The sequence below is a fragment of the Rhodococcus sp. 06-1474-1B genome (assembly GCF_002258885.1).
GTDB classification, from domain to species: Bacteria; Actinomycetota; Actinomycetes; order Mycobacteriales; family Mycobacteriaceae; genus Rhodococcoides; species Rhodococcoides fascians.
The window spans coordinates 230,687-286,090 of record NZ_NOYR01000021.1 but is presented as its reverse complement, the minus strand read 5'-3'; the positions used below and the strand labels follow the sequence as shown (position 1 = coordinate 286,090).

General features: G+C 65.6%; 66 protein-coding genes (2 of these 66 only partly in view). 43 read left to right on the top strand and 23 right to left on the bottom strand.

Annotated elements, in window-relative coordinates; translation table 11 throughout:
• From CH266_RS08320 to CH266_RS08290, 7 genes are all read left to right on the top strand, one after another.
• A protein-coding gene (locus CH266_RS08320; RefSeq protein WP_032369773.1) for a thioesterase family protein crosses the window boundary here: on the top strand, positions 1-769 show its 3' portion. 89 nt of this gene lie to the left of the window's left edge; only the last 769 of its 858 coding nucleotides appear in the window; its start codon lies beyond the left edge, outside the window; its stop codon occupies positions 767-769.
• A gap of 18 nt (positions 770-787) precedes the next feature.
• Positions 788-1,603 (top strand): pyrroline-5-carboxylate reductase, encoded by an 816-nt coding sequence (proC, locus tag CH266_RS08315; protein ID WP_027498355.1) that lies wholly within the window; start codon positions 788-790, stop codon positions 1,601-1,603.
• Positions 1,604-1,730: 127 nt separating this feature from the next.
• Complete coding sequence (locus CH266_RS08310) at positions 1,731-1,967, top strand: helix-turn-helix domain-containing protein (protein WP_008713658.1); 237 nt, start codon at positions 1,731-1,733, stop codon at positions 1,965-1,967.
• Between the two features lie 231 nt (positions 1,968-2,198).
• Entirely contained in the window at positions 2,199-2,300 is a 102-nt protein-coding gene (locus CH266_RS08305) for a 30S ribosomal protein bS22 (protein WP_003402602.1), read from the top strand.
• 183 nt (positions 2,301-2,483) lie between these two features.
• Positions 2,484-3,611: an NAD-dependent epimerase/dehydratase family protein gene (locus CH266_RS08300; protein WP_228139283.1), complete on the top strand. Its 1,128-nt coding sequence runs from the start codon at positions 2,484-2,486 to the stop codon at positions 3,609-3,611.
• Positions 3,608-4,657 carry a lysophospholipid acyltransferase family protein gene (locus tag CH266_RS08295; RefSeq protein ID WP_027498354.1) on the top strand — a complete coding sequence of 350 codons (1,050 nt, stop codon included), beginning with the start codon at positions 3,608-3,610 and terminating at the stop codon, positions 4,655-4,657. The genes CH266_RS08300 and CH266_RS08295 overlap by 4 nt, the downstream gene beginning before the upstream one ends.
• A gap of 19 nt (positions 4,658-4,676) precedes the next feature.
• Positions 4,677-5,165, top strand: coding sequence for a GNAT family N-acetyltransferase (locus CH266_RS08290; RefSeq protein WP_032365213.1), 489 nt, complete (start codon positions 4,677-4,679; stop codon positions 5,163-5,165).
• 18 nt (positions 5,166-5,183) lie between these two features.
• On the opposite strand, the gene CH266_RS08285 is transcribed toward CH266_RS08290, so the two are convergent.
• A complete protein-coding gene (locus CH266_RS08285; RefSeq protein WP_045840673.1) occupies positions 5,184-6,119 on the bottom strand; it encodes an HAD family hydrolase in 936 nt (311 codons plus the stop codon).
• 204 nt (positions 6,120-6,323) lie between these two features.
• Here CH266_RS08285 and CH266_RS08280 point away from each other — a divergent pair, with 204 nt between their 5' ends.
• The 15 genes from CH266_RS08280 (at position 6,324) to CH266_RS08210 (ending at position 17,405) form a co-directional block, all read left to right on the top strand.
• Positions 6,324-6,605: a glutaredoxin family protein gene (locus CH266_RS08280; RefSeq protein ID WP_027498351.1), complete on the top strand. Its 282-nt coding sequence runs from the start codon at positions 6,324-6,326 to the stop codon at positions 6,603-6,605.
• Between the two features lie 155 nt (positions 6,606-6,760).
• A complete protein-coding gene (locus CH266_RS08275; RefSeq protein WP_045840647.1) occupies positions 6,761-7,573 on the top strand; it encodes a redox-sensing transcriptional repressor Rex in 813 nt (270 codons plus the stop codon).
• Positions 7,570-8,967: a glutamyl-tRNA reductase gene (locus tag CH266_RS08270; RefSeq protein WP_032365215.1), complete on the top strand. Its 1,398-nt coding sequence runs from the start codon at positions 7,570-7,572 to the stop codon at positions 8,965-8,967. Before CH266_RS08275 ends, CH266_RS08270 begins: the two co-directional genes overlap by 4 nt.
• On the top strand, positions 8,964-9,923 hold the full coding sequence (gene hemC / locus CH266_RS08265; RefSeq protein WP_027498348.1) for a hydroxymethylbilane synthase: 960 nt from the start codon (positions 8,964-8,966) through the stop codon (positions 9,921-9,923). Before CH266_RS08270 ends, hemC begins: the two co-directional genes overlap by 4 nt.
• Positions 9,924-10,082: 159 nt before the next feature.
• Positions 10,083-11,645, top strand: coding sequence for a uroporphyrinogen-III synthase (locus CH266_RS08260; protein ID WP_094715079.1), 1,563 nt, complete (start codon positions 10,083-10,085; stop codon positions 11,643-11,645).
• A gap of 112 nt (positions 11,646-11,757) precedes the next feature.
• Positions 11,758-12,732, top strand: coding sequence for a porphobilinogen synthase (gene hemB / locus CH266_RS08255; RefSeq protein WP_027498346.1), 975 nt, complete (start codon positions 11,758-11,760; stop codon positions 12,730-12,732).
• The gene (locus tag CH266_RS08250; RefSeq protein WP_255175870.1) at positions 12,729-13,367 is read left to right on the top strand and encodes a hypothetical protein; all 639 of its coding nucleotides are present in this window, start codon (positions 12,729-12,731) and stop codon (positions 13,365-13,367) included. The genes hemB and CH266_RS08250 overlap by 4 nt, the downstream gene beginning before the upstream one ends.
• An 81-nt stretch (positions 13,368-13,448) precedes the next feature.
• Entirely contained in the window at positions 13,449-13,622 is a 174-nt protein-coding gene (locus tag CH266_RS25350; RefSeq protein ID WP_155288423.1) for a hypothetical protein, read from the top strand.
• Positions 13,623-13,657: 35 nt separating this feature from the next.
• The gene (locus tag CH266_RS08240) at positions 13,658-14,098 is read left to right on the top strand and encodes a hypothetical protein (protein ID WP_027498344.1); all 441 of its coding nucleotides are present in this window, start codon (positions 13,658-13,660) and stop codon (positions 14,096-14,098) included.
• Entirely contained in the window at positions 14,088-14,576 is a 489-nt protein-coding gene (locus CH266_RS08235) for a hypothetical protein (protein ID WP_094715078.1), read from the top strand. Before CH266_RS08240 ends, CH266_RS08235 begins: the two co-directional genes overlap by 11 nt.
• Positions 14,573-14,824: a hypothetical protein gene (locus CH266_RS08230; protein ID WP_069973073.1), complete on the top strand. Its 252-nt coding sequence runs from the start codon at positions 14,573-14,575 to the stop codon at positions 14,822-14,824. Before CH266_RS08235 ends, CH266_RS08230 begins: the two co-directional genes overlap by 4 nt.
• 16 nt (positions 14,825-14,840) lie before the next feature.
• Positions 14,841-15,122, top strand: a complete 282-nt coding sequence (locus CH266_RS08225) for a metal-sensitive transcriptional regulator (RefSeq protein WP_027498342.1) — start codon at positions 14,841-14,843, stop codon at positions 15,120-15,122.
• A 21-nt stretch (positions 15,123-15,143) separates the two neighbouring features.
• A complete protein-coding gene (locus tag CH266_RS08220; RefSeq protein WP_027498341.1) occupies positions 15,144-15,347 on the top strand; it encodes a heavy-metal-associated domain-containing protein in 204 nt (67 codons plus the stop codon).
• 85 nt (positions 15,348-15,432) lie between these two features.
• A complete protein-coding gene (locus CH266_RS08215; RefSeq protein ID WP_057472736.1) occupies positions 15,433-16,608 on the top strand; it encodes a PQQ-dependent sugar dehydrogenase in 1,176 nt (391 codons plus the stop codon).
• Positions 16,608-17,405, top strand: a complete 798-nt coding sequence (locus CH266_RS08210) for a cyclase family protein (RefSeq protein WP_094715077.1) — start codon at positions 16,608-16,610, stop codon at positions 17,403-17,405. Before CH266_RS08215 ends, CH266_RS08210 begins: the two co-directional genes overlap by 1 nt.
• Positions 17,406-17,419: 14 nt before the next feature.
• On the opposite strand, the gene CH266_RS08205 is transcribed toward CH266_RS08210, so the two are convergent.
• The 3 genes from CH266_RS08205 to CH266_RS08195 are packed head-to-tail and all read right to left on the bottom strand — an operon-like array spanning position 17,420 to position 21,030.
• Entirely contained in the window at positions 17,420-19,387 is a 1,968-nt protein-coding gene (locus tag CH266_RS08205) for an acyl-CoA dehydrogenase family protein (protein WP_094715076.1), read from the bottom strand.
• A gap of 43 nt (positions 19,388-19,430) precedes the next feature.
• On the bottom strand, positions 19,431-19,637 hold the full coding sequence (locus CH266_RS08200) for a hypothetical protein (protein ID WP_027498338.1): 207 nt from the start codon (positions 19,635-19,637) through the stop codon (positions 19,431-19,433).
• Between the two features lie 46 nt (positions 19,638-19,683).
• Positions 19,684-21,030, bottom strand: coding sequence for a serine hydrolase (locus CH266_RS08195; RefSeq protein ID WP_094715075.1), 1,347 nt, complete (start codon positions 21,028-21,030; stop codon positions 19,684-19,686).
• 72 nt (positions 21,031-21,102) lie between these two features.
• Here CH266_RS08195 and CH266_RS08190 point away from each other — a divergent pair, with 72 nt between their 5' ends.
• From CH266_RS08190 to CH266_RS08175, 4 genes are read left to right on the top strand one after another with little or no spacing between them, the layout of a single operon-like run.
• A complete protein-coding gene (locus CH266_RS08190) occupies positions 21,103-22,401 on the top strand; it encodes an adenosylmethionine--8-amino-7-oxononanoate transaminase (RefSeq protein WP_094715230.1) in 1,299 nt (432 codons plus the stop codon).
• A 39-nt stretch (positions 22,402-22,440) separates the two neighbouring features.
• The gene (locus CH266_RS08185) at positions 22,441-23,574 is read left to right on the top strand and encodes an 8-amino-7-oxononanoate synthase (RefSeq protein ID WP_094715229.1); all 1,134 of its coding nucleotides are present in this window, start codon (positions 22,441-22,443) and stop codon (positions 23,572-23,574) included.
• Positions 23,571-24,260: a dethiobiotin synthase gene (gene bioD, locus CH266_RS08180; protein WP_032369765.1), complete on the top strand. Its 690-nt coding sequence runs from the start codon at positions 23,571-23,573 to the stop codon at positions 24,258-24,260. The genes CH266_RS08185 and bioD overlap by 4 nt, the downstream gene beginning before the upstream one ends.
• Before the next feature lie 53 nt (positions 24,261-24,313).
• Entirely contained in the window at positions 24,314-24,859 is a 546-nt protein-coding gene (locus CH266_RS08175) for a hypothetical protein (protein ID WP_094715074.1), read from the top strand.
• On the opposite strand, the gene CH266_RS08170 is transcribed toward CH266_RS08175, so the two are convergent.
• Positions 24,856-25,362: a pyridoxamine 5'-phosphate oxidase family protein gene (locus tag CH266_RS08170; RefSeq protein WP_032365223.1), complete on the bottom strand. Its 507-nt coding sequence runs from the start codon at positions 25,360-25,362 to the stop codon at positions 24,856-24,858. The genes CH266_RS08175 and CH266_RS08170 overlap by 4 nt on opposite strands.
• A 117-nt stretch (positions 25,363-25,479) precedes the next feature.
• On the opposite strand from CH266_RS08170, the gene hemL reads away from it, so the two are divergent.
• The 7 genes from hemL (at position 25,480) to CH266_RS08135 (ending at position 33,302) form a co-directional block, all read left to right on the top strand.
• Positions 25,480-26,799: a glutamate-1-semialdehyde 2,1-aminomutase gene (gene hemL / locus CH266_RS08165; protein WP_032365224.1), complete on the top strand. Its 1,320-nt coding sequence runs from the start codon at positions 25,480-25,482 to the stop codon at positions 26,797-26,799.
• 51 nt (positions 26,800-26,850) lie between these two features.
• On the top strand, positions 26,851-27,513 hold the full coding sequence (locus CH266_RS08160) for a histidine phosphatase family protein (protein WP_027498332.1): 663 nt from the start codon (positions 26,851-26,853) through the stop codon (positions 27,511-27,513).
• Complete coding sequence (locus CH266_RS08155) at positions 27,506-28,096, top strand: TlpA disulfide reductase family protein (protein ID WP_094715073.1); 591 nt, start codon at positions 27,506-27,508, stop codon at positions 28,094-28,096. The genes CH266_RS08160 and CH266_RS08155 overlap by 8 nt, the downstream gene beginning before the upstream one ends.
• A gap of 5 nt (positions 28,097-28,101) precedes the next feature.
• Entirely contained in the window at positions 28,102-28,911 is an 810-nt protein-coding gene (locus CH266_RS08150; protein ID WP_094715228.1) for a cytochrome c biogenesis CcdA family protein, read from the top strand.
• On the top strand, positions 28,908-30,527 hold the full coding sequence (gene resB / locus CH266_RS08145; RefSeq protein ID WP_032390391.1) for a cytochrome c biogenesis protein ResB: 1,620 nt from the start codon (positions 28,908-28,910) through the stop codon (positions 30,525-30,527). Before CH266_RS08150 ends, resB begins: the two co-directional genes overlap by 4 nt.
• 3 nt (positions 30,528-30,530) lie before the next feature.
• Positions 30,531-31,514 carry a c-type cytochrome biogenesis protein CcsB gene (gene ccsB, locus CH266_RS08140; protein WP_032375566.1) on the top strand — a complete coding sequence of 328 codons (984 nt, stop codon included), beginning with the start codon at positions 30,531-30,533 and terminating at the stop codon, positions 31,512-31,514.
• Between the two features lie 393 nt (positions 31,515-31,907).
• On the top strand, positions 31,908-33,302 hold the full coding sequence (locus CH266_RS08135; protein WP_255175869.1) for a MinD/ParA family ATP-binding protein: 1,395 nt from the start codon (positions 31,908-31,910) through the stop codon (positions 33,300-33,302).
• A gap of 9 nt (positions 33,303-33,311) precedes the next feature.
• Here CH266_RS08135 and CH266_RS25830 read toward each other — a convergent pair whose 3' ends face one another.
• Positions 33,312-33,509, bottom strand: coding sequence for a membrane protein (locus tag CH266_RS25830; protein WP_027498326.1), 198 nt, complete (start codon positions 33,507-33,509; stop codon positions 33,312-33,314).
• Positions 33,510-33,644: 135 nt separating this feature from the next.
• Positions 33,645-33,860, bottom strand: coding sequence for a BldC family transcriptional regulator (locus tag CH266_RS08125; protein ID WP_027498325.1), 216 nt, complete (start codon positions 33,858-33,860; stop codon positions 33,645-33,647).
• A 199-nt stretch (positions 33,861-34,059) separates the two neighbouring features.
• Between CH266_RS08125 and CH266_RS08120 the strand changes: the two genes are divergently transcribed.
• Positions 34,060-34,413, top strand: a complete 354-nt coding sequence (locus CH266_RS08120) for a DUF4229 domain-containing protein (RefSeq protein ID WP_027498324.1) — start codon at positions 34,060-34,062, stop codon at positions 34,411-34,413.
• Positions 34,410-35,492, top strand: a complete 1,083-nt coding sequence (locus CH266_RS08115) for a PLP-dependent cysteine synthase family protein (RefSeq protein ID WP_027498323.1) — start codon at positions 34,410-34,412, stop codon at positions 35,490-35,492. Before CH266_RS08120 ends, CH266_RS08115 begins: the two co-directional genes overlap by 4 nt.
• Positions 35,493-35,498: 6 nt before the next feature.
• Here CH266_RS08115 and CH266_RS08110 read toward each other — a convergent pair whose 3' ends face one another.
• The 4 genes from CH266_RS08110 to CH266_RS08095 all read right to left on the bottom strand — a co-directional run bounded on the left by CH266_RS08110 (position 35,499) and on the right by CH266_RS08095 (position 40,674).
• The gene (locus CH266_RS08110) at positions 35,499-35,810 is read right to left on the bottom strand and encodes a hypothetical protein (protein ID WP_032369908.1); all 312 of its coding nucleotides are present in this window, start codon (positions 35,808-35,810) and stop codon (positions 35,499-35,501) included.
• A gap of 5 nt (positions 35,811-35,815) precedes the next feature.
• On the bottom strand, positions 35,816-38,275 hold the full coding sequence (pepN, locus tag CH266_RS08105) for an aminopeptidase N (RefSeq protein ID WP_094715071.1): 2,460 nt from the start codon (positions 38,273-38,275) through the stop codon (positions 35,816-35,818).
• 25 nt (positions 38,276-38,300) lie between these two features.
• The gene (locus CH266_RS08100) at positions 38,301-39,695 is read right to left on the bottom strand and encodes an HNH endonuclease signature motif containing protein (RefSeq protein ID WP_141214511.1); all 1,395 of its coding nucleotides are present in this window, start codon (positions 39,693-39,695) and stop codon (positions 38,301-38,303) included.
• 67 nt (positions 39,696-39,762) lie between these two features.
• Positions 39,763-40,674 (bottom strand): NAD(P)/FAD-dependent oxidoreductase, encoded by a 912-nt coding sequence (locus tag CH266_RS08095; protein WP_094715069.1) that lies wholly within the window; start codon positions 40,672-40,674, stop codon positions 39,763-39,765.
• A 74-nt stretch (positions 40,675-40,748) separates the two neighbouring features.
• On the opposite strand from CH266_RS08095, the gene CH266_RS08090 reads away from it, so the two are divergent.
• From CH266_RS08090 to CH266_RS08070, 5 genes are all read left to right on the top strand, one after another.
• Complete coding sequence (locus CH266_RS08090) at positions 40,749-41,249, top strand: MarR family winged helix-turn-helix transcriptional regulator (RefSeq protein WP_052054599.1); 501 nt, start codon at positions 40,749-40,751, stop codon at positions 41,247-41,249.
• 68 nt (positions 41,250-41,317) lie between these two features.
• Positions 41,318-41,659, top strand: a complete 342-nt coding sequence (locus tag CH266_RS08085; RefSeq protein WP_027498319.1) for a nitroreductase/quinone reductase family protein — start codon at positions 41,318-41,320, stop codon at positions 41,657-41,659.
• Between the two features lie 55 nt (positions 41,660-41,714).
• The gene (locus tag CH266_RS08080; RefSeq protein WP_032365231.1) at positions 41,715-41,930 is read left to right on the top strand and encodes a hypothetical protein; all 216 of its coding nucleotides are present in this window, start codon (positions 41,715-41,717) and stop codon (positions 41,928-41,930) included.
• Positions 41,931-41,936: 6 nt separating this feature from the next.
• A complete protein-coding gene (locus CH266_RS08075) occupies positions 41,937-42,440 on the top strand; it encodes a Clp protease N-terminal domain-containing protein (RefSeq protein WP_094715068.1) in 504 nt (167 codons plus the stop codon).
• A gap of 33 nt (positions 42,441-42,473) precedes the next feature.
• Positions 42,474-42,854: a phage holin family protein gene (locus tag CH266_RS08070; RefSeq protein WP_032365232.1), complete on the top strand. Its 381-nt coding sequence runs from the start codon at positions 42,474-42,476 to the stop codon at positions 42,852-42,854.
• Here the strand turns inward: CH266_RS08070 and CH266_RS08065 are convergent.
• The 3 genes from CH266_RS08065 to CH266_RS08055 form a co-directional block, all read right to left on the bottom strand.
• Positions 42,851-43,720: a 1,4-dihydroxy-2-naphthoate polyprenyltransferase gene (locus CH266_RS08065; protein WP_032390598.1), complete on the bottom strand. Its 870-nt coding sequence runs from the start codon at positions 43,718-43,720 to the stop codon at positions 42,851-42,853. The genes CH266_RS08070 and CH266_RS08065 overlap by 4 nt on opposite strands.
• 47 nt (positions 43,721-43,767) lie before the next feature.
• Positions 43,768-45,018, bottom strand: coding sequence for an Hsp70 family protein (locus tag CH266_RS08060; RefSeq protein WP_141214510.1), 1,251 nt, complete (start codon positions 45,016-45,018; stop codon positions 43,768-43,770).
• A 154-nt stretch (positions 45,019-45,172) separates the two neighbouring features.
• Complete coding sequence (locus tag CH266_RS08055; protein ID WP_027498315.1) at positions 45,173-45,952, bottom strand: PIG-L family deacetylase; 780 nt, start codon at positions 45,950-45,952, stop codon at positions 45,173-45,175.
• 62 nt (positions 45,953-46,014) lie between these two features.
• On the opposite strand from CH266_RS08055, the gene CH266_RS08050 reads away from it, so the two are divergent.
• Together CH266_RS08050 and CH266_RS08045 are read left to right on the top strand one after the other, a co-directional pair.
• A complete protein-coding gene (locus CH266_RS08050; protein WP_255175868.1) occupies positions 46,015-47,691 on the top strand; it encodes an alpha/beta hydrolase in 1,677 nt (558 codons plus the stop codon).
• 5 nt (positions 47,692-47,696) lie between these two features.
• The gene (locus CH266_RS08045) at positions 47,697-48,077 is read left to right on the top strand and encodes a nuclear transport factor 2 family protein (protein ID WP_255175877.1); all 381 of its coding nucleotides are present in this window, start codon (positions 47,697-47,699) and stop codon (positions 48,075-48,077) included.
• 47 nt (positions 48,078-48,124) lie between these two features.
• On the opposite strand, the gene aztD is transcribed toward CH266_RS08045, so the two are convergent.
• Genes aztD through aztB form a run of 4 tightly spaced genes read right to left on the bottom strand, consistent with a single transcriptional unit; the run spans position 48,125 to position 52,357 of the window.
• Positions 48,125-49,318 (bottom strand): zinc metallochaperone AztD, encoded by a 1,194-nt coding sequence (gene aztD / locus CH266_RS08040; RefSeq protein WP_176457037.1) that lies wholly within the window; start codon positions 49,316-49,318, stop codon positions 48,125-48,127.
• Positions 49,319-49,347: 29 nt separating this feature from the next.
• Positions 49,348-50,274 carry a zinc ABC transporter substrate-binding protein AztC gene (aztC, locus tag CH266_RS08035; RefSeq protein ID WP_094715065.1) on the bottom strand — a complete coding sequence of 309 codons (927 nt, stop codon included), beginning with the start codon at positions 50,272-50,274 and terminating at the stop codon, positions 49,348-49,350.
• Positions 50,271-51,494, bottom strand: coding sequence for an ABC transporter (locus CH266_RS08030; protein WP_094715064.1), 1,224 nt, complete (start codon positions 51,492-51,494; stop codon positions 50,271-50,273). The genes aztC and CH266_RS08030 overlap by 4 nt, the downstream gene beginning before the upstream one ends.
• Positions 51,476-52,357, bottom strand: coding sequence for a zinc ABC transporter permease AztB (gene aztB, locus CH266_RS08025; protein WP_217900995.1), 882 nt, complete (start codon positions 52,355-52,357; stop codon positions 51,476-51,478). The genes CH266_RS08030 and aztB overlap by 19 nt, the downstream gene beginning before the upstream one ends.
• A 53-nt stretch (positions 52,358-52,410) precedes the next feature.
• Here aztB and aztA point away from each other — a divergent pair, with 53 nt between their 5' ends.
• Positions 52,411-53,061 carry a zinc ABC transporter ATP-binding protein AztA gene (aztA, locus tag CH266_RS08020; protein ID WP_094715063.1) on the top strand — a complete coding sequence of 217 codons (651 nt, stop codon included), beginning with the start codon at positions 52,411-52,413 and terminating at the stop codon, positions 53,059-53,061.
• Positions 53,062-53,083: 22 nt separating this feature from the next.
• Here the strand turns inward: aztA and menE are convergent, their stop codons facing one another.
• The 5 genes in view from menE to CH266_RS07995 are tightly spaced (at most 26 nt apart) and all read right to left on the bottom strand, a layout consistent with a single transcriptional unit that may run on beyond the window.
• Positions 53,084-54,220, bottom strand: coding sequence for an o-succinylbenzoate--CoA ligase (gene menE / locus CH266_RS08015; protein ID WP_094715062.1), 1,137 nt, complete (start codon positions 54,218-54,220; stop codon positions 53,084-53,086).
• Positions 54,221-54,230: 10 nt separating this feature from the next.
• Positions 54,231-54,545 carry a DUF3349 domain-containing protein gene (locus CH266_RS08010; protein ID WP_032386215.1) on the bottom strand — a complete coding sequence of 105 codons (315 nt, stop codon included), beginning with the start codon at positions 54,543-54,545 and terminating at the stop codon, positions 54,231-54,233.
• Between the two features lie 4 nt (positions 54,546-54,549).
• Positions 54,550-54,879: a DUF3349 domain-containing protein gene (locus CH266_RS08005; protein WP_032369750.1), complete on the bottom strand. Its 330-nt coding sequence runs from the start codon at positions 54,877-54,879 to the stop codon at positions 54,550-54,552.
• Positions 54,880-54,905: 26 nt separating this feature from the next.
• Positions 54,906-55,193, bottom strand: coding sequence for a hypothetical protein (locus tag CH266_RS08000; RefSeq protein ID WP_027498305.1), 288 nt, complete (start codon positions 55,191-55,193; stop codon positions 54,906-54,908).
• Positions 55,194-55,198: 5 nt separating this feature from the next.
• On the bottom strand, positions 55,199-55,404 hold the 3' end of the coding sequence (locus CH266_RS07995) for an inorganic phosphate transporter (protein ID WP_027498304.1). The gene runs 967 nt beyond the window's last position; the window shows 206 of its 1,173 coding nt (coding positions 968-1,173); its start codon lies off the right edge, out of view; it ends in the stop codon at positions 55,199-55,201.

The following is a 55,404-nucleotide window of genomic DNA, read 5'->3' as shown; positions in this document are numbered from 1 at the left end:
TTCCACCTGGACCATCGGCCCCAAAGTGCACGGCGGGGCGATGCTCGCCATCTGCGCGGCCGCGGCGCGTCAGCAGATCGTGCTGATCGACCCGGCCCAGGTCGAGATCCAGCCGCTAGCCGTCAGCGTCAGCTATCTGGCCGCGCCCGACCCAGGCGAAGTGGCGCTCACGACGATCGTGCGCAAGCGCGGCAGGCAGGTCTCGCACGTCGACGTCGAGCTGACTCAGGCCGGACGTGTCGCAGTGCGGGCGGTGGTCACCCTCGGTCGGCCCGACTCGGAGGAACCGAACCACGAAACCCCGTTGTCGCTGACGTCGATGGCCGCGGAGCCTCCTGCGGACACCCTCGCGGTGGCAGGCGATCACCCCATGGCGTCGATCGTGCACGTCGCCAAGGGCTGCGAGATGCGGATCGAACCGTCGTCGGCATCGTTTCTCACCGGTCAGCAGGGTGAGGCCGAAATTCGACTGTGGGTGCGCCCCTTCGCGGGCGACGAAGCCGACGCCGACACGTCGGTGCTCTTCGCGTTGATGGCAGGCGACATCTCGGCCCCGGTGACGATGAACCGCGGAATGTTCGGCTGGGCACCGACGGTCCAGCTGACGACATATCTGCGTCGCCGCCCGGCTCCGGGGTGGCTGCGAGTGGCGGCGACCAGCTCCGTCATCGGCAGCACCTGGTTCGAGGAGGACCACCTGATACTCGACTCGACCGGTGCGGTGGTGGTGCAGAGCCGACAGTTGGCGATGGTGCCGCGCTCGAACTGACATGGCAGGCTTGGCCGTATGACGAGAATTGCAGTGATCGGTGGCGGACGGATCGGCGAGGCATTGATTGCGGGACTCCTCGAGGCCGGTCATGCCGTGCGCGACCTCGTGGTCGCCGAGAAGTCCGAGCCGCGCGCCAAAGAGATCGCGAAGGACTTCGGAGTACTGACCGCCAGTGTCGCCGACGCGGCCGAGGGAGCCGACGTCATCGTGCTGGCGGTCAAGCCGGCCGACGTCGAGGGCGCACTGAATCAGATCACCAAGATCGAGCTCGACGGTGACCGCGAACAACTCATCGTCTCGCTCGCCGCAGGCGTGCCCACCGCCAAGTTCGAGCCCAAGCTCCCCGCCGGATTCCCGGTCGTACGGGTCATGCCCAACACCCCCATGCTGGTAGGGGAGGGCGTCAGTGTGCTGGCCCCGGGGAAGTACGCCCGCGCCGAGCACCTCGAGCTCGTGCGCTCCATCCTCTCGGCCGTCGGCAAGGTCGTCGTCGTCAAGGAACATCAGCTCGATGCGGTGACGGCCGTGTCCGGGTCCGGTCCGGCCTATTTCTTCCTGGTCGCCGAGGCCATGATCGACGCGGGAGTGGGCCTGGGATTGAGCCGGGATGTCGCGTCTGCACTCGTCGCACAGACGATGGTGGGGTCGGGAGCGATGCTGGATCGCTCGGACGAGTCCGCCAGCGAGCTTCGGTATGCCGTGACCTCCCCGGGCGGAACGACCGCCGCGGCGGTACGCGAATTGGAGCGAAACGGCCTCCGAGCTGCGTTTTTCGATGCTCTCGGTGCAGCCAACGCCCGATCGATTGAGATGGGCATCACAGCAGAATAAAAAATCTTTTCCCCACACCCGTCGCAGTAACCCCATCTGTCCCTATAGGCTCGGGGGCAGCACGTGCGTGTCTGTTCGGCAGGAGGGGAAGCCTGCCGCATGAGACGTGCCGGAGGTAAGTGGATTGATGGCGTCTATAAACAAGCCGTCCAAGGGTTCGTCCCCGGACGGTCAACCGGCTCTGGCCGGAACACAGTTCCTCACTGTCGCCGAGGTGGCGACTCTGATGAGAGTTTCGAAAATGACCGTGTACCGACTGGTGCACGGCGGAGAGCTGCCCGCAGTACGGGTGGGTCGATCTTTTCGTGTGCACGCCAAGGCGGTACACGACTATCTCGAGACCTCGTATTTCGACGCAGGCTAGTGCACGTAGCTAGGTCGTAAGACCGGGCCGGTTTCGTAAGTCACGGCTCACACCGGTAGGATTGGCGTTCGTCGTGCCAGCCAGCCGGTGTGCAGCCGTGGGCGAGTACGTGGCCCCAGCGCCAGCTCGGTGACCAAGGTTGTTGGCTCGAAGCCTTCGGGCTTGGTTGTCAGGTAGGCGTACGCAAACGGCGTGCGCGAAAACGCTAGAGAAGAACGTGAGGACACCCGCATGGGTTCAGTGATCAAGAAGCGTCGCAAGCGCATGTCGAAGAAGAAGCACCGCAAGCTGCTTCGTCGTACCCGCGTGCAGCGCAGGAAACTCGGCAAATAAGCCTGCCGTCATCTGCTTCACGGCCGAGCCCGTCACCATCGGTGGCGGGCTCTGCTCGTTCGAAGGCGAGTTGCATCTTTCCTTCCAGGCCTCCTTTCCTTTCGGACCTCCTTTCCTTTCAGACCTCGCGGAAACCTGTCGATCCAGTAGGCTCGGCACGGGAGCCGAAGTTGGGGAGGCGCAGTGAGTCCGAGCGATCGTGGTGTTGCCGCGCCCCGAGTGGTGCTCGTGACCGGTGCCAGTCGATTCCTCGGCGGATACCTCGTCACCCGGCTCGCTCAGAACCCTCGCATCGAACGTGTCATCGCTGTCGACGAGAAATCTCCGAGCAAAGATCTGCTGCGACGTATGGGTCGCGCGGAATTCGTTCGTGCCGACATTCGAAACCCGTTGATCGGCAAGGTGATTCGTAACGCCGGCGTCGATACCGTGGTGCATGCGGCCACGGTCGCCAAGCCCCCGAAATCCGGCGGCCGCGCGACGATGAAAGACCTCAACGTCATCGGAGCCATGCAGCTGTTCGCGGTGTGCCAGAAGTCGCCGACCGTGGAGAAGGTGGTCCTGCGGTCGTCGTCCTCGGTGTACGGATGCAGCGCCAAGGATCCGGTGAAATTCACCGAGGAGATGAGTGCTCGACGCCCACCGAGCGGCGCGTACGCCAAGGACACCATCGACATCGAGGGCTACATTCGCGGACTCGGTCGTCGTCGCCCGGATATCGCGGTATCGATCCTGCGTATGGCCCCACTGATCGGCCCGCGGCTCAACGGCACCATCTCCCGGTACATGACGTCACCCCTGATCCCGAGCATCGTCGGACGCGACGCGCGCATGCAGCTGTTGCACGAGGAGGACGCCCTTGCGGCGCTCGAACGCGCGACCATCGGCGGGCCGGCGGGCACGTTCAACATCGGTGCCGACGGCACCATCATGCTCTCGCAGGCGATTAGACGTGCCGGTCGAGTGCAGGTTCCGGTGCCGTTTCCACTGTTCAAGAGCGTGGGGCGGGCACTCATGGGCGGAATGATGCGCGAATTCACGACCGAGCAACTCGATTACTTCCATTTCGGCTGCGGGCTGGACACCACACGGATGCGGTCCGTGCTGGGGTTCGAGCCTCGGTGGACCACAGTCCAGGCGTTCGACGACTTCGTGCGCGGCGCGGCTCTTCGGCCGGTCGTCCGAACCGAATGGGTCGACGCGATCGAGAATCGGCTGCTCGGGGCCGTCGACACGGGGGCGTCCGCGGCGCGCGTACTGGCCTCACTCGGCAGTGCCGACACGGCGCGAGAATCCGGAGCGGACAGGTGAGCGACGTGGCCAAAGTCATTCCCTTGCACGGCGGCGCGTCCGCCCGGTCCGCCCGCGCAGCGCAGGGTTCACGCGAGCGGCACCCATCGGCCTACGCCGATCCACGTGAGCCGACGCCGCTGGTGGACCCGACCCCCGCCGCTTCTGCGGCCACGATCGCCGCAGAAGCGGCACCCGTGCTGTCGATGATCGACGACACCAAGACCGCGATCGTCGACCAGATCTCCTCGGTCGCCGAATTCGTGCGTCGACGCCTGGCCGGCGACTACAGCGTCGACGAGTTCGGCTACGACCCGCACTTCGCCGATGCCGTCTGGCTGCCGCTGCTGCGTCCGCTGTTCGACAAGTGGTTCCGCGTCGAGGTCAAGGGCATCGAGAACATCCCCGCCGAGGGAGGTGCGCTCGTCGTGGCCAACCACGCCGGAGTCGTACCGGTCGACGCGCTGATGACGTCGGTTGCCGTGCGCGATCATCACCCTGCCCACCGGCCGTTGCGAATGTTGGCTGCCGACATGGCATTCGAGATGCCCGGCGTCGGCACGATCGCCCGCAAGGCCGGGCATACGCTGGCGTGCAATCCCGACGCGGAGCGGCTGCTGCGCACCGGGGAAGTTGCCGCCGTGTTCCCGGAGGGCTTCAAGGGCATCGGCAAACCGTTCAGCGAGCGGTACAAGTTGCAGCGGTTCGGCCGCGGCGGCTTCGTCTCGGCTGCGCTGCGAACGGGTGCGCCGATCATTCCGTGCTCCATCGTCGGGTCAGAGGAGATCTACCCGAAGATCGGCGACATCGCCCCGCTGGCACGACTGATGGGGATGCCGTACTTCCCGGTGACACCGTTCTTCCCGCACCTCGGGCCGCTGGGCCTGATTCCGTTGCCGTCGAAGTGGTACATCGAGTTCGGCAAGCCCATTCACACCGACTCCTACGACGCCACCGCGTTCGAGGATCCGATGGTGCTCTTCGAGCTGACCGACCACGTGCGCGAAACCATTCAGCACACGCTGTACCGACTGCTTGCCAAGAGACGCAACGTGTTTCTCGGATAGCTCGGGTTATCCTCTGCCAGTGCATATTCGCGACACCACGGTAGAAGACCTCCCCGACATTCTCGACATCCACAACGATGCGGTCGCCAACACCACCGCCATCTGGGACGAGGAACAGGTGGACCTCGCCGATCGCACAGCGTGGTTCGAGGGACGGATCGCTGCCGGATACCCGGTACTCACCGCAGAGGTCGACGGCCGGGTCGCCGGCTACGCGTCGTACGGCCAGTGGCGAGTCAAGAGCGGCTACCGGCACTCGGTGGAACATTCGGTGTACATCCACCGCGACTTCTATCGCCGCGGCCTGGCCAGTGCCCTGCTGAGCGAATTGATCGACCGCGCCCGAGGCGGCGACATCCACGTGTTGGTGGGGTTCATCGAATCCGAGAACACCACGTCCATCGCACTGCACGAGAAGTTCGGCTTCGTTCGCGTCGGACAGATGCCGGAGGTGGGGGTCAAGTTCGGGCGCTGGCTGGACCTGACCCTGATGCAACTGACGCTCTGACCCGACGGACGGGCGAGGTCAGGCCTTGCGGCGACCGATCACCGCGGCGAGACCGCCGCCCACCGCGCCCAGGGCCAGCGCAGTGGGAACACCGATCTTGGCGGCCTTGCGTCCGGTGCGATAGTCGCGAATCTCCCAGCCGCGGTTCTTCGCCAGCTCACGCAGGTCCGGATCGGGGTTGATCGCGACGGCAGTACCGACGAGGGACAGCATCGGCACGTCGTTGTGGCTGTCCGAATACGCGGTGCACCGCTTGAGGTTGAGGCCTTCTCGTACGGCCAACGACCGCACCGCATGAGCTTTGCCGATGCCGTGCAGGATGTCGCCGACGAGACGGCCGGTGAAGACGCCGTCCTTACTCTCGGCGACAGTTCCCAGCGCGCCCGTCAGGCCCAGCCGCTTCGCGATGATCTGCGCCAGTTCGAGGGGAGTGGCGGTGACCAGCCACACCTGCTGACCTGCGTCGAGGTGCATCTGGGCGAGGGCACGGGTGCCCGCCCAGATCTTGTCGGCGATCATCTCGTCGTAGATTTCCTCGCCGAGCCGGCTCAGCTCGGCAGTGGGACGACCGGTGATGAACGAGAGCGCCTTCTCGCGGCCACTGGCCACGTCCTCGCTGTTCTCCTTGCCGCTGACCCTGAATTTGACTTGCTGCCAAGCGAATTGGGCGACGTCGCCCGTGGTGAAGTACTTTCGGGCGGCGAGCCCGCGCGCGAAGTGGATGATCGACGCGCCCTGCACCATGGTGTTGTCCACGTCGAAGAAGGCGGCTGCGGTCAGATCGCGGGGAACCGCTCCCTCGGACTCGACCTGCAGGGCGAGAGCGGCATCGGCGCTCGCTTCACCCGCGACGTTGGCGCGTACCTCCGCATCGGACGGGCCGAACGGATTGCGAATCCGGCGAATACGCCGCTTGCGCTGCTTGTCCCCGTCCGGATCGTTCGTGTCGACCATGTCGACATCGGGCGTGTCCTCGATCGGCAGGTCTGTGCCCCCGTCAGTCACCACGTCCACCTCCCTCGCCAGTACGTCACTCGCAGCCTAATGCGTGCGTCCGACACGAGCGTCGCACGACGGCACCTACCGACGATGAACAGTTCCCGACGCACCGCGCAGCTGTGACCTTCGTCTCTGTTGCCGGCATGTCAGAGTGGACGGATGGAAACGACTCCGTCCGGCGTGGCACTTCTCACCCGCGCAGGTTGCCATTCCTGCACCCACGCGTCCGCGGTGCTCCACGAGGTGTGCGCCGAATTCGGCGTCGCCGTGACGGTCATCGACGTGGACGAGGCCGCGGCCGAATCGCCTGACCTGCGCGCGGAGTACGGCGACCGAGTGCCCGTGGTGCTACTCGACGGTGTCGAGCACAGTTACTGGGAGGTCGACGTGCCCCGATTGCGGGCCGATCTGGGCCGGGCAGGGCACCCTAAGAACGTGTGATTGCTCTCCGTGTGCAGGTGAGGGCCGGTATGCGCAACTTTGTTCATTCGTTCACAAGCAGTTACCGTGGTGTGAACAGCATTCGTGAAATAGACACGAACGCAGGATCAGCGTGAAGACCGGCATCGACGCCGTTCGGACGAGGAGCCCCAGACGTGACCGAAGAGCGCCCGTCGCCCAGCGGCGTAGAGCGGGTCATCCCTCAGGCTACGGTCACTCGTCTGGCGACATACCTGCGGGTCCTCTCGATCCTTGCAGACGAAGGCGTTCTCATCGTCTCGAGTGAAGAGCTTGCCACCGCAGCAGGCGTCGGATCAGCGAAATTGCGCAAAGATCTCTCGTTCCTCGGACCCAACGGTGTGCGCGGAGTCGGTTACGACGTCGCGCGCCTGCGCGCCAAGATCGACAGTGCTCTCGGGCTCGACCGTGGCCACCGCGTCGTACTGGCCGGTGTGGGCAACCTCGGTCAGGCTCTCGCCGGATACGGCGGCTTCGCACGTCGCGGATTCACCATGGTCGGCCTGTTCGACAACGACCCCGCGCGAGTCGGCACCGAGGTCGAGGGACTCACCGTTCGGCATATCGACGAGCTCGAACACGCCTGCCGCGAACTCGAGGCGACCATCGGTGTCATCGCCACTCCCGACGAGGCCGTCCACCAGGTGGCGGGCCGGTTCGTTTCGGGCGGAGTCGAGTGCATCCTGAGCTTCTCGCCGATGGTGCTCGACGTCCCCGACCACGTCGAGGTACGCCGAGTGGACCTGGCCGTCGAGATGCAGGTTCTGTCCTTCAACAGCTCCCGCAACGTGTCCGGGCCGACGATCGTGACGGCCCCGGTGCCGACGCCCGTGTCGGCGTCGCCACTGCCTTCCACCTCGCGTCTGGGTCGCAGTCACGGCCCGCGCATCGCCGGTAATCCAAGCCCAGTCAACAGTTCGACAAGAAACGGATCGGTGATTGCACCGTGAGTGTCCTTCTCGTCGGGATATCGCACCGTAGCGCTCCCGTCGCAGTCCTCGAGCGTGTCGCCATCACGGACACCGATCGCCCGAAACTGACCGACAAACTGATGGCCAGCGGAAACATCTCCGAGGTCATGGTGGTCTCCACGTGCAACCGCGTCGAGATCTACGCGGTCGTCGACGCGTTCCACGGCGCACTGACCGCCGTCGGCGAAGTTCTCGGTGAGCACTCCGGCCTGGAAATCGCCGACCTGACCAAGCACGCCTACGTTCGGTACAGCGAGGCCGCCGTCGAGCACCTGTTCGCCGTGGCCAGTGGCCTGGACTCGATGGTCATCGGAGAGCAGCAGATCCTCGGCCAGATTCGATCGGCCTACGCCGCCTCGGACGGTCAGCAGGCATCGGGCCGCGTCATGCACGAACTCGCGCAGCAGGCTCTGCGAGTCGGCAAGCGCGTGCACAGCGAAACCGGCATCGACGCCGCCGGAGCCTCGGTGGTGTCCGTCGCTCTCGACCGCGCCGCAGACGTGTTCGGCGGCTCGCTCCGCGGCCGCACCGCGGTGGTCCTCGGCGCAGGAGCGATGGGCGGACTCGCCGTCGCACACCTGGGCCGCGCCGGAATCGACTCGCTGACCGTCGTCAACCGCACCCGCGAACGAGCCGACCACCTGGCCGAGAACGCCGTCTCGAACGGAATCACCGCCTCCTCGGTCGCGCTCGAGAACCTGGCCGACGCAGTAGCCGCCGCCGACATCCTCGTCACCTGTACCGGTGCGGTGGGGGCCGTCGTCTCCATCGCCGACGCCCACCTCGCACTCGCCCGCCGCGACGCAGACCGGCCGCTCGTGATCTGCGACCTGGGACTGCCGCGCGACGTCGACCCGGCCGTCTCCGGTCTGCCGGGCATCACCGTCTTCGACATGGAATCCCTGCAGCGCGACCCCGCTGCCGGAGCTGCCGCGAACGACGCGTCGGCCGCACGCGAAATCGTTTCCAATGAGCTCTCGGGTTACCTTGCGGGACAACGACTTGCCGAGGTCACCCCCACCGTCACAGCGCTGCGCCAGCGCGCCGCCGAGGTGGTCGAAGGGGAACTGCTGCGGCTCGAGTCGCGGCTGCCCGGGCTCGACTCCCCACAGCGTGACGAAGTGGCCCGCACCGTGCGCCGCGTCGTCGACAAGTTGCTGCATTCACCGACGGTGCGCGTCAAGCAGCTCGCCAGCACTCCCGGCGGAGATTCCTATGCTGCGGCGTTGCGCGAATTGTTCGAGCTCAGCCCCGGTTCGGTCGAGGCCGTGGCGACTCCGATGGAAATCGGTTCCCTGGAGTTGGTCGACGACTTCACGGCGAGCCGTACCGATCTTCGCCCCGGAACCACCGCCGAGGGGGATCAGGAATGACCGGCGTCGTCAAGATCGGTACTCGCGGAAGCCTTCTCGCGACCACTCAGGCCGATACGGTTCGGGTGGCTCTCGCAGCGGCGGGAGTCGAAGCCGAACTGGTGATCGTCAAGACCGCGGGCGACCTGTCGGCAGCACCGGTGCAGACCATCGGCGTCGGGGTGTTCACCGCGGCGTTGCGTGAGGCCCTGGCCGACGGCACCGTCGACATCGCCGTGCACTCGTACAAGGATCTGCCGACCGCCGCCGACGAGCGCTTCACCATCGCTGCCATTCCGGCGCGTGAAGATCCCCGAGATGCACTGGTGGCCCGCGACGGGCTCGTGCTCGGTGAGCTGCCCGCCGACGCGAAGGTGGGTACCTCCGCACCCCGCCGAATTGCTCAATTGCGTGCTCTCGGACAGGGATTGGACGTTCGACCCCTGCGTGGCAACCTCGACACCCGCATCGGCAAGGTGGCCTCGGGTGAGCTCGACGCCGTCATCGTCGCGCGGGCGGGACTGGCCCGTATCGGCAGGTTGGACGTAGTCACCGAAGCGCTGGATCCGGTGCAGTTGCTGCCGGCACCCGCGCAGGGTGCACTGGCCGTCGAATGTCGCAGTGGCGACACCGATCTCGCCGCCTCCATCGCCACACTGGACGATGCACATTCGCGGGCCGCAGTGGCCGCCGAACGCGGACTGCTCGCCGAACTCGAAGCCGGCTGCACCGCGCCGGTGGGTGCCATCGCCGAGGTCGTCGAGTCCATCGACGAGGACGGCCGCATCTTCGACGAGTTGTCGCTGCGCGGCTGCGTCGCGGCCATCGACGGCAGCGACACCATTCGCGCGTCGATCGTCGGGTCACCCGACCGGGCCGAGGAACTGGGCCGCGAACTGGCCCGCGAACTACTCGATCTCGGTGCACGCGAACTCGTTTCGGTCACCGAACCAGCACAGGGCGGATCTCATGTCTAGGGCAATAACGGCACCCGTTCGCGGACGCGCCAAACGCGCGGCGACCCGTCCCGTAGTGCGAAGAGAGTCGATCGCCACTGCCCGGCTGATTCCCAAACGGGGCACCGCAACCCCGATAGAACTGCAGTACCCATACAAGACAGCACTGGAGAACAACCGATGAGCCCAGTCCGCAAGAACACCAACGGACGGATCCTGTTCGTGGGATCCGGGCCCGGTGACCCGGCTCTGCTCACGGTCCGGGCACGGGAAGTGCTCGGAGCGGCCGAGCTCGCTTTCACCGATCCCGACGTCGACAAGGGTGTCACCGCTCTCGTCGGTGCCGACGTCCCTCGCGACGCCGAGACGGGTGAGAACGGGGTCGAGGTGCGCCCGGCACTGGGTGAGCCCGCCGAGGTCGCCAAAACCCTTCTCGCCGAAGCCAAGAACGGCCACGATGTGGTGCGTCTGGTCTCGGGAGATCCGCTGACCACCGACTCGGTGATCGCCGAGGTCAGTGCCGTGGCCCGCACTCACGTGCCGTTCGAGGTGCTGCCCGGTCTGCCTTCGGGCTCCGCGGTACCCAGTTACGCAGGCATGGCACTCGGCTCCGGCCACACCGAAGCGGACGTTCGCGGCGAGGTCGACTGGGCTGCACTCGCGGCTGCTCCCGGCCCGCTGGTGTTGCACGCCACGGCGGGACACCTGGCCGAGACCGCCAGTGCCCTCGTCGAACACGGCCTGGCACCGCAGACACCCGCAGCCATCACCGTGCGCGGCACCACCCGTCAGCAGCGCACCGTCGAGGCCACACTGGCCACCCTCAACGACGCGGGATCCGAGCTCGTCGGATCTCTGGTCGTCACCGTCGGCAAGGTCGTCTCCGGACGAAACAAGATGTCCTGGTGGGAGTCTCGCGCACTGTACGGCTGGACCGTGCTGGTGCCGCGCACCAAGGATCAGGCCGGCGAGATGAGCGAACGCCTCGTCACCCACGGGGCCATCCCCATCGAAGTTCCGACCATCGCCGTCGAGCCCCCGCGCAGCCCGGCTCAGATGGAACGGTCCGTCAAGGGCCTGGTCGACGGCCGCTACCAGTGGGTCGTGTTCACCTCGACCAACGCCGTTCGCGCGGTGTGGGAGAAGTTCGAGGAATTCGGCCTGGACGCGCGTGCGTTCTCCGGCGTCAAGATCGCCTGTGTCGGTGAGGCAACCGCGGCCAAGGTGCGCTCGTTCGGCATCAATCCCGAACTCGTTCCGTCGGGGGAGCAGAGCTCGCTCGGACTGCTCGAGGACTTCCCGCCGTACGACGAGGTCTTCGACCCGGTCAATCGAGTTCTGTTGCCGCGCGCCGACATTGCTACCGAGACGCTCGCCGAAGGGCTGCGCGAACGCGGCTGGGAGATCGACGACGTCACGGCCTACCGCACCGTCCGGGCAGCGCCGCCCCCCGCCGAGACCCGCGAGATGATCAAGACCGGTGGATTCGACGCGGTGTGCTTCACCTCGAGCTCCACCGTGCGGAACCTGGTCGGCATCGCAGGTAAGCCGCATGCTCGCACGCTCGTCGCGTGCATCGGCCCGAAGACCGCCGAGACGGCCGTCGAGTTCGGTCTGCGCGTGGACGTGCAGCCGGAGTCGGCTCAGGTCGGACCGCTGGTCGAGGCACTGGCAGAACACGCGGCTCGGCTGCGGGCCGAGGGTGCACTGCCGCCACCGCGCAAGAAGTCACGCAGGCGGTAAGAAGTCACGCAGGCGGTAAGAAGTCACGCAGGCGCTGAATGCGCCTCGTGCGCGTTGTGCGTAGCTCCGGCCACACACAACGCGCACGACGAACCAAGTGAGGCAGGTTCGCTTGTTCCCCACCGACCGTCCCCGACGCCTTCGCCGCACTCCGGCATTGCGCCGCCTCGTGGCCGAAACGTCGCTGCAGCCACGGCATCTGGTGTTGCCGATGTTCGTCGCCGACGGCATTTCCGAGCCCCGCGCGATCAGCTCGATGCCCGGAGTGTTCCAGCACACGCTGGACTCGCTGAGCAGGGCCGCCGAGGAAGCAGTCGCAGCCGGTGTCGGCGGCGTGATGTTGTTCGGTGTCCCCAAGGTCGAGGACAAGGACGAGAACGGTTCGGGGGCAACGGATCCCGACGGAATCCTCAACCGGGGCCTGGCCCGTCTCAAAGCCGATCTCGGTGACTCGACGGTCATCATGGCCGACACCTGCCTCGACGAGTTCACCTCGCACGGCCACTGCGGTGTGCTGAGCGAGAACGGCTCGATCGACAACGACGCGACGTTGCTGCGCTACGTCGACATGGCCGTCGCGCAGGCGGAATCCGGAGCGCACCTGCTCGGGCCGAGCGGCATGATGGACGGCCAGGTCGGTGCCATTCGTGCTGGACTCGATGCGGCCGGTCACGTCGAGGTGGGGCAGCTGGCGTATTCGGCCAAGTACGCGTCTGCGTTCTACGGACCGTTTCGTGAAGCGGTCGGCTCGTCGCTGCAGGGTGACCGTCGGACGTATCAGCAGGACGCGGCCAACCGCCGTGAGGCGACCCACGAGGTCGAGCTCGATCTTGCCGAGGGTGCCGACATGGTGATGGTCAAGCCGGCGATGTCGTATCTGGACATTCTCCGCGACGTGGCCGAGATGTCACCGGTTCCGGTTGCGGCGTACCAGATTTCGGGGGAGTATGCCATGATCACCGCCGCTGCCCAGAACGGGTGGATCGACCGGGACGCCGCGGTCCTCGAATCGCTCGTCGGCATCAGGCGCGCCGGTGCAGATGTCGTACTGACCTACTGGGCAACCGAAGTGGCGGGCTGGCTGTGAACGATTTTCCTCCGAGCAACAACGCGGACGGTAGCAATCCTGACAGCAACGTGCCGAACAATCCTCCGTTGCAACCGGACTGGCAGCGCTGGGAGCTCGAACACGGCTTCCCTCAGTCCGGTCCCGAGCTCGAGCCGTCCGCTCGCCCGGCACCGGTGGATGTGGAGACTGCCCGGCACCTGTGGTGGGGAGTTGCACTGATCGGTGCGATCTCGGCGATGTACTCGGTGTGGACGCTGTTCGGCGCACGCGCGGAATTCGCACAGTCTCTACTCGACGACCTCGCAGCACAGGGTGCGGCGGCGGACATGACCGTCGAATCCACGCAGTCGATGGTGACGGTGATGCTCGTCGTGACGCTGTTCGTCGTCGTGGGATTCGGTGCCCTGTTCCTGTTCTGGGTGAAGCGGATGCGTGCCGGCAAGATGTGGGCGCGCATGCTGCTGACCGTCATCGGCTCGATCACCGTGTTCACCACGATTCTCGACCTGTTCGCGATCGCATCGAGTACCGGTGCGATGAACATCGTCATGAGCGTGCTGAGCATCGGCCAAGGTGTGCTCGCTGCGGGTGCGATCTACCTGATGCACCGCAAGGAATCCAACGAGTACTTCCTGTCCTCGCGGAAGCGCTGATTTCGAGCGTGTTCCGCGCGCCGAGCCTGTCGGTGTGACTACCATCACTTTCGATAAACGTATCGAGTGATCGGATCGAACATGGCAGAGAACATTCCGGTGCCGCCCAGTCGTGCCCTCCCGGAGTCGATCGCGGCGGCCGAGAGCAACGCGTGTCCCGCCGAGAACGGCAGGCCCGGGTGGGCATTGCTCGGTCTGCTGCTCGCCGTGTCGGCGGCCATCGCCATCATGGCGCTGGGAATCTCTGCCGGCTGAACTCCGTGCCACCGCGCGGTGGCAGTATGTCGAGCGTGAGTGCTGACATTGACGAATCGATGGTTCGTCCCCGGGTGGTCTCCACCGCGTACTGGTTGTGGTTGGCGTCGGCGGTGATGCTGATCGTCGTCTGCATGATCGCGCTCACGTTGCCCGTCGATCAGATCCGCGCGTCGTTCACCGACGGCGGTGCGAGCGACGAACAGATCGACTCTTTTCTGACCGTGTTCCGAGGTCTCGGTGTCATCTTCGGCGTGGTCGGCCTGGCAGTGGGGCTGATGTCGGGCCCCGTCCGAGGTGGCGACCGACGGTTCCGACGGGCGTTGGTGGCGCTGTCCGGGGCCACCGCGCTGCTCTTGACCTTCGCCGCGCTCGTCTTCCCGTTCGTGTTGCTGATCATCACGATCGCACTGGTCGTTGCATCGGTGCTGGTGTATCGCCCGTCGGCGCGAGAGTGGTTCGTTCGTGAGCAATGATCTCGGCGGCACCGACCCCGTTCTGTTCCACGAGCCCGGTGGCCGTTGGCGCGCCCTGCTGTGGGGCCCCGCGTTCTGTCTGGTGGTGCTCGCAGTCGAGCTGGCGTCGGGACCGGTGATTCACTGGTTCGCCCTGGCGCTGTTCTCGCTCATTCTCGTCGGACTGACCTACGTACAGCTCCGCGCGGCCCGGATGCATGTCAGCGTCGAGCTGACCACCCGGCAGCTGCGCCAGGGGACCGAAACCGTCGACGTCGCCGAGATCACGGAGATCTTCCCGCCTGCCGAGTACGAGGACGGCGAATACGAGTCGAAGAAGTGGGAAACCGCACGCGTTCTCGGTGAGCTCTCGGGGGTGCCGCGCAAACGGCACGGCATCGGGCTGCGACTGGTCGGCGGCGGACTGGTGCAAGCGTGGGCAAAGGACGACGACGGTCTACGCGCCGCACTCGAGACGGCGAAGCAGGAGTACGTGTGAGGAAGTCCGTCGGCTGGGTGGAACTGGTCCTCGCAGTGGTCGCGGTGATCTGCGCGATGGTGTGCTGGAAGGCAGGCGTGCGCACCACCGAATTCGCCGCCGTTCCCGACGTGTCTCCGGCGTACACGGGCACGTACTACTCGGGGTCGTGGATTGCGGTCGCCGCCCTGGCGGTGATCGTCGGGGGACTGGTTGCCATCGATGGCGTCCGTCGCCTGCTGACGGACGAAACTCCCCATACCGGGTAGGGGTATGATCGACGGCATGAGCAGCTACAGCGCCGAACAGGACGACCTGCTGAAAAGACTGCGTCGCATCGAGGGGCAGGTGGCCGGCATTTCACGCATGGTCGCCGACGACCGGTACTGCATCGACGTTCTCACCCAGGTATCCGCGGTGACGAAGGCGTTGCAGTCCGTCTCGCTGAAGCTGCTCGACGCCCACCTCGCCGGGTGCGTCGTCGACGCCGCGCGGCAGGGCGGACCCGAAGCAGACGCGAAAGTCAAAGAGGCGTCCGAGGCCATTGCGCGTCTCGTTCGTTCCTGACCAGGCACAGGAGGTAACAAAATGCAGACGACCTACTCCGTCGAGGGTATGACGTGCGCGCATTGCGCAGCGTCGGTGAAGGAAGAAGTGTCCGAGGTTCCGGGCGTCACGGGCGTCGATGTGGACGTCGACACCGGAGCCGTTGTGATCAGCAGTGACGCGGAACTCGACGCTGCTGCCGTCGACGCCGCGATCGAAGAAGCCGGCTACCGAATCGCGTCCTGACTGCGTCGGCCATCTCCTCGGTGTGTTTATGATCGTGTGATACCGGTCATATCGGGCTGGTGGCCGATCGTCGTCAGGAGTGTGGATGAACAAGCTGGTGTCCAGTTCCGGAGTACTCGCCGCCAGCGTCTTCCTGACGCTGGCATGCTCGACGGGCGCGACGGCACAGGCCGATCCACTGCCCGACCTGACGGTCACCACCGTCCTCGACGGGCTGGCGAAACCGTGGGATGCCGTGGTTGCCCCCGACGGGACGGTGCTGACCGGCGAGCGAGCGGGGCGATTCGTCATTCGTGATGTCGGCGGTGCCACTCGCGAGCTCGACGCGGATCTCGGCGATCTCTACGCGTCGGGCGAGACAGGCCTGATGGGCATCGCACTGGCGACGGACTTCGCCACATCCAGAACCATTTACACCTGCCAGGGCGTGCAGGGTCAGGGAACAGGTGCCGGCAGTGCGGGCACCGGTAGTGCGGGCGGGGGCACCGACAACCACATCGCCGTGGTGTCGTGGACCGTCGACTCCGCATGGACCGAGTTGACGCGCACCGGCACACTCGTCGACGACATCCCCGTCGCCGACGGTGGTCGCCACGGCGGTTGCCGCATCTTGGCCCACCCCGACGGCACCCTGTACATCGGAACCGGCGACACCGCGTCGCCGTCGGTGCCGCAGGATCGAAACTCGTTGGGCGGCAAGGTGTTGCACATCAACGCCGATGGCTCGGCGGCGGCCGATGCACCCGGACGTGTCTTCACGCTCGGTCATCGGAACGTACAGGGGCTCGCGATACGGCCCGGCACTCAAGACATCTACGAGGTGGAGCAGGGAACCACCAGGGACGACGAACTCAACCTACTGGTCCCCGGCGGCAACTACGGCTACCGGCCGGATCGGCTGCCGTTCGTCTACGACGAGTCGGTGCCGATGACCGATCCCACCCGGGTGCCCGGGGCCCGCGCGGCGGTGTGGAGTTCGGGTAGCCCCACTATCGCGACGCCCGGCCTGACGTTCGCCAACGGCGCGGGATGGGGTTCCTGGAACGGTTCCGCAGTGGTGTCGAGTCAGCAGGGCGAGAAGCTCGTGTTCCTCAAGCTGTCCGAGGACGGCACGGACTACGTCGACGAAGCCGACGCCCTGGTGGGTACCTACGGTCGGCTGCGCTCGCTCACCAGCTTCGGAAGCGACGGAGCCTTCCTGCTCACCACGGACAACGGATCCGACGACAAGATTCTTCTCGTCACCCCTGCTGCCGACTGATGTGCGGCCCCGAGGTCGTCGAGTCTGTTCACCGCAGGATCGGACGTAGGGCGCTGTTCGGGTCGTTGGGGGCAGCTGCTCTGACGGTCGCGGCCGGCGGTGCTGCACGCGCCGCACCGGCGGTCGCAGCGGTGATCCCCGCAGGTCGACTGATCGATCTGACGCACACGTTGAGTCCGACGTTTCCGGTGTGGCCGGGTAACGAACCGTTCTCGATGCACCCGGTCGCCGCCTACGAGTTAGGCGGCTTCCTCGTCAACAAGCTCTCGTACTACGAGCACACGGGCACGCACATCGATGCCCCCGCGCATCGAGTGCGCGGCGGTGCGACGGCCGACATCCTGCCGCTGGAAGACCTGATCGCCCCGCTGGTCGTGCTGGACATCTCCGCGCGGGCCGCGTCGGATCCGGAATCGGTCGTGACGACCGAGGACATCGCCCGGTGGGAGCGCGAGCACGGACGGATACCCGATCGCGCACTGGTGGTCATGCACAGTCGATGGCAGGGCCGGCTCGCCGAACGTGCCGCACCCGGGTTCGGCGGTGACGCGGCACAGATGCTGGTGCGCGAGCGCAACGTCGTCGGAATCGGGGTCGACACGCTCAGTCTCGATCGGATGAACGACCGCGACTATCCAGCGCACACAGCGGTACTCGGCGCAGGCCGATACGGAGTGGAGGCACTGGCGAATCTGGATGCCGTGCCCCCGACAGGGGCCACGGTCGTCGTCGGCGCACCGAAGCACGCGGGCGCGACCGGTGGTCCCTGCCGGGTCTTCGCGATCTCTCCCGGCTGAACCCCGATTACGCGTCAGTGCGCGTGGCTGGGGTTTCCGGCCGGTTCTTCCTCGGTACCCGCTCCGGGCTCGCCGAGCATTGCTGCACCGACGAGAGCCTCGGGCACACCGAAGCCGTCGACCAGCAACTCCGCATGCGGACGCAGGGTGCGGCACCGCTCGTTGATCGCGCGAGTCACTGCCTTGGAGCGCTCGGTGGACAGGTAGCGATGCTCGATGAACCAGGCCTTGTCGTCCTCGATCACCGACAGGGCGTAGAGATCGCAGACCTCCTCGAGCAGGTCCTTGGTGGTCGCATCCTCACACGACTCGATACCGGCGATGAAGGCCTCGAAGATGATGCGGTCGATGTGGGCGCTCGCAGCGTGCAGAACGTGGTCCTGTACCGCGTTGAACGCGTCGAACGAACTGCTCTCCTTCGACTTCGACTGCAGACGGCGCGCGACCGTGGACAGCAGATACTCCTCACGATCCTCGAACATCTTGACCTGGGTGCCGCGGTTGAACAGCGACCCCTCCTCTTCGTTGTCCTGACGCCGATCGAGAATGGTCTGCATGATCGCCTGCGCCGCAGTGCGTTTGACGACGCGATCGCCGACCATGTCGGCTGCGAACTTGACCCACTCGACCGGGCTCATCGACTTCACGTCGTCGGCGTACGCGGTGAGCAGTTCCTTGGCCACCAACTGCGTGAGCACGTGGTTGTCGCCCTCGAAGGTGGTGAACACATCGGTGTCGGCCTTGAGTGAGATCAGCCGGTTCTCGGCCAGGTAGCCAGCGCCGCCACATGCCTCGCGTGCTTCCTGGATCGCGGCAGTGGCGTGCCAGGTGTTGGCGGCTTTGAGGCCGGCGGCACGCGACTCGAGCTCGCGCTGCTCCTCGGCATCCGGGTTGTCCGCAGTCTGCAGCTCGTGCATCTTCGACACCAGCTCGTTCTGCGCGAACTGCAGTGCGTACGACTTGGCGATGAGCGGGAAGAGTCGACGCTGATGCACCAGGTAGTCCATGATCAGCACTTCCTGATCGGAACCGGGGGCAGCGAACTGCCTGCGCTGCAACGCATATCGCGTCGCGATGTCGAGGGCGACACGAGCTGCGGCCGCAGCGCTGCCACCGACTGTGACGCGCCCGCGGATCAACGTGCCGAGCATCGTGAAGAACCGCCTGGACGGATTCTCGATGGGGGAGGTGTACGTGCCGTCGGCAGAGACGTCGGCATACTTGTTGAGCAGGTTGTCCCGCGGAATGCGGACATGGTCGAACATCAGTCGGCCGTTGTCCACGCCGGGGAGTCCGCCCTTGTACTGACAATCCGAGGTCGTCACGCCGGGGAGGTCGTCGCCGTTCTCGTCCCGGAGCGGCACGAAGAAGCAGTGCACGCCGTGGCCCTCGGGCTCCTCGCCCGGCCCTGCGGTGATCAGCTGCGCGAAGACGGCAGCGACGGTCGCAGTCTCGGCGGCACCACCGATGTAGTCCTTGCGGGAGGACGGAGTGGGTGAGTTGATCACGAACTCGTCGGTCTTCTGGTCGTACGTCGCCGTCGTCTCGAGGGACTGCACGTCACTGCCGTGTCCGGTCTCCGTCATGGCGAAGCAGCCCAGCAACTCGAGGTTGATGATCTTCGGTACGTACGCCTCGTGGTGACGCTCGGTACCCAGGTTCTCGATGGCACCGCCGAACAGTCCCCACTGGACCCCGGCCTTGACCATCAACGACAGGTCGCTCATCGCGAGCATTTCGATCATCGTCACCGCGGCACCGACGTCTCCGGTACCGCCGTGTTCCTTCTTGAATCCGTTGTCGGCAGCCCCGGCCGCGGCGAGAAGCTTGAGCTGCTCGAGCGCCTTGGTGCGGGCGATGACGGTGTTCGGTGTGTAATGCGGGCGGAACTCGTCGCGCGCGAGTTGCTTGCGCGCCTCGTTCTTCACATCACGCCAGCGGCCGTCCAGAGTGTTCCGAAGGTGATCCGTTGTGGTTGCCATACTCGACGGTAACCTTTTGCCGCGGCCCGTGAGGCCCGGAACTTCAGACCGGCCAGACGAATTCTCGGAACACGGCCCGGAAGGTCCGCCAGAAGCCGGATCTGCCGTAGGGACCGTCGTGGAACAGCGACGCGCAGTTGTCCTCCATGGCCCTGGTCACCAGGGGACTGAAGTCGGTGAACTCGCAGACCAGGAACTCTTTGAAGCCCGTCGGCCACGCCTGCTGAGCCGGTTCGTGTTGTGCCTCCACGGGCACGAGTGTAATCCAGCGGTAACACCGGTGTTACAAATCCCACTCACTTCAACAGAGCGAAAGCTTCCTGCGCAACCAGGAACGCGTAGCTGGACGGGATCAGGTCGATGGCACCGTCCGCCCGGAACTGCTCGGTGACGATCCAGTCCTGCCCCGAGGCGTCGGTTGTCAGGAACGCCGCTGCGAGGTCGCCAGGAGCGTTTCCGCCTTTGAAGCCGGAGTACGGCCAGCGAGCGGGATCGAGCTGCACACCCGGGGTGATGGCCAGGATCCGACGGTTCTCCTCCGCCGACGGGCCGGTCGCCAGGTACCCCACGGCCGCACACACGTCCTGCGCGTTGGCGAACCACTCCACGCCGTCGGCCGATGCCGGGTTGTCGAGAAAATTCTCGAAGTCGATGTCCAGCGGCCGGGAATCGGCTTGCTCGAGGAGCTGCTCGCGAGCGTCGGCGTCCGCGTCCGCCCATTCGGAACGAAGGTTCGGATTCCCGAATCCGATGACGAAGAACTGTCGGGTGTCCATCATCGGCGTCATCGCCGCGGGATCGTGATGACCCATCGTGGCGAGCTGAGCCTCGACGCGGCCCCGACCGAGGCGTTCCATCAGCAGGTCCGTGGCGGTGTTGTCGGACAGCGAGATCATCTTCTCCGCGGCCTCGCGTACCGACACCGTCGTGCCGTCGCGGCGGTTCTGCAGCTCACCCGATGGCGCACTCTTGTTCTCGTCGCGGATGGTGAGCTGCTCGTCCCATCGCACGCTGCCCGCCTCGATCTCGTCGGTTAGCGCACCGAGAACGTACAGCTTGAACACCGATCCCAGCGGAAGCATCGCGTCGGCATTGACCGAGTACACCGACTCGCACTCACCGCCGTTCAGACGAGACGCGCTGTAGGAGTAATTCGGAGCCACCTTCGACAGGGCGGCATCGAGCTCGTCGAAGGACGAGATCTTCGGAGTTTCCGGACTGGCCAGAATGCCGTCGAGCGTGCCGTCGGCACCGAGGGAGGTGGTGATCGTGGCCGGAATGCCGGCGGTGGTGAAGCGAAGAACGGCGCTGTCCGGTCCGGCCTCGAAACCCGTCGCCACGTTCGGCGCGCCGGCGCGCAACTGCTCGAGAGGGGTGACGAGCCCGCCCATCGGCTCGAGTGCTGCCGCCAGCTCCGCGCCGGTGACGGCGTCCACCGCCGCCGGATCCGGGGCGGCGTCGGCGTTGATCCACTGCAGAATTCGGTCGTTGATCTCGCCCAGCGGCGTCGAGGTGTCGATCGCGAACGCCGGTGCCGTGGTGGTCGTGGGCGTCGGCGTTTCGGACGGTCCCCCGCAGGCGGACAGCGTCAGAGTTACGGCCACGACCACCCCTGCCAGTCTCGTCACGGTGCGCGTCGTCATGTCGCAATGCTAAAGGATTCGGACATTTCGCCACCCGCCCAGTCTCGGTACGTCCGGTCGGGTGCTGTGGCAGTGTGCTCTGGCGTGCTGACTTCAGACGACGTCCGTCGAATAGATTCCGAGCATCTCTGGCATCCCTACAGCGGGTTTCCGTCGACGACGACACCGTTGGTCGTCGACAGCGCGTCCGGGGTTCGACTGACGTTGGCCGACGGCCGCCAACTCGTCGACGGGATGAGTTCGTGGTGGGCGGCGGTGCACGGCTACCGGCATCCGGTGCTGGACGCGGCAGCGCGAGACCAGCTCGACCGCATGAGTCACGTGATGTTCGGAGGCCTCACTCATGCGCCCGCGGCGCGATTGGCGGAGCTGCTGGTCTCGATCACCCCGGCCGGGCTGGACAAGGTGTTCCTCGCAGATTCCGGGTCCGTGTCCGTCGAAGTCGCGGTGAAGATTGCATTGCAGTACTGGCGTGGGCGGGGTGAGAACGGGCGAACGAAGTTGCTGACGTGGCGGGGCGGCTATCACGGGGACACGTTCGCGCCGATGAGTGTCTGCGATCCGGACGGCGGGATGCACAGGTTGTGGACCGGTGTGCTGGCGCAGCAGGTGTTCGCGCCCGCGCCACCCGCCGCGTCCGATGCGGCGGGTATCGCCGCCTACGTCGCCGAGTTCGAGCAGGTGCTCGCGGCGCATGCGAACGACGTGGCCGCGATCATCGTCGAGCCGATCGTGCAGGGTGCCGGCGGAATGCGCTTCCACGACGCACGTCTGCTGGTCGCACTACGCCGACTCGCGGACGAGTACGGCGTGCTGTTGATCTTCGACGAGATCGCCACCGGGTTCGGCCGCACCGGTGAGCTGTTCGCCGCCGATCACGCGGGCATCGCACCCGACATCATGTGTGTAGGCAAGGCGTTGACCGGCGGCTACATGACGCTGGCGGCGACGCTGTGCACCACCGAGGTGGCCGAGACGGTGTCGAGCGGTGAGGCGGGCGGTCTGATGCACGGGCCCACGTTCATGGGCAATCCGCTGGCCTGCGCGATCGCGGTGGCGTCGGTGGAGCTGCTGCTCTCGCGCGATTGGCGCGCCGAGGTCGCCGCCGTCGCAGGCGTGCTGACCGAGCGGCTCGAGCCGGCCCGGTCGATCCCGGGCGTGGCCGACGTGCGCGTGCTCGGCGGAATCGGGGTGATCGAACTGACCGGCGCGGTCGACATGGCACGTGCGACGGCCGTCGCCGTGGACGCAGGTGTGTGGCTGCGGCCGTTCGGCAGGTTGGTCTATGCGATGCCGCCGTATGTCTGTGCCGATGCCGATGTGGCAGCCATTGCCGACGCCATGGTGGCGGTGGCGCACGACCATACTTGAACACCCATACTTGAACACTGTTCAAGTATGGTCGTGGACATGAGTGCACTCGATTGGCTCGACGCCGCCGCATACGACCGTCGCGCGGCCGGGCTCGAGCGCGTCGTCCACGCTCGCAGTCCCGAGGATTCGACACTTGACCTGGCGTCGAACGATTACCTCGGCCTGTCTCGACATCCGCACGTCGTCGACGCGGCCTGCGCGGCCACGCGTCGGTGGGGCACCGGGTCCACCGGATCTCGACTGGTCACCGGCACGACCACCGCCCACGAACAGCTCGAGCAGGACCTTGCCGACTTCGTCGGTGCCGAGACCGGACTGGTCTTCTCGTCCGGCTACACCGCCAATCTCGGAGTCGTCACCGCGCTCGCCGACCGCGACTCCGTCGTGATCTCGGACGCCGCGTCGCACGCGTCGTTGATCGATGCCTGCCGTCTGTCTCGGGCGCGGGTGGCCGTGGCGCGGCATCGCGACGTCGAGCACGTCGAGCAGTTGCTCCGCGAACGAACGGAATCTCGCGCGCTCGTGGTGACCGACTCGATCTTCAGCGCCGACGGCGACCTCGCGCCGCTGCACGAGCTGTACGCGGCCTGCCGGAGATGGAACGCGGTGCTGATCGTCGACGAAGCCCACGGGCTGGGCGTCCGAGGTAACGATGGGCGCGGTGCCGTGCACGACGCCGGTGTGGCGGGACTGCCGGACCTGGTGATCACCGCGACGCTGTCCAAGGCGCTCGGATCGCAGGGCGGGGTGGTGCTCGGGCCGGCGGCGGTACGGCACCAGGTACTGCACAGTGCGCGCAGCTTCGTCTTCGATACCGCACTCGCCCCGGCCGCGGTCGGCGCGGCATCGGCAGCGCTGGCGGTGCTGCGCAGCGAACCCGATCGGGTCGCTGCGATCGGTCGGCGGGCAGGGCAATTGGCGGTGGCCGCCGGTGTATCGCCGACGGCGTCGGCAGTGGTTCCGGTAGTACTCGGCGACGCCGTGCGTGCCGTCCGCGCGGCCGGGGAGTGTCTTGACCTGGGCGTGCGCGTCGGGTGCTTTCGGCCGCCGTCGGTTCCTTCGAACGCATCTCGGCTGCGATTGACCGCACGTGCCGACCTCAGCGACATCGATATCGACCGTGCCACGTCCGTTCTCTCGACGGTGTTGCGTGCGGCGGTGTCGGGATGACGGTCCTTCTCGTCACCGGAACGTCGACCGGCGTCGGCAAGACCGTGGTGACCGCGGCGCTCGCGGCCGCAACCCGGGCACATGGACGGACGGTGGCGGTGTGCAAACCGGCGCAGACCGGAGTCGGTGACGACGGCCTGGACGAGTCGGATATGGATGTGGTGGAACGTCTTTCGGGAGTCCGCGGAATCGAGCTGGCGCGGTACCCCGAGCCACTCGCGCCCGATGTCGCAGCACGCCGTTCGGGTCGGTCGATGCTCGAACTCGACCACGTCGTCGACGCGGTGCGAGGGCTCGAAGAGGCCCATGATCTCGTCGTGGTCGAGGGTGCGGGCGGGGTAGCGGTGCGCCTGGGTGCCGGCGGGTTCACCGCACTCGATGTCGCCGGTGCCGTCGGCGCATCGGTCCTGATCGTGGCAGGGGTGGAGCTGGGGACGCTCAACCACAGCGCGCTGACCGTCGCCGCGGTGCGCGCAGCGGGTGTGACATGTGTGGGGTTGGTAATCGGATCTTGGCCGGCCGAACCCGATCTGGCGGCGCGGGTCAACGTGGAGGAGTTGCCGGTCGTGACGGGCGTCGAGCTGCTGGCGTGTGTGCCGAACGGGGCCGCCGCGCTGGACGAGAAGGACTTCGGTGCGCTCGCCTGTACGAAGTTCGGCGAGTTTGCCGGCTCATTACTCGGGTAACCGGCTCGGAACGTCTGCCACTTCGGCAGTCGGAACAGATCGGGAGTTCCATCATGAGCACCGCAGTGTGGATCATCGTTGCAGTAGTAGTCGTAGTGTTGGTCGTTGCCGTCGCCCTGGTTGTGGCACGCAAGGGCAAAGAGCGAAAGAGGCTGGAAGCGAACCACCTTCGCGAGAAGGCGGCCGATCAGGCGACCGTCGTCGAGGAGCGTGAACTGCAGGCCCGCGAGAGCGAGGCCAAGGCACGCCGCGCCCAGGCGGAGGCGGACGTCAAAGCTGCCGAGGCAGAGAAACTTGCTCAGCAGGCCCAGTCTCACCAGGGAGTCGCGGCGGCATCACGCGACGAAGTGAACTCACAGTTCGAGCGCGCGAACCACATCGATCCGGATGTGAAGGGCGACCGCAAGGTGACCGGTGACCACAACGTCGGCCGCGACGCGGGCGCGGATCGGGACTTCGGTGCGCAGCACAACGCGAATGTCGATCGGAACGCGAACTTCGATCGGAACGCGAGTACCGACCGGTCCGAGGCAGGACAGCATGGCGTGACCGGTAATCCGGACTTGCCCCCGACGGCAGCCCGGCACGAGCGGAACTAGCTCGTCGAGGTATTGGGCAGTTCGAGTTCGACCACGTCGTTCTCGCCCAGGTTCGGACGCTCATGGGTGACCTTCGCCTTGGCGTAGGCCAGCAGGGTCGACACCTTCGAGCCCGGGGTGGACCAGTACTCGGCACCTTCGGCGGCCACGTGGATCAGAGCGACCTCACGTGAATCGGGGTTCTTCTCGAACCACGCGGCCGCCCGAGAATTCCACAGCTCCTCCGCCTTGGCCTTGTTCTCGACGACCGCAGCAGTACCGGACAGCGACACCCAGCCCTGACCGGATTGGAACGAGACGTTGACCGTCGGGTCGGCGGCGATGTCGCGTACCTTTCTGGAGTCCTGCGCTGCGAAAAACCACAGGTCCCCGTCGAACTCCGCCTCCTGCAGTGCCATCGGACGCGAGATGAGGTGGCCGTCCCGGCCCACGGTGGTGAACATGCACAGTCCGGCTTCGGACATCAATTCGGCGACCTTGGTGACGCCATCGGTGTTTGTCATCGAAAGTAAATACCCGGGGCGGGGGTCTTCAATCGCCGAAACCAGGCCGACTCCCTGTTTCGGCGATTATTACGCCCTGTAGTTGGTGATTTCGCAGAACCTGGGACACTGGAAGTCGTGACTGTTCCTGACGGCAACGACGCCCCCGTATCGGCCCAACTCTTCGCCCGCGCGAGCACAGTGATTCCAGGTGGCGTCAACTCTCCGGTGCGTGCGTTCGCATCGGTCGGCGGCACTCCACGCTTCATCACGCAGGCCAGCGGATACACGATGACCGACGCGGACGGGAAGTCCTACGTCGACCTCATCTCGTCCTGGGGTCCGATGATCCACGGACACGCGCATCCGGCCATCGTCGAGGCAGTCCAGAAGGCGGCCGCAACCGGACTGTCGTTCGGCGCACCCACCGAGCGCGAAATCGAACTCGCCGAGGAAATCGTGCGCCGCGTCGGCCCCGTCGACCAGGTTCGCCTTGTGAATTCGGGCACAGAGGCCACGATGAGCGCGGTGCGTCTGGCGCGCGGCTTCACCGGCCGCACCAAGATCCTCAAATTCTCCGGCTGCTACCACGGCCACGTCGACGCCCTGCTGGCCGACGCGGGCTCGGGACTGGCCACCTTCGGACTGCCGACGTCACCCGGAGTGACCGGCGCTCAGGCATCGGACACCATCGTCGTTCCCTACAACGACCTCGACGCCGTCACCGCCGCGTTCGACGCCAATCCCGGCGAGATCGCGTGCATCATCACCGAAGCGGCCGCGGGCAACATGGGCGCGATCCCGCCGGTCACCGGCTTCAACGAGGGACTACGCCGACTTGCGACCGAGCGCGGCGCATTGCTGATCATGGACGAGGTGATGACCGGGTTCCGTGTCAGCGCCGCAGGCTGGTACGGCATCGACGGTGTCGCCGGCGACCTCTACACCTTCGGCAAGGTCATGTCCGGCGGGCTGCCGGCCGCAGCATTCGGTGGCCGCGCGGACGTCATGGCCTACCTCGCACCGGCCGGGCCGGTGTACCAGGCGGGCACCCTCAGCGGAAACCCCGTCGCCGTCGCTGCCGGTCTGACGAGCCTGCAACTGGCCGACGCCGCCGTCTACGAGAAGCTGCAGACCAACTCACAGCGACTCGGAACACTGCTCGGCGATGCTCTCACCGCCGAAGGCGTCCACCACCACGTGCAGTTCGCGGGCACTATGGTGAGTGTGTTCTTCGCCGATGGACCCGTCACCGACTACGCGCAGGCCAAGGCTGCCCAGACGTGGCGCTACCCGGCGTTCTTCCACGCGTTCCTCTCTCGCGGGGTGTACCCGCCGCCGAGCGCATTCGAGGCATGGTTCGTCTCGGCTGCGCTCGACGACCGAGCTTTCGAGATCATCGCCGACGCGGCCCCGGCCGCCGCGAAGGCTGCGGCAGCCGCTGTAGCACCACTGTGACGTCCACTCAGAAGTGATCACCACCCGACTAGCGAGAAACAGGACCCCGACGTGACCGAGGCCCCCGCAACACACCCGCACTCGACGACGCGCACCATCGTGCACGTCCTCCGGCACGGCGAGGTGCACAACCCCAAGGGCATCCTCTACGGGCGGTTGCCCGGCTTCAAGCTGTCGGTCACCGGCCAGTCCCAGGCCAAGGCCGTCGCAGATGCGCTCGCCGGTCACGACATCACGCACGTCGTCGCGTCGCCGCTGCAACGCGCCCAGGAGACTGCTGCCCCGATCGCGGCAGCCCACGGCCTGACGGTGTCCGAGGACGAGAACCTCATCGAGGCGGGTAACGAGTTCGAGGGGCTGCGCGTTGCTGTCGGCGACGGAGCCTTGCGTAGGCCTCGGCACTGGTGGAAGCTGCGCGACCCGTTCACCCCGTCCTGGGGCGAGCCGTATCTGCAGATCGCACACCGCATGCTCGCCGCCGTCAACGCGGCCAGAGTCGCAGCCGTCGGGCACGAGGCCGTCTGCGTGAGCCACCAACTCCCGGTCTGGACGCTGCGCCGGTTCCTCCAGGGCGACCGGCTCTGGCACGACCCGCGCAATCGCCAGTGTGGACTCGCATCGCTGACGTCACTGGTCTACGAGGGCGATCAGCTCGTCGATCTCGTCTACTCCGAGCCAGCAGGAGCATCCGACCCGAGGATCACCGGTGCGTAGGTTACTGCTCGCGGTTTCCGCTGTGGCCCTCGTCGCCGGCTGTTCGACCGGCACCGACGCGGTTGCTCAGGGCGGAACCTTCCAGTTCGTCTCGCCCGGCGGAAAGACCGAAATCTTCTACGATCCGCCGTCCGACCGCGGCGCACTCGGCGAACTCTCCGGGCCCGACCTCATGACCGAGGGCAAGACGACCTCGCTGTCGGACTACGAGGGTGACGTCGTCGTCCTCAACGTCTGGGGTCAGTGGTGCGGACCGTGCCGCGGAGAAGCGGACGACCTCGAGAAGGTCTACGAGTCCACCAAGGCCTCCGGCGTCGAATTCCTCGGCATCAACGTGCGCGACGAATCACAGACCGCAGCACAGGATTTCGTCGTCAGCAACAACGTCACGTACTCCTCGATCTACGACCCGCCGATGCGCACCCTGACCGCGCTCGGTGGCGTTCCGACCTCCGTCATTCCGACGACCATCGTGCTCGATCGACAGCACCGCGTGGCCGCAGTGTTCCTGCGTGAACTGCTCGTCGAGGACCTGCAGCCCGTCGTCGAGCGCGTGGCAGCCGAGGAGCCTGTGCAGCCGTGAGCGAGATGTACCTAGCCGGCGTCGGCGCGAGTTTCCAGGAAGCTGCGGCCTCCGGGCCGCTGATCCTGGCCCTCGGAGCCTGCGTCCTGGCCGGGCTCGTCTCCTTCGCGTCACCGTGCGTCGTACCGCTGGTTCCGGGATATCTGTCGTACCTCGCCGGGGTCGTCGGAGCCGACGCACCGGCGGTCAGCGCCGACGAAGCGGCCGTCAAGACGAAGGTGCGCAGCGGTCGGCTGCGCGTCGCGGGAGCCGCGGGGCTGTTCGTCCTCGGATTCACCGTGGTGTTCGTTCTCGCCACCGCGTCGGTGTTCGGCGCAATTTCGGTGCTGGCGATCAACCGCGAACTGCTCATGCGAATCGGCGGCGTCGTCACCATCGCCATGGGCCTGGTGTTCGTCGGACTGATTCCCGCGCTGCAGCGCGACGTGCGGTTCGAGCCGAAGCAGATCGGCTCCCTCGCCGGAGCGCCCTTGCTCGGGGGAGTGTTCGCACTCGGCTGGACCCCGTGCCTCGGGCCCACCCTCGCCGGCGTCATCTCGCTCGCCGCAGGCACCGACGGTGCCACGGCTGCCCGCGGAGTCACCCTCATCGTGGCGTACTGCCTCGGTCTGGGATTGCCGTTCGTGATCCTCGCGTTCGGATCGGTCAGCGCACTGCGAGGCGTCGGCTGGCTACGTACACACGCACGACAGGTACAGGTGTTCGGCGGAATCATGTTGATAGCGGTAGGAATCGCACTGGTCACCGGTGCCTGGGATCAATTCGTCGGCTGGGTGCGCGACGCCTTCGTCTCCGATGTGGTGTTGCCGATATGACCGCCGAGACCGAGGAGCGGACAGAAGCGTCGCCGCCGCACAAGCAATCCGTACTCGGTAAGGCCGTGGCCGTGGTGCGCAACACCTGGCGCGGGCTCACCAGTATGCGGACCGCGCTGGTGCTGCTGTTCCTGCTGGCCTTCGCCGCCGTGCCCGGAGCCCTGGTACCGCAACGCAGCCTCAACGCGGGCAAGGTCGACCAATACATCGCCGACCGTCCGACACTCGGCCCCATCATGGACAAGCTCGAACTGTTCGACGTGTTCGGCAGCTTCTGGTTCACCGCGATCTACGCACTGCTGTTCGTCTCCCTGATCGGCTGCATCCTGCCGCGGTGCATCGAGCACGCAAAACAGTTGCGTACCAAGCCCGTTCGTGCGCCGCGGAACCTCTCGCGCCTGCCGCACCACACCCGGTACGACGTCGACGGCGCACCCGAGGAGATCGCAGCCCAGGTTCGTACTCAGCTGCGTGGGTGGCGCGTCGCGCAACGGTCCGAGGGCAGTGGGGCAGTGACGCTCTCGGCGGAGAAGGGCTACGTTCGCGAACTCGGCAACCTCGTGTTCCACCTCTCGCTCGTCGGACTGTTGGCCGCGATCGCCATGGGCAAGCTGCTCGGCTACGAGGGAAACCGCATCGTCATCGCCGACGACGGCCCCGGATTCTGTACCTCCACGCCTGCCAACTACGACTCGTTCCGGGCGGGCAACCTCGTCGACGGCACCGACCTCGAGCCGTTGTGCTTGCGAGTCAAGGATTTTCAGGCGGACTACCTCGACAACGGCCAGGCGGAAATGTTCACCTCGAACATCCAGTACCAGGCCGGCGAAGATCTGGCGAACAACGACTGGCAGGACGACCGACTGCAGGTCAACCATCCGCTGCGGGTCGCGGGCGACCGCGTCTACCTGCAGGGCCACGGCTACGCGCCCACGTTCACGGTGACGTTCCCGAACGGCGAGACCCGCACCGACACCATCCAATGGCAGCCGACGGACGCCACCACATTCCTCTCCAGCGGGGTACTTCGAGTCGACCCACCCGGTGGCCTCTACCCCGACGCGCTGGACCGGCGTAAGAACCAGATCGCCATCGAAGGACTGTTCGCCCCGACGGCGTCGTTCCATGGCAGTCTGCTGTCGTCGAGCTTCCCGGCGATGAACGACCCGGCCGTCGCCATCGACATCTACAAAGGCGACACCGGACTCGACACCGGACTCCCGCAGTCCATCTTCTCGCTCGATCAGGAAATGATCGCCCAGGGCAGGCTCGTCAAGCAGGACCGCGTCAACCTCATGCCCGGGGAATCGGCCACACTCAGCGACGGCACCGTCGTGAGATTCGACGGGGCGAAGGAATTCGTCAACCTGCAGGTCTCGCACGACCCGGCTCAGACCTGGGTCCTGGTGTTCGCGCTGACGATGATGGGCGGACTGCTCGTCTCACTGGTGATCAAACGTCGCAGAATCTGGGTCCGACTCACCGCCGACGACGACTCACGACGTACTGTAGTAGAACTCGGCGGACTTGCACGCACCGATCAGGCGGGGTGGGGCGAAGAGTTCGACCGCCTGTGCACCCGCCTGCTCGGCGACACCTCGAAACAGGAGAACTGACCGATGCCGATCAACGAGACACTCTCGCAGTACAGCGACTGGTCGTTCGAATCAGCCTTCACCATTTACGTGCTCGCATTTGTCCTGCTCATCGCTCAGTACGCCTCCGCCAAGGCGACGGCCGCTCAGGCCAAGGAACTCGTCGGTGCCGGAGCCCCCGTGACCGCGTCGTCGGTGGCTGCGTCCTCCGGCCCGGGACGCGTTATCGAGGCACCCAAGCGCCCGCTGTCCGAACGCCTCGCAGGTATGGGCTTCGCGCTGCTCGCACCGGCCCTCGTCCTACACATCGCCTCGGTCGTGCTCCGCGGATTCGCCACCCACCGATTCCCGCTGGGCAACATGTACGAGTTCGTCACCATGGCAACCGCTGCCGCAGCACTGACCTCCGTGGTGGTGCTGCGCAAGAAGACGATGCGCCCGATGCTGGTGTTCGTCCTCGCACCCATCATCGTGCTGATGTTCTTCGCCGCCACCAAGCTCTACGCAGACGCCGCACCCGTCGTCCCGGCGCTGCGCTCCTACTGGCTGCCCATCCACGTCACCATCGTCAGCGTCGGCAGCGGCATCCTGCTGGTCTCCGGTGTCGCGAGCCTGCTGTTCCTGCTGCGCATCAAACAGCCCCTGGGCGAGGAGAGCGTGGGATTCTGGGGCCGCTTCGCCTCCAAGCTTCCTGACGCCCAAGCCCTCGACCGACTCGCCTACAAGACGACCATCGTCGCCTTCCCGCTGTTCGGAGCCGGCGTCATCCTCGGCGCGATCTGGGCCGAGGCCGCATGGGGACGTTTCTGGGGCTGGGACCCCAAAGAAACGATGTCCTTCATCACGTGGATCATCTACGCCGCTTACTTGCACGCCCGCGCCACCTCCGGCTGGCGAAACACCCGCGCCGCGTGGATCAACGTCGGTGGATTCACTGCCATGCTGTTCAACCTCTTCATCATCAACATGGTCGTCTCCGGTCTGCACAGCTACGCAGGACTGAACTGACCTCTGCGCGTTCCACACGCTCCGCTGCCGACGCGCAGCTGGTAGCGTCCGATCCGGCTCGATGGGGGAGACATCCGAGCCGGCACTCGACGCGGGACGCACACTGGGGGGAAATCGGTCATGGCCGATCGGCACGGAAACAATTGGCAACCCGTCCGACCGATGGACGACGACGAACCCCCGAACACGCCTGAGCCGGTGGTGACCGAGACACCGGTTGTCGGGTCTGCCGAGGTTGGGGAAGTTTCGGGGGTTGCGGGGTCTGCTGAGACTGCGGGGTCTTCTCGGGTTGTGGGGGAGTCTCGGGTTTCGGGGGAGCGTGAACCGTTCCGATCCACCCCCATCGCCATGCCGCCCGCGGATGCCCCGAGCCCGAATCCTGTTGTCGCGGCAATGCCGACTCCACCCGTCGAGGTGACGCCACCGACCGACGAGATGCCGACGATGCCCGAAGCATCGGGTCCACCGGTTGTGCCACCGGTTTCGTCCGACATGGCCATGGCCCCTGGTCCGCCGACTCGGCCCACGGGCGAGCCGCAGCCGCCTGGGCAACAGGGTCAGCACCCTGTCCAGCCGCAGAACGGGGTGGTGTTGCCCCAGAATGCTGTTGTGCCCCAGCAATATTGGCAGCCGAACAACGAGTGGGCAGCCCAGAATCAGTGGCAGGCCCAGAACGGCTGGCCGACGCATGGGCATGGGCAGGGATATGGGCAGGGTCAGGGGTATGGGCAGTGGGCTCCGCAACCCGGTTCGTGGCCGCAACCGATGGTGCCCGGCCTTGTTCCTGCAGTGGTTCCTGCCGTGGCTGCTGTCGTTCAGCCGGATCATCGATCACCGTCGCAGCCGATGTCGGCGGCCGACCTCGGCGATTCATTGCTCATCAGGTCGGCAAGTGTCGCTCCGGTCGCGGGGTGGCGTCGTGCGCTGTATCTGATGTCCGGTGGTCGGATCGATGTGGGGAACAGTCCGGCGCAACAGCGACGCCTCGAATTGACCGCGCAGGTCGATCGACCATTGGTGGGGTGCTACCGCGTCGCGGTGCTCTCGTTGAAGGGTGGGGTCGGAAAGACGACGACAACGGCGACGTTGGGCTCGACGTTCGCGGACATCCGCGGTGACCGCGTGATTGCGATCGACGCGAACCCCGACCGCGGAACGCTGGGGCAGAAAGTACCGTCGGAAACGACGGCGACGGTCCGAAATCTGTTGCGAGACATGGATTCCTTGGAGCGCTACAGCGACGTTCGGGCCTACACCTCACAGAACGTCCATCGGCTGGAGGTGCTGGCCTCCGATTCGGACCCGGCGGCGTCCGAGGCATTCAGCGGTGACGACTACGACCGAACGGTGACACTGCTCGAGAAGTTCTACAGCATCGTCATCACCGACTGCGGCACCGGATTGATGCATTCGGCGATGGAAAGCATTCTCGAGGGCGCGGACACTCTGGTCGTCGTCAGCTCAGGGTCTGTGGACGGGGCGCGGAGCGCGTCGGCGACATTGGATTGGCTCGATGCCCATGGCTATCGAAACCTGGTGGCCACGTCGGTGGCTGTGGTCAACGCGGTAAGACCGAGGGCGGGAAAAGTCGACTTGCAGAAGGTGGTCGAACATTTCGAGCAGCGGTGCGCTCAGGTTCGGACGATTCCGTTCGACCCGCATCTGGAGGAGGGGGCTGAGATCGAACTGGGCAGGCTTCGTGGACGCACGCGAAAGGCACTCCTCGAAGTAGCTGCGGCGGTGGCAGCAGGCTTTCCGGCCTCGCCCACTACTTCTCGCCGCAGCTGATCGGAAACTTTATTCGCCGACTTCAGTGCCGGCGTCGGTCCCGTCCTTGCCTCCGCGACGAGCGTCCCGGTTGATTTTCCAGAGAAATTCCGGATCGTCATCGGGCCCGACAGTCCGCGGGGGTTCAGGTTGCGTGCTGGGTCCGAATGCCTTCCACAGCAGCACAATCACTGCCACCAAACCGATCAACGCCAATAGATAGATCACGACGCACCTCCTACTACGAGGGTAGCCGTCATGCAACGACCTCCGCACCCGTCGAGCGTCGAAGATTCCTGAGAATGTTCGATGAGTTCGTACGGGTGCGGAGGTCGTTGCCGAAACTGCGCCGAATGGCCTGTCTCAGTGCTGTACGCCGGCTTCGGTCGTCAGAGAAGTCAGCAGCTGCATGACCTCGGTTTCGCGGAAGCGACGGTGTCCGCCGGGAGTGCGGAGCGATCCAAGACGTCCGGCGTGCGCCCAGCGAGTCACGGTCTTGGGGTCGACGTGAAAAAGCGCTGCTACCTGACCCGGTGTGAGAAGTGAGTCCTGAGCTTTGTGGAACGTGGGTGCGCTCATCTGTCGTGTCCTCCTACGGTGCGGTTCTGTGCATTTGCGTCGAACCGGAGATATCGGTCTGCGGTGTTGTGAGCCCCATGGTTGCACTCGGACCCCTAGGTACTCGACTGATACAAGGTTGGTAAAGGGGAGGTAATGGACAAATCGGTCACGTCAGGGGTGGGTGGGAAGCCCCGCACGGCCCGGTAACCTTGAGCTCGTGAGTGATGCGACGAATGCCGACCGAAGCGACCCGACCAGCGGAAACCCCACGCCCGGCCGTTCTGCGAAGAAGTCCCTTGCCGTCAATCTCGCCGTGTACACGTTCGCGCGTCTGGCGCTCGTCATCGTCATCGCCGCGATCATCATCGGTGTCGGTTTACTCTTCGGCATCGAGGTTCCGATCCTCGTCGCCGCGATCTTCGGCGTCCTCATCTCGCTGCCGTTGTCCCTGCTTCTGTTCAAGCAGATGCGCATCCGCGTCAACGAGTCCATCGCTGCGGTCGACGAACACCGACGCACCGCTCGCGCGGACCTGCAGTCCAAGCTGCGCGGTGAAGACGGCCGCAAGTGACCACATCGGTGGACCGCTCCGGATCGCGTGAGTGGGTCGACAACGCAGTCCGGTTGATCGAAGCCGATTCTCAGCGCAGTGCCGACACACACCTGCTGAGCTATCCACTGCCTGCCGCATGGGGAATCTCGCTGTACCTCAAGGACGAATCCACTCACATCACCGGCAGCCTCAAACACCGGCTGGCGCGATCGCTGTTTCTGTACGCGATCTGCAACGGCTGGGTCACCGCGCGAACCACGGTCGTCGAGGCGTCGTCAGGCTCCACGGCGGTCAGTGAGGCATATTTCGCCGGCCTGCTGGGATTGAAATTCGTCGCAGTCATGCCCAGAAGTACAAGTCCCGCCAAGATCGCCCTCATCGAATCGCACGGTGGGCGCTGCCACTTCGTCGACCACCCGGGTGAGATGTACACCGAGGCGCACCGGCTCGCAGCCGAGCCCGACTGCCACTACATGGACCAGTTCACCCACGCCGAACGGGCCACCGATTGGCGAGGAAACAACAACATCGCCGAGTCCATCTACGATCAGCTCCGGCTCGAGAAATGTCCCATCCCCGATTGGGTGGTCGTAGGCGCGGGAACAGGCGGAACGAGCGCCACCATCGGTCGCTACATCCGATACCGCAGACACGCAACGCGTTTGGCCGTCGTGGACCCAGAGAATTCGGCCTTCATCGGAGGCTACGAAACCGGTGACGCGAGTTTCGAGACCGGTAAGTCCTCACGTATCGAAGGCATCGGGCGACCGCGGGTGGAACCGTCCTTCGTCGGCCAGGTGATCGATCGAATGATCGCGGTGCCCGACGCTGCGTCGGTGGCGGCCGCGAGATTCACTTCGGCTGCGATCGGTAAACGAGTGGGAGGATCCACCGGCACCAACATCTGGGGTGCCTTCGGATTGATCTCCGAGATGATTGCCGCGGGACGCACCGGCAGTGTGGTGACGTTGTTGTGCGACGGCGGAGACCGTTACTCGCAAACCTATTTCGACGACACCTGGGTCGCGGGCCAGGGGATGGATCTCGACGAACCGACCGCCGCGCTCGAGCAGTTCATCCGTACCGGGGTGTTCTGAGCAGATCTACCAGGTCACGACCATCGACGTCACCGCAGTGACAGCGGCGACCGTCCCGACGGCCGGCCACGCACCGATCTTCTTCGCGAGCGGATGCGACGCACCGAACGCCACGAGGTACGTCCCGAGCAGTGCGCCGGCACGAGCCGAGCCCGAGGATTTCTGCCATTGCGTGGTGCAGGCGACGCCGACTGCAGCGAGCACTGCTCCGCCGAGTTGGCGATTGTGCGACCGGCGAGCAACAGCGAAGCCGCCGAGCAAGCCGCCTGCGGCGAGAGCGGACGTGGCGAACGAACGTCGAGCATCATGGTCGGACATGATCGTCACCCTAGCCGAGCCTGCACGCGCAAACTCCGGGCCAGGTGATCTCTCTGCTCGATCACCAAGCGCCGCAACGCAGCCGGTGCCCACTCGTGCTCGGCGAGCCACACGTCTGCACTGTCGGTCGACGATCGCTGAGGAAAGAGGCGAACAACTATCCTCCGTGCGATCTCGATGCTGCGTGAGGTCCACAACGAGGAGATGGACTCGAAATACCGGTCCTCGTACGGTTGAGTGAGGTCCGGTCGGTGACCCGCCCCGAACCCGGTGATGAAGGCGTCGAGAACATCGTTGGACACGTCGTCGCGCTCGGTGATGGAAGTCCACGCGCTCGCTTTGACTGTGGCGTCAGGGATCGCCGTCGCCGCCGCGGTGTGGGCAGTGCGCCCCGAAAGTGTGTCGTCCGAACCGAGTTCGGCATCCAGCTCTGCGATAGTTGCGTGTCCGGTGGCGGCGAGTGCCAGCCAGAATGCCCAGCGCTGATCGGGGTCCAGCCTCAGCCCGGCAATGGTCGCGGTGCCATCGAGCAGGGAGCGTAGATCGTCGGCCAGGAAGTCGTCGAGTTGCGCAGCCGATGCGACCGCCCGCGCCCACACCAACTGCGCGTCGCTTCCGGGTTCGCTCGACTGCAGCTGCCGCCACGACGCTTCCAGCCAATGCCGGGTGGGCTCGTCCCGTCGGTTTTCGGGGAGGTAGTGCGCGAGTGTGTACGCCACGTTGGCGGTGACTGCGGAGAGCAACCCGATCTTGGGTTCGGTCGGTGCGAATCTGGTTGCGATGTGCAGGTATTCGATCGCAGAGAGCTCCGCGTCCCGGGTGGAGTTCCACAGTGCCGACCACACCAGCCCTCGTGCAAGGGGATCGACGATGCGATCGAGGGAGGTCCGCACTGTGGCGGTGGAGCGCTCGTCGAATCGGATCTTGGCGTAGGTCAGATCGTCGTCGTTGAGCAGAACCAGTGCAGAATCGGGGAAGTCGACGGGCGTTCGCGAGTCGGTGATGTCGAGTTCGTAGCGGTGGGTCCTCGTGAGATTTCCGGCCTCGTCCGGATCGTAGAGCCCGACCGCGATGCGGTGCGGACGCGGATCCGACTGCTCGACGGCGTCGCCGGTATAAGTCAGTGTGGACACGCCGGTGGTCTGCAGCCACGCGCCCGCCCAGGTCTCGAGGTCTCGCCCGCTGGCGGTGGACATCTCGCTCAAGAGATCCGTCAGGGTCGTATTACCGAAGGCATGCGTACGAAAGTAGTTGCGGGACGCTGCGAAAAAGGCGTCGGCACCGACGAACGCCCCCAACTGCTTGAGCACGCTCGCGCCCTTCGCGTAGGTGATGCCGTCGAAGTTGAGCTTGGCTGCCTCGATGTCGGTGATGTCGGCGACGATCGGGTGAGTGGTGGGAAGCTGGTCCTGCAAATAGGCCCACGCCTTTCGGCGGTTCGCGAAACTGACCCAGGCATCGGTGAACCGGGTGGCTTCGGCCGACGCGTACGCACCCATGTAGTCGGCGAACGACTCCTTGAGCCACAGATCGTCCCACCATTGCATCGTGACGAGGTCGCCGAACCACATGTGCGCCATCTCGTGCAGAATCGTGTTCGCCCGAGCCTCGTACTGGGCTTCGGTTGCCGCCGAACGGAATACGTACGATTCGGTGAACGTGACGAGCCCGGGGTTCTCCATCGCACCGAGGTTGTATTCGGGGACGAAAATCTGGTCGTACTTACCGAACGGGTACGCATAGTCGAACTTGTCGTGGAAGAAGTCCAGGCCACGCTCGGTGATGTCGAAGATGTCCTCGGCGTCGAAATACTCGGCGAGGGATGCGCGGCAGTACGCGCCGAGCGGGACAGTCAGATCGCCTCGAGTCCAGGACGATTCGACGCCGTGGTACGGCCCGGCCGCAACCACGGTGATGTACGTCGATATGGGCAGCGTCGGGGCGAACGTGGTGACTGTGCCGTCGGTGACTCCCGCGCGGTTGGACAGGACCGTCCATGCCGGGGGTGCTGTGACCCTCAGCGTGAACGAGGCCTTCAGATCGGGTTGCTCGAAATTCGCGAACACCCGTCGCGCATCGGCAGGTTCGTACTGGGTGTACAGGTAGACGTTGTCGTCGACGGGGTCGACGAAGCGGTGGAGTCCTTCACCCGACCTGCTGTACCGCCCGCGTGCCCGTATCCGAACGACGTTGTGGTCGGCGAGTCCGACCAGTTGAATGCGGGCTCCGTCGTAATCGACCTGCGCAGCGGTGCCGTTGACGGTGACCTCGTCCACGGCGGCACCGATGAAATCGACCCATGTCGCCGCCGTCGTCGCGTCGAACTCGATGGTCGTCACCGACTCGAAGGTGTCGACGTCCGTGTCCTCGGCGCGCAAGAGGTTCAGATCGACGAGATACTTCACCCCGTCTATGTGGCGCGATCGCCTGCGAGTTTCGGTTCGGGTCAGATTCGCGGTGCTCACCGAACCAACCCTAGGTGATTGTTTTTCACAGGGCGGGTGGGGTGAAGTAGTGACGTCCGAGTGGATCGACGATATGCAGCACTCCATCCGGAAGCAGTTCGGTGCGCCAAAGTTTGCGCGTTTTGAGGTTGTGGTGGAGCCGACAGCGCGGACCGATGTTCGTGAGGATGGTCCAGCCGCCCTTCTCGGGGCGGTGTCGGTCGAATTCGACGATGTGGTCGAGGTCGCATCGTTCCGAGGGCACGTTGCAGCCAGGATGCAGGCAGTACGGGTTCTCGGCTCGAACCTTCGCCGCGAGAGCTCGACTGGGCGTATAGCTCAGCGCGCCTGGCGGCGGGAGTTTCATGCCCCCATGGCCGTCGGGGTACAAGGCGTGGATCCCGATGGGGTCGTCCCCGACGGTGGCACGCCACCGTTCGATCAGCGTTCCCCCACCCGGCCGCGATCGGGTAGCTCTGGTATTCACAGAGCCGGGCGTGGGAAGCCTGGGTGGCGGTGCGTCCGGTGGGATCGTGTTCGGTGATTGGCTCGTCGGCGGCTCGTCCCCCGGTGCAGCGGAAGTGGAACTGCCGCTGCGTGTTCCGTCGGTTGCGGCGCAGTCGGTGTCCGATGGTTCGTTGTCCGCTGTGTCCGGATCATCGTGCTCGGGGGCCCTGTCGCCGTCGCGCGGCGTCAGGCATGTCGCGCACTCGCACAGCAGTGTCTCCCCGCGCATCAAGGCGGTCTGAGCGTCGGCCCGTCGTTGGTCGTCCGACCGCGGATCCTCCGGGTGCAGGCGTATGACCTCGGCGTCGATCCGCGCAAGTTGTTCGTCGGCTTCGCCGTCGGTCATCAGTGTGGTCAGGCTCGACAGTCCTCGTGCCCGGCGACGAAGGCGGATTCGCTTCTCGGTGCGTGCGGCACGCTTGCGTACCGCACGGTCCCAGTCGGCGTCGGCCTCGATGAGCAGTCGATCGATTTCGCGGCCCAGAGCTCCCGGTGCCATCTCCCGGGCGGCCTTGAGAATCTCGGTCTCCAGGGCAACGGCCGTCTCCGGACGGGCATGAAGTAGATGATCGTGGATCGTTCTGACTCGCTCCAGATCGAGGGCACCGTCGATGAAGCCCTGACGCACGAGAGGGCGCAGTTGACGCCACATCTGCACCTTGTTGTTGATGGCGGCAAACGTGGACGACAGAGCCGCCGCCAGTTCACAGACTGCCGAGTTGAACAGATCTCTCTCGGTGACCCCGGTGTCCGACGGTGACGCGCCGGCCGTTCGGCTGCGGACATACTCGTCCAGCAGAGCAAGTTCCGAAGCGACGGCAGCGTTGATCGTCCGTCGCGCTCCCAGAACGTCGGCGAGCGGAGAATGGTCCCCCGTCACCCACACCGCTTTCCGTAGCCCCATGTCACCCCCCAGCGACTGAAGATCGAACACGTATTCGATCCACTGCGGCAAGTGTAGAACAGGGCACCGACACATTCTTCGGCGCTGGCAGGAGGCGTCAGACCGCGCTGACGGCTCGGGTCACATCGAGTTCGAGTAGGTAGTGATTGACGGCGATTGCAGCCTTCGATCCTGCTGCTGCCGAATTGATGAGCTGGGCGGGGGAATCCGAGACGTTCCCCGCAGCCCACAGGCCGTCGACGCTGGTGAGCCCGGTCGGGTCGGTGGCCACCCAGCCGTTGTCGAGGCGAGTGCATCCGATCGATCGCAGGAGCGCGTCGTTCGGAACGAACGTCGGCCCGACGAACACGACTGTTCGAGGAACGACGGTCCCGTTCGTCAGCTCGATGCCTATGACGCGACCGTCCTGCACAACGATTCGAGCAACCGGTACGTCGACGATTCCGACGGACCGCGCGTCGAGTCGAAGGCGTTCGTTTTCACTCAGTTCGATGCCGTTGGTGAAGAAGACGACGTCGTCCGACCATTGGCGAATCAGCGACGCCTGGTGGATCGTGAACGGTCGGTTGGATCCGCCGACCACGGCTATCGGCTGATCCCGAACTTCGTAGCCGTGGCAGTACGGACAATGCAGCACTCCCGAGCCCCACTGTTCGTGAACGCCGGGGATATCGGGCAGTTCGTCTCGAAGCCCGGTGGCCACCAAGACCGACCGCGAGTGCCGGGACTCGCCGCCCTCGAGGCGGACCTCGAATCCCTCGTCGAGTCCAATTACTTTGCCGCCGCGCAGAATTTCTCCGCCGTATCGGAGGACTTCCTCGCATCCAGCCCGATGCAACTCCTCGGGTGTGGAACCATCGCGCGAGAGGAAGTTGTGAACATGGTCGGCAGGCGCGTTGCGTGGTTCTTCGGCATCGACAACGATCACCTTTCGGCGGGCGCGAGCCAGAAGTGTCGCGGCACTGAGTCCGGCTGGGCCGCCACCGATTACCACGGTGTCGTACGTCAAGATGCCTCCTCGGTGGTGCGATATGTTGTGAACGTATCAGAACTGTCAACTAGTTAACAATATTGGTGGTGCCGATGACCGATGCCTCGCTTCGTGAGCTGACCTGTGCACGGTGGGCCGAGTTCAACCCGGAGCTGGACACCTCGCCGATGCAGGTGGTGGCCGAGATCAAGCGCATCGTCGCGCTGCTCGACGTGGCCGTCGAACCGATATACGCCGCGGCCGATGTATCCGTCGCCGAGGTGGAATTGATGGTGCCCCTGCGTTACGCGATCGAACCGGTGACGGCAGCGCGGTTGGCGGAGCTGCTCGGCATGACCCGCGCAGGTGTGAGCAAGACGCTCGGAAAGCTCGAACGCCGCGGCTTTCTGCAGCGCGTGCCCAGCGCCGAAGACCGACGGTCTGCGTCGATCACCCTGACCGATCAGGGGAGGCGCATCGTGGATGATGTATTTCCCCGAGAGCTCGAAGCGCACGGACGATTGTTCGATGCGTTGGGTGCACGTCGAAACCGTGTTCTCGAGGCCCTGACCACGCTCGCCGAGTCGATGGAGTCCGGTCTGCCGTCTCGGTGACGTTCCCGTCGGCCTGTGTCACGGCTACGCTCGCCAACACGTGCGGGGCGATTCGTAAGGCGGACACGATGAACACATTTCAGAAGTCGGCGGCAGGGTTCAACAAGGTCTTCATGGTCGTGATGAAGGCACCGGTGCTCGACAGGGTGCTCGGACGCTCGATGGGCATTTTGACCTACACCGGCCGGAAGTCCGGCAAGAGGATCACATTGCCGCTTGCGATCAGCCGGAAGGGCGAGCACCTGAAGGTCAGGGTGGCGATGCCGGACAAGAAGAACTGGTGGCGAAATTTCGTGGACGGCGGCGGTCGTGTCGATGTCGACCTCGGCGGCGTCCGGTACTCCGGCCTCGCGACGGCGACCCGTGACGACCGTGGGCGGGTCTCTGTCGATATCGCTGTGGACCACTGACTTGTGTGTCAATAAAGGTTGACAACCCCCTTTCTGTCAACCTACATTGACATTCATGACAGAAGCCACTGCATTGGCCGCCGCGGCCGCCAGTTCCGATCCGGGGGAGGGGTTGCGTGCCGTAGCTGCACTTCGCCGTCTACTCGAACGTCTGGAAGCCGTCCAGGTTCGCAATGCGCGGAATCAGGGATGGGCGTGGCAGGCGATAGCGGATTCGCTGGGTGTCAGCAGGCAGGCTGTTCACAAGAAGCACGGCGGAAAGGGAAGGTAGACAAGCATGTTCGAGCGATTCACCACTCAGGCCAGGGCGGTCGTCATCAGTGCCCGGCTGCACGCCCGGGCGTTGCACTCGGAGCGGATCGAACCCATTCATCTCTTCCTCGGTGCGCTCGACAAGGCCGACGAACCGCTCGGGTCTGTGCTGGCCGAGGCGGGTTTCACCCTCGACAACGCGCTCGAGGACGTGCTGTCGAGGGACGCCCGGGCCCTACGGTCCATCGGCATCGACCTTCACGACGTGATCGACACCGTCGAGACTGCGGTGGGGTTCGGCGATGTCGTCCATTCGAACGATTCTCACCTGCCGTTCGCGCCGTCGGCCAAGGAAGCGCTGAAGCTGGCCTTGAAGGAGGCCGTCCGATTGCGGGACAGGGAGATCGGTGTCGAGCACATGCTTCTCGGTGTGATCGCAGGTGCCGATCCATCGTTCACCGAGCTCGTGACTGTTCGCGGAGGCCTGGACGATCTGCGCGACGCCGTCCTGCTGGTTCGCACGTCATAGCTCCGAGCGGGCCCAAACTCTACGATGGGCGCCATGAACTTTCTGATTCGGCTCGTGATCAATGCCGTCGCCATCTGGGTTGCGAAGGAATTCGTGGACGGCATCACCGTGACCAGCTCGGGCCGCGGTGACGGGTGGGACATCGTGGTCCTGCTCGGTATTGCGGCCGTGTTGACGATCGTCAACGCGTTCATCAGGCCGATGGTGAAGCTGTTGTCACTGCCGCTGCTGATTCTCACCCTCGGGCTGTTCACTCTCGTCATCAACGCGTTGATGCTGATGTTGACGGGGTGGCTGTCGTCGCAGACCGGTTACGGCCTCGAGATCGTCGGTTTCGCGGCCGCGTTCTGGGGCGCGATCATCATCTCGATCGTGAACTTTCTGCTGGGCGCATTCGTGCCCGAGAAGCGTTAGGCGAACGCCAGCGCCACACCGGTAGCGGCACCCCAGACGAGCATTGCCAATCCCGAATCACGCAGCGCCGGTATCAATTCGAAGCCGTGAGCGCCGCCTCGAACCGGCGAATTGGCGCGCGCAGCGAGAGGTAGCGCGAGCAGGGCAACCAGTGCCCACGGGGTTCGGGCGATCAGCGCGACCGTCATGGCGAACGGGACGACCAGCAGTGCCAGGTGTAGATAGCGTGTGCGGGTATCGCCCAATCGCACTGCGAGCGTTCGCTTTCCGGATTCGGTATCGGTGGGGATGTCCCGAAGATTGTTCGCGACGAGTACGGCACTGGAGAAGGACCCGACGGCCACCGCGGCGAGCACGCCCGCCCAGTCGATCTGCTCGGCCTGCACGTATTGGGTGCCGAGCACGGCGACGAGTCCGAAGAACACGAATACGGCAATCTCGCCGAATCCGCTGTAGCCGTAGGGCTTCGAGCCGCCTGTGTAGTACCAGGCACCGGCTATGCAGATCAGGCCGACGATCACCAACCACCAAGCGCTCGTGGCGGCCAGGACAAGACCTGCGACGGCACCGACCGCGAAGCAGCCGATGGCTGCCCGTTTGACGGCTCCTGCCGAGGCGGCCCTGGAGCCGACGAGTCGGAGTGGGCCGACTCGGTCGTCGTCCGTGCCGCGGATTCCGTCGGAGTAGTCGTTGGCGAAGTTGACGCCCACGATCAGCGCCAACGAGACGATCAGTGCCAGTAGAGCCTTCCACCACACGCCTGCGTCCAGGGACACGGCTGCACCGGTGCCGACGAGGACGGGGGCGATAGCGTTGGGGAGCGTTCGGGGTCGCGCCCCTTCGATCCATTGTGCTGTGGTGGCCATGAGCGACGATCTTTCCGTATCTGCCGGGAGGGTGCGGACGCGGCCGGTCAGAACGGCAGGCGCGGCAGTACCGGCAGCGGGATGACAGGCATCTGGACTCCGGGGATCTGCGGGAGCGGCACCGTCGGACCGGGCGGCGGTGGCGGCGGGTTGTAGTGCGGTTGATACTGCACGTACGGCGCGCTGTCGGCGGCTGGAGGTGGTGCAGCGGACGTCGGCGGCGGGGCCGGGATGTCCGGGGTCGGTGACGGTGTGGCGGTGGTGGTCCGTGCAGCCGAGGGTGTCGTGGTCTGCCGGATGCCCTCGTCCACGCTGGCAGGGGTGCTCAGCGGTTGATCTTCGCTCTCGGAACTCAGGCCCGAGAACAGTCCGACGGCGGCGATGACGCCCACGATCGGTAGCGCGATCAATCCGAGCCGCGCCAGCGCCGGTCGGTGCGAGACGACCGGTGCAATGCGGTCGACGTCGACGCGCGCAGCGTGCACGGCCGCGCCACCTGCAACGACGAGTTCTGGTTGCTCGGGGACGATGATCGGCAGCTGCAGAAACCGTTCGAGTGTCGTGCGGACCAGAGGGACATTGCTCGTACCGCCGATGGCGATGACGGCGTCGGGATAGAACTCGGCTTCGAGCCCCAGTTGGCGGACCGTGGTGGCAGCCTGTTCGGTGGCCCGGGCGATCGACAGCTCGAAGATGTGGCGCTCGAGAAGAATGTGTTCGCCGTCGGGCGTGCTGGTGGTCTCGTGCGTGGACAGTGCCTCCTTGATGCCACGGCAGAATGCCGTCAGAGCAGTGTCCTCGTCGTGTGTGTGCGGCTCCCGCACGATACCGAGGCCGAGTATGTGTTCCCGAACCACCGCGTCGAACGAGGCTCCGCTGATTGCTGTCGTACGAGTCGAGCCGTAGGAGCGGCCGGATTCGACGTCGACGATGTCTATGTCGACACCGGTCTCGCCTGCGTCGAACAGGGCGATGGTGCGGTGCTGGCTGGCCAGGCCGGGACGCAGGTACTCGAGGGCAGCGTCGGTCTCGTCGATCAGATGTACGTCCGAGACGTATTCCTCGGCCAGAGCCTTCGTGATGCGATCACGCTCGTCGGCGGTCCGGTATGCAATGCCCAGTGATTGCGGCGCGTCCGGGCGGTCGACGATTCCGCGAACGACCCGCGCGACGTCCTCGGGGGAGGGGGAGAGCTGCCAGTCGTCGAAGGGAGCGGCGTCTGTCCACGTGCCGTCTTCGGTCGTCCGAGACGTGCGGATTCCGCACGTTCCCAGGGACACACCTACCGACGAACGCATCTCCAACCGGCCTCTCCTGTACGGCGACGTGGACACTGTACCGTCTCGAGGTTTGATTAGAGGTCCAAAACAATCCGAACGTCAGGTCGAGGGTGTTCGACGGGCGGCCTCCGACCCCAATACGACGGACCTCACGACCGGCGACCCGGTGGTGTCAGAGCGGCAGCGATGTCTCTGTCAGTCCGACCCCGCCGGTGCCCCGCAGCTTGCGGAACCATTCGAGACCGAACGCAGTGGTCAGTTGCTCGATCGGCATTGCGAGAAACGGCCCGAAATCGCCGACCTGCGTTTCGTGCGCTTCCATCGCGGCCCGCTTGGCCGCGATGACGCTCGACACGTCCACGACAGTGGTGATTTCGGTTTCCGGCAGTCCGAACGACTCCATGTCCGGTGGTGACGCCTCTTCGCTCCAGTGGGGATTGGCTTCCATCAACCTGCGCATGTGGTCACGGTTGGTGGTCGTCTCGTACACGTACGGCGTCTCGGCGATCTCGGCGGCGCGCTTGCCGACAACGTGCACCTGAATGTGGTCGGGGTGGCCGTATCCACCGTTCGGGTCGTAGATGGTGACGACGTCGGCCTGCTCCTCGCGCAACACGTCGGCCAATCGCCCAGCCGCGGTGTCGACGTCGACGTTGCAGAACGCCTCCGGGTTGCCGTTCTCCGGCGTGCCGGCCATTCCGGAATCGGCATAGTGCAGGCGAACGACGCGCGCGACCCCCAGGACGGCAGCCGAACGGTCCAATTCGATGTGTCGGCGCGCGGCCAACGTCTCTCCGTCGGCGAGGATGCCGTCGGGATATTCGCCGACGGCACCGTCGGTGGCCGTCACGAGTACGACGCGGTGGCCGGCGTCGGCCGCGAGCCGCATGACGCCGCCCGTGCCGAACACTTCGTCGTCGGGATGCGCGTGGAAGCAGACCAGAACACTCATGGCGTGAATGCTTGCACGTCGAAGTGGGTGCGGCCCAGTCGGCGGGCCAATACGATCTATGGGTGACCACACGGCGGTCGGCCTCGATACGTTCGTATTGGCGGGATTCGCGAGCGGATCGGTACTGTCGCGCACTACATCCGGTGGGGATCTTCTTCGCTCTGGTGTTCTTCGCGCTGTCGATGACTCCGTCTCTGCTACCTCGTCTGTGGTACCTGCAGGCGGTGGCCACGGGGATCAGCGTCGCGATCGGGTACGGCGTGGGGTGCCTCGTTGCCTGGGTGGTTCGGCTCTGCGGAGTGTCACCGGACTGGTCGGAGCAGTGGCGTCGACGTGGTTGGTGGGCCTTGGCCGCGGCTGCGGTGGTGGTGATTCCGCTGTTCCTGATCTTGGGATCGTGGTGGCAGCAGATCGTCCGCAGGCTGGTCGGTGTGGAGGACCCCGGCCGGCCGCTCTACGTCGCGGTGCTGGTGCTCTCGCTGGTGGTAGCGGTGGGGGTGCTTGCTCTCGGCCGCCTGCTGCGCAGAGCGACTCGGGCTCTGACGCGATGGGGCAAGCAGTACGTGCCGAGGCCGGTGGCGCGGATCGCCAGCGTGATCGTTGTTGCCCTGCTGGTGGTGTTCACCGTCAACGGTGCACTGATTCGGGGAATCGTGGCCGTCGCGGAAAAGTCGGCCTCTACCGCCGATCGCGGCAACCACGATGGGGTGGAAAAGCCTGATGCAGCAGAACTGTCGGGGTCCGATGCGTCGAACGAGGACTGGGAGTCGCTGGGGCAGGAGGGGCGACGCTTCGTGGTCTCCGGGGCATCGCCCGACGAGATCGGCGAGTTCACCGGAAGGCCTGCAGTGCAACCGATCCGCGTGTACGCCGGTGTCGAGTCGGCCGAAACGGTCGAGGGTGTGGCAGAGCGGGTGGTGGCCGAACTCGAACGTACCGGCTCATTCTCACGGGCCGTGCTCGGTGTCGCGACCACCACCGGACGTGGCTGGGTCAACGAATCCGTCGCCGGCCCTCTCGAGTATCTGTACGACGGAAATTCGGCCATTGCGTCGATGCAGTACTCGTTCCTGCCGAGCCCGATGGCATTTCTCGCCGATCGGCAGACCCCGCAGGATGCCGGACGAGCCCTGTTCGAGGCGATCTACGCGGTGTGGAGCGAACTCCCGGAAGATTCACGACCCAAACTGGTGTTGTTCGGCGAGAGCCTCGGTGCCTACGGCGGGCAGGATGCATTCAGCGGTGCGCAGGACATGATCGCTCGTATCGACGGCGCTCTGTGGGTCGGCAACCCCAATTTCACGCCTCAGTGGGCGCGTATCACGAGCGGACGTGACGCCGGTTCCCGCGAGATCCTGCCTGTCATCGACGGCGGAGAGCACGTGCGATTCGCGAGTTCGTCCGGAGATCTCGACATCGGTGGTCCGTGGGAAGAGCCGCGAATCGTGTACTGGCAGCACGCATCCGACCCGATCGTGTGGTGGTCACCCGATCTGATCCTCGGTAGGCCCGACTGGCTGCGGGAACCCCGCGGCACCGACGTCGATCCGGGAGTGCAGTGGTTCCCGTTCGTGACGTTCTGGCAGTTGACCTTCGACCAGGTGTTCTCCACCGACGTCGACGACGGGCACGGCCACAGCTACGGAGCCGACGCAGTGCGCATGTGGGCCGACATCCTCGAACCGGCGGGATGGTCCGACGCCGACGTCGAGCGGTTGTACCGGAAAATGGCGGGTTGACATCGGTGCCGGAGAACGACGAGGTCGGCCAGGTGTTGGAGCTGGAGCGGCAGTTGCAGCGGGCCGAGACCCGTGGTGACAGAAGCAGACTCGCGGCGCTGCTTGCGGACGATTTCGTCGAGATCGGAGCGTCTGGGGTGGTGTGGACCAAGCAGTCGATACTCGAGCTGTTGGGCGGAGAAAGTGCGGACGACGGCATCATCGAGGTCCACGATCTCTCCGGACGGATACTGGACGTGGGTGTCGTTCTGGTGCAGTGGACGTCACGACGGTCGGGACGTCGAGCCCGTCGATCGTCGATCTGGCGACGCACCTCCGATGGATGGGAACTGGTGCATCACCAAGGCACACCTGTGGTCGACGGTCCGCCGGATCGGACGGGGTAGCCGAACCCGGGGACACAGAGTGGATTTCTGCGTCCCCGGTTGCAGGGTCAGGCAGTCACGACGACGAATTCGTTGGGCGTGACATCGAGTTGCTTGCTCTCGGTGACGTTTCCGGAGGTGAGGTCGACGGCGTGGATGCTGTTGCCGGCCGGTTCGGTGACGTAGGCGGTGTCACCCGCGATGGAGATGCCGGGGTGGGCGTCCTGGTATTTCGCGGGACCTTCCCAGGCGTCGATGACGGGGTACGAGGCGGTGAATGTCTTTGTCGTCGGGTCGAATACGTGGACTGCGCCGTCCGATCCGATGATGTAGGCCAGGTCGCCGGGGCCTCGGGCGACTCCGCGCCAGGTGTATTCGGCACCGTCGGGGAGCTTCACGACGTCGAGGGTCTTGGCCGCGGGGTCGATGACGGTGACCGCGTGCAGGAGTGAGCCCTCTGCGTCCGGGTCGTCCTTGTAGTCTCCGACGATGAGGGGGCTGGTCTCGCTCACGTACGCGTTGCCCGTCCGTCCGTAGGGCTGGTCCGGAGCGTCGAGCTTGGTTATCTGGCCCTTGTCGTAGATCAGAGCGCCGTTCTCGCAACCGAAGACGACGATCTCGCCTTCCGCTGTTCCCTCTCCGTGGACGCCGGGGCACTGATCGTTTTTGGCGACGACCGCGCCCGATGCGTCACGAACCTCGATGCCGGTGCGGCCGTTCGAGTTCCCGACCGTGGTGAGAAACGTGCCGTCTTCGAGGACGATCGAGACGCCGTGGTGCGCGTCGACACCGGGGATGCTCTCGGTTTCCGGGAGCCCGTCTGCGGATTCGAGCGCTGCGGTGTCGAAGATCGTGGTGTCGCTGGTGCCGTCGGCGTACAGGATGGTCTTGCCGCCGTGTCGTACGACGTGACCGGGCTTCTCGGCTTCGAAGACGGTGTCGGTCAGTTGCGGTTGCTCGGTCGTCCCGGCCGCGGTGTCGAGCACACGGAAGCCCTCGCTCGTGGTGACCATGACGTTGCGGTCGTCGCCGGCGAGGTTGAGGCGCGTGTACTCCTCGGAGTCGAAATCAGCGACGGTCTCGAACGTGTCGGCGTCGAGCACCCGAAGGCCGCCTTCGTAGGACACTGCGACCCGTGGCCCGGCCGCAATCGATGTGGATTCGGCCGCGGGGGTGGTGCCGGAGGAGCAGGCCGCCAGGGTCGCTACCGCACCGAGGGCGAGCGCGGTGACGCTCGCCCTTCGAAAATTGTTGATACGCATGATTGTTCCTTTTCTGTGTGGCGAATCGGTCAGCTGGTGAGTCCATCGGAGATGCGCTCGGTGTTGACGCGCATCATGGTGAGGTAGTCGGGGGCACCGCCGTCGGGTGCGGTGAGGGATTCGGTGAACAGTTCGATCACAGCGACACGAATGTCGGCCTCACTCGCCAAGGCCTGGATGAGACGATCCGGAGAAGACGATTCCGCGAATATCGCAGGAACACCGGTCTTTTCGATGGCTCCGACGAGTTCGGCCAGATCGGAAGCAGACGGTGCCGCCAGGGTGGTGCCGCCGGGAATGGCTGCCCCGATCACCGTGAAATCGAAACGGTCTGCGAGATAACCGAATACATGGTGATTGGTGACGAGTGCGCGGCGCTGATCCGGGATCGCAGCGAAGGTGGCGCTCATGTCGTCGTCGAGCCCCTTCAACTGCAGCCGGTAACCTGCTGTGCGGTCGCTGATTTCGGCAGAATCGACACCGTCCAGCCCGGCGAGCGCCGGCTCGAGGGCATCGACGACGGCTGTCATGCGCGCGGGATCGGTCCAGAAGTGCGAATCGGGACTGCCTGCGGCGTCCCCTTCCGTGTACTCGAGGACGTCGATGGCGTCGCCCGCGACGAAGGTGGGCACGTTCTCCGCCGTTGCCTCGTCGAGATGTTGCTGTAGACCTTCCTCGAGGCCGAGACCATTGGAGACGATCAGGTCTGCCGTGCGTAGGCGGGCACCTTCCTGCGCCGAGATCTCGAAGGAATGCGGGTCGGCGTTCGGCTTCATCAGCGTCACCACGTCTGCCTCGTCGCCGACGAGTTGCTGCACGACGTCGCCGAGGATGTTCGTGGACACGATCACCACCGGGCGGTCGTCACCGTCGGCGGAGCAGCCGCTCAGGCACAGTCCGATTGCTGCGGCCATCGCCACTGCCGATGAGAAGCGGCTGACGCGTCCGCTCGTCATCGTCCGGTCTCCGCGGTGAAGGCCGGTTCGGTGGCGGTGTCGAAGGTCCGCGCTATGCGGGCACCGTCGGCGTAGTCGATTTCGTACAGCCGTCGTTCGGTCGGGGCGCTGAGATAGGCGCGCTGATCGTCGGCGACGAGAGTCGGGGACGCGCCGGCCTCGAGTGATTCGGCCACCAGCGGTTCGGTTTCGGCCAGAATTGCACCGTTGTTGCCGTCGAGTACCAGGACTCGGCCATCCTCGGTGAGGGCCAGCACGTGCTCGTCCGCATCGTCCACGGCGGTGACGTGTACCAGGGGTGCCGGTGCCGGGAGTAGGGACCACGACCGTGCGCGGGTATCCAGCATCCACATGCCCTCTGCAACGGTAGAACCTGCGACCGTGGGGCGGCCCTCGCGGTTGTCGAACGACGTCGCTGCCGCGGCGGTGGCGCCGGCCGGGTAGGGTATTTTCTCGACCGCCAACTCGTCACCGGTGGCCGAGGCGAGCAGTGCGCCGTCGGCGCACCCGATCACGGCACCGACCCTGGTGGTGATCGTGCCGCGGGCCTGCGGGCACGGTTCGACCGGCCCGGTGCGTTCGCCGTCGGCGGTGTATCCGACGACCGAGGTCGACGGTCCGGATCCTTCGGTCACGAGCGCGAAAGTGCCGACGGGAACGACCATTCCGGCACCGGGCGTGGTGACCTTTCGGAATCGTTCCACGACTGTGCCTTTCGACAGGGCCTCGGTGTCGAGCAGTACAGCCTCGCCGGAGTCGGGAAAGAACAGTCCAGTACTTCCCGAGGTCGAAAGGTTGGATGTGGCAACGGTTGCCGTGCCTGAGCCGCCGACCGTGCCGAGTAGTCGAGGCTCGCTGCGGTAGTAGTGAAAATGGTCGACGTGGTCCCAGGTCCAGACCCCGCTGTCGACGATCTCGACGCCCGCGTCGGTCTGCACGAACAGGTAGCGGCCGTCGGTGTGCAGAGCCTGCGGGGCTCCGATGGTCCCGAGATCGGTGACGGTGTCGTCGAGCAGATCGAGATGGGACACCCGCCCCGTCGGGTCCACGGACGTGAGCCCGAGCCGCGGTTCGGCGAGTTCGGCGGCACCGGCTATTGCCCCGTGGCCTTCGCCTGCGGGTTCGTCTGTGCGTGGCAGGTTCGTCTCCGAGGAACAGGCCGTCGATGCGAGAACGAGGGCACCGACGGCGATTGTGGTGGTCAGGATGCGGGGGCGCACGTGTTCCTTTCGGGTGAAGTGGGGCGAGGACGGACGGCGGTGACGGCACTGCGTATCGCGTACGACAGGCCGGACACCGCGATCGCGGTCGCCGCCACGGAGGCACCGGCGGCGGTGGCCGCGTGCCAGGAGATCAGTAGGCCGCCGAACACGGACAGCACGCCGAGGACGGCCGCCACCAGCATTCGAGTGGGAATGCGGGTGGTCCACTGCCCGGCGGCGACGGCAGGGGCGAGCAACAGTCCGACGACCAGCAGCGAGCCGACGGCTTGGTACGACGCGACGACTGCCAGCGTCACGAGTGCGACGAGAACTGCCTGGGCCGAGCGCGGCCCGAGTCCGAGCACGGAGGCAATTCGGGGGTCCAGCGCAACGGCGACCAGCGGTCGGTGAAACAGCGCCGCGACGGCGACTCCGAGTGCGGCCGCTCCGGCCAGGAGATAGAGGTCCGTGTGCGAGATGGCAAGAATGTCGCCGAACAGTATGGATGTGGCGTCGGTGGCGAAGCTCCCCGAGTGGGAGATGACGATGACGCCGAGCGCCAACATGGACACGAACAACATCCCGATGCTCGTGTCGTAGGACAGTGTTCCGCGGCGTTGCAGCGCGGTGATCCCGAGGCTCATGGCGACCGCGCTCAGTGCGCCGCCGATCATCACCGGAACTCCGAGAACGGTCGCGAGAGCGACACCGGGCAGCATTCCGTGTGCGAGCGCCTCACCCAGAAACGCCATGCCGCGGATCACCACCCACGTTCCGACCACCCCGCACAGCACGGCGACCAGGGCTCCGCCGAACAGGGCGCGTTGTACGAAACCGAGGTCGAACGGCTCGAACAGCGCGTTGATTGTCTGAAATGGCACATTCGGGAGCTTAATGAGATTGATAACGATATTCAAAATCGTATAGTGGCAATGTGAACACCTCAGCTGCCAGCGCGTCGTCCGAGTTCGCTCGCCTCCGGGGCGTCCGCGTCGAGTTCTCCGGCCACACGGCACTCGCAGGCGTCGATCTGGACCTGCTACCCGGTCGGCTCACGGCCATCGCAGGGCCGAACGGTGCCGGCAAGTCCACGTTGCTCGAGGTGGTCGCCGGCACCCGGCCACTGACGGGCGGGACCCGAAGCGCAACTCGCGCAATTGCATTCGTTCCGCAGCGCGCTGCTGTGCCGGATCGGTTGCCGTTGACCGTATGGGACGTCGTGGCAGTGGGTGCGTGGGGACGCCTCGGCCGGTGGCGTCCGATGAACACCGAGGCTCGGGCATCGGTGCGCGACGCCCTCGAGCGCCTCGACATCGCGGATCTGACCGGCATGCCGTTCGCCGACCTGTCCGGAGGGCAGCGTCAGCGCACCCTACTGGCGCAGGGTGTGGCCCGCCGGGCCGATCTCCTGTTGCTCGACGAACCCACGACAGGTCTCGACGCCGCTAGTGGACAACGGATTCGAGCCGTCATGCGTGAGGAGACGATGCGCGGAGTTGCCGTTGCGTGTGTGTCTCACGATCCCGAGGTGTTGGCCGCGGCCGACCGAGTCGTGCGACTCGAGGACGGTCGAATCGTGTCCTGACGGATACGCGCGTCGGGTGCTCTCACCGCGCTGCCAACGCGGCTCGCAATCCCGCGCGGTCCAGTTTGCCCGGACCCCGCGTCGGCAGTGCGTCGACGAGGAACAGCTCCCGCGGTGCAGCGGTGGCATCGAGCGACTGCTCGACGTGAGAGCGCAACTCCGCCAACGTCACCGGCGCAGAGGCAACCACTGCTACCACCACCTTCTGGCCGAGGCGCTCATCCGGCAATCCGACGACAGCGCACTCCCGGACAGCGGGATGCGTTGCCAGCGTGGCTTCGACCACCTGCGGTACGACGGTCAAGCCGCCCGTCGAGATGGCCTCGTCGAGTCGACCGGTGATGCTCAGCACCCCGTCGATCATCGTGCCTGCGTCGTCCGTGCGGAACCATCCCGGCTCGGCGAATGCCGGATGGTCCGGTAACCCGCGATAGCCCGAGGCCAGAGTCCGCCCGCCCAGAACCACTCGTCCGTCGTCGATCCGAACGACTGTGCTGTGCAACGGAACTCCGTCGTACACACAGCCGCCCGCGGTTTCGCTCATGCCGTAGGTGCGTACCAATCGAACGCCCGCGGCAATAGCTCTCTCGCGCAACGGAATCGGCGTGGCAGCGCCGCCGAGCAACACGGCGTCCAGCGATGCCAGTGCAGCAGTGGCCTCGGGGTTCTCGAGTGCTTTGACCAACTGGCCGGGCACCAGGGAGGTGTAGCGCAGCGGACCCGACATCCGTCCCACGGCCTCGATCAAGGCGGCCGGGTCGAAGCCGGCAGATACGTCCATGATCACCGGCGACGTGCCGGCGAGCACGCTGCGCAGCAAGACTTGCATCCCGGCGATGTGGTGTGCGGGCAACGCCAGCAGCCATGAGCCGGGCCCGCCGAGTCGCTCCTCGGTTGCCGTCGCCGACGCGACCAGTGCGGACGCAGAAAGCATGGCACCCTTGGGAATTCCCGTCGTCCCCGACGTCGCGACGACCAATGCGACGTCGTCGTCGATGGGGGTTCCGGGGGCCAACGCGTCGTGCAGGCGACGGATCTCGCGTGGATCGTCGGCGGGGACGGGGAGGACGGCGGGGCCGTCGCCGGCCAGCAGACGGCTCAGCCGCGGCAGGATGTCTGCCGCGGCCGAGCCTGCTGGAATGGGAACGCTCTCGAGCACACTGGCGAGATTAGTCCTTGCGCCGGATCGTGAACGGGTCGGCCAGAGGCCAACCCCCGGCGGCGAGGTTCGCGCGCACCCGATTGACGTCCTCTTCTCGGGGCAGCTCGTTGGTGACCTTGGTGATGGTGACGGAAATTCCTGCCTTGTCGGCAGGTAGCTGGCCGTCGGCGATGAGGGCATCCATCACCGACTGCACTTCGTCGTCGGACAGTCGCCGATTCAGAAGGGCAAGGAGGGGAACGTAATCCGCTTCGGGTACCCCGTCGGGATACCCACCGCGGAGCCACTCGACGATCGAGTGGAGAAACGACGGGACCGGCATGGTCTTACAGGGCAGCCGGATCCGCGAGCGGCCAGCCACCGGCGGCCAGTCGTGCCGAGACACGGGAGATGTCCTCGGCCGTCGGCTCGGCGTCGATCTGGTCGCGGATGTACGTCGCGATCTCCTCGGTCGAAATGGCACCGTCGTCGAGTGCACCGTTGGCGGGAGAGACGAGTTCGAGAACGATCTCCTGCACCTGAGCGTCGGTGAGTGCGGCGCGGCGCAGAAGGGCGACGAGCGGGAATCGGTCCTTGGGCGGAACGCCCTCGGGGTATCCGGCTCGGAGCCATTCGAGCACCGAGGCCGGGAATGCGGTCTTGGTGGAGTCGGTCATGAGAGCTGTACCCCTTCTCGGGTGTGTCAGAAGACGGAGATGCCGAATGTGCTGTCGAGGAAGTTCTTCATGATGAAGAGAATTCCGGCCACGATCGCGACGACGACCACTGCGAAACAGAGGACGGCCGCGGCGGTGGCGACTGCGGGTCGGGCCACGCGTGTGGTGCCCGAGGCAGTGGCCTCGTCCGAGGGCTCACCGACCGAGAGTGCCTTGAGTCCGAAAGCGAAGATCGCGGGCAGTCCGGCACCGAGCAGCAGGCCGACGAGAACGACCTGCCAGAGCGAATCGAGTGTGTGCTTGAGGGTTTCCATGATGTTCAGACCTTCGCGGGGGAGTCGGTTTCGGCGGCGGCAGGAACGAGTCCGCCGTCCCATTCGGCGTTCACGTTGTCCGGATCGACGGGTTCGCGGCGCGAGCGGATGTACATGACGGTGGCCAGGCCGACGAGGATGGCGAAGACCACGAGAATGCCGGGCAGACCGCCGATCGTGTGGGCGAGCAGCCAGCATGCGGCGCCGACCA

Excerpts from the sequence above, each read along its gene's own strand:
- proC (WP_027498355.1), top strand. The coding sequence starts at position 788 with ATGACGAGAATTGCAGTGATCGGTGGCGGACGGATCGGCGAGGCATTG.
- CH266_RS08310 (WP_008713658.1), top strand. The coding sequence starts at position 1,731 with ATGGCGTCTATAAACAAGCCGTCCAAGGGTTCGTCCCCGGACGGTCAA.
- CH266_RS08305 (WP_003402602.1), top strand. The coding sequence starts at position 2,199 with ATGGGTTCAGTGATCAAGAAGCGTCGCAAGCGCATGTCGAAGAAGAAG.
- CH266_RS08285 (WP_045840673.1), bottom strand. The coding sequence starts at position 6,119 with ATGGTCGACACGAACGATCCGGACGGGGACAAGCAGCGCAAGCGGCGT.
- CH266_RS08280 (WP_027498351.1), top strand. The coding sequence starts at position 6,324 with ATGGAAACGACTCCGTCCGGCGTGGCACTTCTCACCCGCGCAGGTTGC.
- hemC (WP_027498348.1), top strand. The coding sequence starts at position 8,964 with ATGACCGGCGTCGTCAAGATCGGTACTCGCGGAAGCCTTCTCGCGACC.
- CH266_RS08260 (WP_094715079.1), top strand. The coding sequence starts at position 10,083 with ATGAGCCCAGTCCGCAAGAACACCAACGGACGGATCCTGTTCGTGGGA.
- CH266_RS25350 (WP_155288423.1), top strand. The coding sequence starts at position 13,449 with ATGGCAGAGAACATTCCGGTGCCGCCCAGTCGTGCCCTCCCGGAGTCG.
- CH266_RS08225 (WP_027498342.1), top strand. The coding sequence starts at position 14,841 with ATGAGCAGCTACAGCGCCGAACAGGACGACCTGCTGAAAAGACTGCGT.
- CH266_RS08220 (WP_027498341.1), top strand. The coding sequence starts at position 15,144 with ATGCAGACGACCTACTCCGTCGAGGGTATGACGTGCGCGCATTGCGCA.
- CH266_RS08215 (WP_057472736.1), top strand. The coding sequence starts at position 15,433 with ATGAACAAGCTGGTGTCCAGTTCCGGAGTACTCGCCGCCAGCGTCTTC.
- CH266_RS08210 (WP_094715077.1), top strand. The coding sequence starts at position 16,608 with ATGTGCGGCCCCGAGGTCGTCGAGTCTGTTCACCGCAGGATCGGACGT.
- CH266_RS08205 (WP_094715076.1), bottom strand. The coding sequence starts at position 19,387 with ATGGCAACCACAACGGATCACCTTCGGAACACTCTGGACGGCCGCTGG.
- CH266_RS08195 (WP_094715075.1), bottom strand. The coding sequence starts at position 21,030 with ATGACGACGCGCACCGTGACGAGACTGGCAGGGGTGGTCGTGGCCGTA.
- CH266_RS08185 (WP_094715229.1), top strand. The coding sequence starts at position 22,441 with ATGAGTGCACTCGATTGGCTCGACGCCGCCGCATACGACCGTCGCGCG.
- bioD (WP_032369765.1), top strand. The coding sequence starts at position 23,571 with ATGACGGTCCTTCTCGTCACCGGAACGTCGACCGGCGTCGGCAAGACC.
- CH266_RS08175 (WP_094715074.1), top strand. The coding sequence starts at position 24,314 with ATGAGCACCGCAGTGTGGATCATCGTTGCAGTAGTAGTCGTAGTGTTG.
- CH266_RS08170 (WP_032365223.1), bottom strand. The coding sequence starts at position 25,362 with ATGACAAACACCGATGGCGTCACCAAGGTCGCCGAATTGATGTCCGAA.
- CH266_RS08150 (WP_094715228.1), top strand. The coding sequence starts at position 28,102 with ATGTACCTAGCCGGCGTCGGCGCGAGTTTCCAGGAAGCTGCGGCCTCC.
- resB (WP_032390391.1), top strand. The coding sequence starts at position 28,908 with ATGACCGCCGAGACCGAGGAGCGGACAGAAGCGTCGCCGCCGCACAAG.
- ccsB (WP_032375566.1), top strand. The coding sequence starts at position 30,531 with ATGCCGATCAACGAGACACTCTCGCAGTACAGCGACTGGTCGTTCGAA.
- CH266_RS08135 (WP_255175869.1), top strand. The coding sequence starts at position 31,908 with ATGCCGACTCCACCCGTCGAGGTGACGCCACCGACCGACGAGATGCCG.
- CH266_RS08125 (WP_027498325.1), bottom strand. The coding sequence starts at position 33,860 with ATGAGCGCACCCACGTTCCACAAAGCTCAGGACTCACTTCTCACACCG.
- CH266_RS08110 (WP_032369908.1), bottom strand. The coding sequence starts at position 35,810 with ATGTCCGACCATGATGCTCGACGTTCGTTCGCCACGTCCGCTCTCGCC.
- CH266_RS08090 (WP_052054599.1), top strand. The coding sequence starts at position 40,749 with ATGACCGATGCCTCGCTTCGTGAGCTGACCTGTGCACGGTGGGCCGAG.
- CH266_RS08085 (WP_027498319.1), top strand. The coding sequence starts at position 41,318 with ATGAACACATTTCAGAAGTCGGCGGCAGGGTTCAACAAGGTCTTCATG.
- CH266_RS08080 (WP_032365231.1), top strand. The coding sequence starts at position 41,715 with ATGACAGAAGCCACTGCATTGGCCGCCGCGGCCGCCAGTTCCGATCCG.
- CH266_RS08075 (WP_094715068.1), top strand. The coding sequence starts at position 41,937 with ATGTTCGAGCGATTCACCACTCAGGCCAGGGCGGTCGTCATCAGTGCC.
- CH266_RS08070 (WP_032365232.1), top strand. The coding sequence starts at position 42,474 with ATGAACTTTCTGATTCGGCTCGTGATCAATGCCGTCGCCATCTGGGTT.
- CH266_RS08065 (WP_032390598.1), bottom strand. The coding sequence starts at position 43,720 with ATGGCCACCACAGCACAATGGATCGAAGGGGCGCGACCCCGAACGCTC.
- CH266_RS08060 (WP_141214510.1), bottom strand. The coding sequence starts at position 45,018 with ATGCGTTCGTCGGTAGGTGTGTCCCTGGGAACGTGCGGAATCCGCACG.
- CH266_RS08055 (WP_027498315.1), bottom strand. The coding sequence starts at position 45,952 with ATGAGTGTTCTGGTCTGCTTCCACGCGCATCCCGACGACGAAGTGTTC.
- aztD (WP_176457037.1), bottom strand. The coding sequence starts at position 49,318 with ATGCGTATCAACAATTTTCGAAGGGCGAGCGTCACCGCGCTCGCCCTC.
- aztC (WP_094715065.1), bottom strand. The coding sequence starts at position 50,274 with ATGACGAGCGGACGCGTCAGCCGCTTCTCATCGGCAGTGGCGATGGCC.
- CH266_RS08010 (WP_032386215.1), bottom strand. The coding sequence starts at position 54,545 with ATGCCGGTCCCGTCGTTTCTCCACTCGATCGTCGAGTGGCTCCGCGGT.
- CH266_RS08005 (WP_032369750.1), bottom strand. The coding sequence starts at position 54,879 with ATGACCGACTCCACCAAGACCGCATTCCCGGCCTCGGTGCTCGAATGG.
- CH266_RS08000 (WP_027498305.1), bottom strand. The coding sequence starts at position 55,193 with ATGGAAACCCTCAAGCACACACTCGATTCGCTCTGGCAGGTCGTTCTC.